This is a genomic window from Marinovum sp. J2-8, assembly GCF_055808435.1.
Map to the genome: position 1 here is coordinate 1 of NZ_JBVVRZ010000013.1, position 57,671 is coordinate 57,671.

The 57,671-nt window shown below is 60.2% G+C and carries 49 protein-coding genes, 2 tRNA genes and 6 pseudogenes (1 of these 57 running past the window's edge); 28 read left to right on the forward strand and 29 right to left on the reverse strand.

The genetic code is table 11. The features are described 5' to 3' along the window. Positions 1–290: tryptophan synthase subunit alpha (locus tag AC0L4F_RS22200; RefSeq protein WP_244691534.1), on the reverse strand; the 290-nt coding region annotated here is incomplete at its 3' end. Between the two features lie 227 nt (positions 291–517). Here AC0L4F_RS22200 and ychF point away from each other — a divergent pair. Continuing rightward, positions 518–1,615: a redox-regulated ATPase YchF gene (gene ychF, locus AC0L4F_RS22205; RefSeq protein WP_244691535.1), complete on the forward strand. Its 1,098-nt coding sequence runs from the start codon at positions 518–520 to the stop codon at positions 1,613–1,615. 233 nt (positions 1,616–1,848) lie between these two features. Here ychF and AC0L4F_RS22210 read toward each other — a convergent pair whose 3' ends face one another. From AC0L4F_RS22210 to AC0L4F_RS22240, 7 genes and pseudogenes are all read right to left on the reverse strand, one after another. After that, on the reverse strand, positions 1,849–3,363 hold the full coding sequence (locus AC0L4F_RS22210; protein ID WP_244691536.1) for a tripartite tricarboxylate transporter permease: 1,515 nt from the start codon (positions 3,361–3,363) through the stop codon (positions 1,849–1,851). 4 nt (positions 3,364–3,367) lie between these two features. Next, entirely contained in the window at positions 3,368–3,841 is a 474-nt protein-coding gene (locus AC0L4F_RS22215; protein WP_244691537.1) for a tripartite tricarboxylate transporter TctB family protein, read from the reverse strand. Between the two features lie 87 nt (positions 3,842–3,928). Continuing rightward, positions 3,929–4,909: a tripartite tricarboxylate transporter substrate binding protein gene (locus AC0L4F_RS22220; protein WP_244691538.1), complete on the reverse strand. Its 981-nt coding sequence runs from the start codon at positions 4,907–4,909 to the stop codon at positions 3,929–3,931. Positions 4,910–5,260: 351 nt separating this feature from the next. Continuing rightward, positions 5,261–5,719, reverse strand: a pseudogene (locus tag AC0L4F_RS22225) (IS6 family transposase); the annotation flags it as partial. 161 nt (positions 5,720–5,880) lie between these two features. Beyond that, positions 5,881–7,749, reverse strand: a complete 1,869-nt coding sequence (locus AC0L4F_RS22230) for a DUF4214 domain-containing protein (protein WP_244691540.1) — start codon at positions 7,747–7,749, stop codon at positions 5,881–5,883. Positions 7,750–7,783: 34 nt separating this feature from the next. Continuing rightward, a complete protein-coding gene (locus AC0L4F_RS22235; protein ID WP_244691541.1) occupies positions 7,784–9,745 on the reverse strand; it encodes a hypothetical protein in 1,962 nt (653 codons plus the stop codon). A gap of 808 nt (positions 9,746–10,553) precedes the next feature. Further along, positions 10,554–11,097 (reverse strand): annotated as a pseudogene (locus AC0L4F_RS22240) (DDE-type integrase/transposase/recombinase); the annotation flags it as partial. A 5-nt stretch (positions 11,098–11,102) separates the two neighbouring features. Between AC0L4F_RS22240 and AC0L4F_RS22245 the strand changes: the two are divergent. Then, positions 11,103–11,510: pseudogene (locus AC0L4F_RS22245) on the forward strand (IS66 family transposase); the annotation flags it as partial. Between the two features lie 5 nt (positions 11,511–11,515). On the opposite strand, the gene AC0L4F_RS22250 reads toward AC0L4F_RS22245, so the two are convergent. Continuing rightward, positions 11,516–11,635: a DUF6538 domain-containing protein gene (locus tag AC0L4F_RS22250; RefSeq protein ID WP_473447044.1), complete on the reverse strand. Its 120-nt coding sequence runs from the start codon at positions 11,633–11,635 to the stop codon at positions 11,516–11,518. A 151-nt stretch (positions 11,636–11,786) separates the two neighbouring features. After that, a tRNA-Ser gene (locus AC0L4F_RS22255) sits at positions 11,787–11,876 on the reverse strand. Positions 11,877–12,415: 539 nt separating this feature from the next. Here AC0L4F_RS22255 and AC0L4F_RS22260 point away from each other — a divergent pair. After that, positions 12,416–12,619: a hypothetical protein gene (locus AC0L4F_RS22260; protein ID WP_473447047.1), complete on the forward strand. Its 204-nt coding sequence runs from the start codon at positions 12,416–12,418 to the stop codon at positions 12,617–12,619. A gap of 206 nt (positions 12,620–12,825) precedes the next feature. After that, positions 12,826–13,557, forward strand: a complete 732-nt coding sequence (nanR, locus tag AC0L4F_RS22265; RefSeq protein WP_244691542.1) for a transcriptional regulator NanR — start codon at positions 12,826–12,828, stop codon at positions 13,555–13,557. Positions 13,558–13,564: 7 nt separating this feature from the next. Here the strand turns inward: nanR and AC0L4F_RS22270 are convergent, their stop codons facing one another. Genes AC0L4F_RS22270 through AC0L4F_RS22280 form a run of 3 tightly spaced genes read right to left on the reverse strand, consistent with a single transcriptional unit; the run spans position 13,565 to position 16,885 of the window. Further along, complete coding sequence (locus tag AC0L4F_RS22270) at positions 13,565–14,170, reverse strand: hypothetical protein (protein ID WP_244691543.1); 606 nt, start codon at positions 14,168–14,170, stop codon at positions 13,565–13,567. 8 nt (positions 14,171–14,178) lie between these two features. Further along, positions 14,179–16,422: a molybdopterin cofactor-binding domain-containing protein gene (locus AC0L4F_RS22275; RefSeq protein WP_244691544.1), complete on the reverse strand. Its 2,244-nt coding sequence runs from the start codon at positions 16,420–16,422 to the stop codon at positions 14,179–14,181. Between the two features lies 1 nt (position 16,423). Continuing rightward, complete coding sequence (locus AC0L4F_RS22280; protein ID WP_244691545.1) at positions 16,424–16,885, reverse strand: (2Fe-2S)-binding protein; 462 nt, start codon at positions 16,883–16,885, stop codon at positions 16,424–16,426. 335 nt (positions 16,886–17,220) lie between these two features. On the opposite strand from AC0L4F_RS22280, the gene AC0L4F_RS22285 reads away from it, so the two are divergent. Together AC0L4F_RS22285 and AC0L4F_RS22290 are read left to right on the forward strand one after the other, a co-directional pair. Next, positions 17,221–18,081, forward strand: coding sequence for an AraC family transcriptional regulator (locus tag AC0L4F_RS22285; RefSeq protein ID WP_244691546.1), 861 nt, complete (start codon positions 17,221–17,223; stop codon positions 18,079–18,081). 145 nt (positions 18,082–18,226) lie between these two features. Continuing rightward, a complete protein-coding gene (locus AC0L4F_RS22290) occupies positions 18,227–19,177 on the forward strand; it encodes an asparaginase (protein ID WP_244691547.1) in 951 nt (316 codons plus the stop codon). A 2-nt stretch (positions 19,178–19,179) separates the two neighbouring features. Here the strand turns inward: AC0L4F_RS22290 and AC0L4F_RS22295 are convergent, their stop codons facing one another. Beyond that, on the reverse strand, positions 19,180–19,551 hold the full coding sequence (locus tag AC0L4F_RS22295) for a hypothetical protein (protein WP_244691548.1): 372 nt from the start codon (positions 19,549–19,551) through the stop codon (positions 19,180–19,182). A 134-nt stretch (positions 19,552–19,685) separates the two neighbouring features. Between AC0L4F_RS22295 and AC0L4F_RS22300 the strand changes: the two genes are divergently transcribed. Then, complete coding sequence (locus AC0L4F_RS22300) at positions 19,686–20,204, forward strand: hypothetical protein (RefSeq protein ID WP_244691549.1); 519 nt, start codon at positions 19,686–19,688, stop codon at positions 20,202–20,204. Positions 20,205–20,398: 194 nt separating this feature from the next. On the opposite strand, the gene AC0L4F_RS22305 is transcribed toward AC0L4F_RS22300, so the two are convergent. The 4 genes and pseudogenes from AC0L4F_RS22305 to glpX all read right to left on the reverse strand — a co-directional run bounded on the left by AC0L4F_RS22305 (position 20,399) and on the right by glpX (position 24,035). Beyond that, positions 20,399–20,473, reverse strand: a tRNA-Glu gene (locus AC0L4F_RS22305). 252 nt (positions 20,474–20,725) lie between these two features. After that, positions 20,726–22,474: pseudogene (gene recJ, locus AC0L4F_RS22310) on the reverse strand (single-stranded-DNA-specific exonuclease RecJ). Next, entirely contained in the window at positions 22,471–23,073 is a 603-nt protein-coding gene (locus tag AC0L4F_RS22315; RefSeq protein WP_244691550.1) for an isochorismatase family protein, read from the reverse strand. The pseudogene recJ and the gene AC0L4F_RS22315 overlap by 4 nt, the downstream one beginning before the upstream one ends. Next, complete coding sequence (glpX, locus tag AC0L4F_RS22320; RefSeq protein ID WP_244691551.1) at positions 23,073–24,035, reverse strand: class II fructose-bisphosphatase; 963 nt, start codon at positions 24,033–24,035, stop codon at positions 23,073–23,075. The genes AC0L4F_RS22315 and glpX overlap by 1 nt, the downstream gene beginning before the upstream one ends. A gap of 181 nt (positions 24,036–24,216) precedes the next feature. Here glpX and AC0L4F_RS22325 point away from each other — a divergent pair, with 181 nt between their 5' ends. Next, positions 24,217–25,050, forward strand: a complete 834-nt coding sequence (locus AC0L4F_RS22325; RefSeq protein ID WP_244691552.1) for a transglutaminase-like domain-containing protein — start codon at positions 24,217–24,219, stop codon at positions 25,048–25,050. 146 nt (positions 25,051–25,196) lie between these two features. On the opposite strand, the pseudogene AC0L4F_RS22330 reads toward AC0L4F_RS22325, so the two are convergent. Next, positions 25,197–26,484: pseudogene (locus AC0L4F_RS22330) on the reverse strand (homoserine dehydrogenase). 109 nt (positions 26,485–26,593) lie between these two features. After that, complete coding sequence (locus AC0L4F_RS22335) at positions 26,594–26,893, reverse strand: hypothetical protein (protein ID WP_244691553.1); 300 nt, start codon at positions 26,891–26,893, stop codon at positions 26,594–26,596. Between the two features lie 87 nt (positions 26,894–26,980). Between AC0L4F_RS22335 and AC0L4F_RS22340 the strand changes: the two genes are divergently transcribed. Continuing rightward, positions 26,981–27,568, forward strand: coding sequence for a TetR/AcrR family transcriptional regulator (locus AC0L4F_RS22340; protein WP_244691643.1), 588 nt, complete (start codon positions 26,981–26,983; stop codon positions 27,566–27,568). A 114-nt stretch (positions 27,569–27,682) separates the two neighbouring features. Here the strand turns inward: AC0L4F_RS22340 and hrpB are convergent, their stop codons facing one another. Further along, positions 27,683–30,184, reverse strand: coding sequence for an ATP-dependent helicase HrpB (gene hrpB, locus AC0L4F_RS22345; protein ID WP_244691554.1), 2,502 nt, complete (start codon positions 30,182–30,184; stop codon positions 27,683–27,685). A gap of 8 nt (positions 30,185–30,192) precedes the next feature. Further along, positions 30,193–30,921 carry a DUF3108 domain-containing protein gene (locus AC0L4F_RS22350; RefSeq protein WP_244691555.1) on the reverse strand — a complete coding sequence of 243 codons (729 nt, stop codon included), beginning with the start codon at positions 30,919–30,921 and terminating at the stop codon, positions 30,193–30,195. 192 nt (positions 30,922–31,113) lie between these two features. Between AC0L4F_RS22350 and meaB the strand changes: the two genes are divergently transcribed. The 4 genes from meaB (at position 31,114) to rpmB (ending at position 33,358) form a co-directional block, all read left to right on the forward strand. Further along, positions 31,114–32,103: a methylmalonyl Co-A mutase-associated GTPase MeaB gene (gene meaB, locus AC0L4F_RS22355; protein WP_280520736.1), complete on the forward strand. Its 990-nt coding sequence runs from the start codon at positions 31,114–31,116 to the stop codon at positions 32,101–32,103. After that, entirely contained in the window at positions 32,100–32,564 is a 465-nt protein-coding gene (locus tag AC0L4F_RS22360) for a hypothetical protein (RefSeq protein ID WP_244691556.1), read from the forward strand. Before meaB ends, AC0L4F_RS22360 begins: the two co-directional genes overlap by 4 nt. Next, positions 32,552–32,893: a hypothetical protein gene (locus AC0L4F_RS22365; protein WP_244691557.1), complete on the forward strand. Its 342-nt coding sequence runs from the start codon at positions 32,552–32,554 to the stop codon at positions 32,891–32,893. The genes AC0L4F_RS22360 and AC0L4F_RS22365 overlap by 13 nt, the downstream gene beginning before the upstream one ends. Positions 32,894–33,067: 174 nt before the next feature. Beyond that, positions 33,068–33,358 (forward strand): 50S ribosomal protein L28, encoded by a 291-nt coding sequence (gene rpmB / locus AC0L4F_RS22370; protein ID WP_244691558.1) that lies wholly within the window; start codon positions 33,068–33,070, stop codon positions 33,356–33,358. Between the two features lie 573 nt (positions 33,359–33,931). Here the strand turns inward: rpmB and AC0L4F_RS22375 are convergent. The 3 genes and pseudogenes from AC0L4F_RS22375 to parE all read right to left on the reverse strand — a co-directional run bounded on the left by AC0L4F_RS22375 (position 33,932) and on the right by parE (position 37,099). After that, a complete protein-coding gene (locus tag AC0L4F_RS22375) occupies positions 33,932–34,060 on the reverse strand; it encodes a hypothetical protein (protein WP_280520737.1) in 129 nt (42 codons plus the stop codon). Positions 34,061–34,388: 328 nt separating this feature from the next. Next, positions 34,389–35,144, reverse strand: a complete 756-nt coding sequence (locus AC0L4F_RS22380) for an HNH endonuclease signature motif containing protein (protein ID WP_244691559.1) — start codon at positions 35,142–35,144, stop codon at positions 34,389–34,391. Next, positions 35,141–37,099, reverse strand: a pseudogene (parE, locus tag AC0L4F_RS22385) (DNA topoisomerase IV subunit B). The gene AC0L4F_RS22380 and the pseudogene parE overlap by 4 nt, the downstream one beginning before the upstream one ends. Positions 37,100–37,448: 349 nt before the next feature. Between parE and AC0L4F_RS22390 the strand changes: the two are divergent. Both AC0L4F_RS22390 and AC0L4F_RS22395 read left to right on the forward strand, forming a co-directional pair. Continuing rightward, complete coding sequence (locus AC0L4F_RS22390; RefSeq protein WP_244691560.1) at positions 37,449–38,327, forward strand: NAD-dependent epimerase/dehydratase family protein; 879 nt, start codon at positions 37,449–37,451, stop codon at positions 38,325–38,327. 3 nt (positions 38,328–38,330) lie between these two features. Continuing rightward, positions 38,331–38,996 carry a DNA-3-methyladenine glycosylase I gene (locus AC0L4F_RS22395; RefSeq protein ID WP_244691561.1) on the forward strand — a complete coding sequence of 222 codons (666 nt, stop codon included), beginning with the start codon at positions 38,331–38,333 and terminating at the stop codon, positions 38,994–38,996. A gap of 112 nt (positions 38,997–39,108) precedes the next feature. On the opposite strand, the gene AC0L4F_RS22400 is transcribed toward AC0L4F_RS22395, so the two are convergent. The 3 genes from AC0L4F_RS22400 to AC0L4F_RS22410 are packed head-to-tail and all read right to left on the reverse strand — an operon-like array spanning position 39,109 to position 41,894. Beyond that, positions 39,109–41,088: a caspase family protein gene (locus tag AC0L4F_RS22400; protein ID WP_244691562.1), complete on the reverse strand. Its 1,980-nt coding sequence runs from the start codon at positions 41,086–41,088 to the stop codon at positions 39,109–39,111. Between the two features lie 10 nt (positions 41,089–41,098). Further along, on the reverse strand, positions 41,099–41,245 hold the full coding sequence (locus AC0L4F_RS22405) for a hypothetical protein (RefSeq protein ID WP_244691564.1): 147 nt from the start codon (positions 41,243–41,245) through the stop codon (positions 41,099–41,101). 10 nt (positions 41,246–41,255) lie between these two features. Further along, positions 41,256–41,894, reverse strand: coding sequence for a hypothetical protein (locus tag AC0L4F_RS22410; RefSeq protein ID WP_244691567.1), 639 nt, complete (start codon positions 41,892–41,894; stop codon positions 41,256–41,258). A gap of 166 nt (positions 41,895–42,060) precedes the next feature. On the opposite strand from AC0L4F_RS22410, the gene AC0L4F_RS22415 reads away from it, so the two are divergent. The 12 genes from AC0L4F_RS22415 (at position 42,061) to AC0L4F_RS22470 (ending at position 53,563) form a co-directional block, all read left to right on the forward strand. Further along, entirely contained in the window at positions 42,061–42,747 is a 687-nt protein-coding gene (locus AC0L4F_RS22415; RefSeq protein ID WP_244691569.1) for a S1C family serine protease, read from the forward strand. Beyond that, the gene (locus AC0L4F_RS22420) at positions 42,690–43,412 is read left to right on the forward strand and encodes a PDZ domain-containing protein (protein WP_244691571.1); all 723 of its coding nucleotides are present in this window, start codon (positions 42,690–42,692) and stop codon (positions 43,410–43,412) included. Before AC0L4F_RS22415 ends, AC0L4F_RS22420 begins: the two co-directional genes overlap by 58 nt. 13 nt (positions 43,413–43,425) lie before the next feature. Further along, positions 43,426–44,172, forward strand: a complete 747-nt coding sequence (locus AC0L4F_RS22425) for a response regulator transcription factor (protein ID WP_244691573.1) — start codon at positions 43,426–43,428, stop codon at positions 44,170–44,172. Next, a complete protein-coding gene (locus AC0L4F_RS22430; RefSeq protein ID WP_244691575.1) occupies positions 44,169–44,633 on the forward strand; it encodes a hypothetical protein in 465 nt (154 codons plus the stop codon). The genes AC0L4F_RS22425 and AC0L4F_RS22430 overlap by 4 nt, the downstream gene beginning before the upstream one ends. Continuing rightward, complete coding sequence (locus tag AC0L4F_RS22435) at positions 44,569–45,546, forward strand: sensor histidine kinase (RefSeq protein WP_244691577.1); 978 nt, start codon at positions 44,569–44,571, stop codon at positions 45,544–45,546. Before AC0L4F_RS22430 ends, AC0L4F_RS22435 begins: the two co-directional genes overlap by 65 nt. Before the next feature lie 109 nt (positions 45,547–45,655). Further along, positions 45,656–47,038 (forward strand): patatin-like phospholipase family protein, encoded by a 1,383-nt coding sequence (locus AC0L4F_RS22440; protein ID WP_244691579.1) that lies wholly within the window; start codon positions 45,656–45,658, stop codon positions 47,036–47,038. Positions 47,039–47,100: 62 nt separating this feature from the next. Further along, positions 47,101–48,510, forward strand: coding sequence for a caspase family protein (locus tag AC0L4F_RS22445; protein ID WP_244691581.1), 1,410 nt, complete (start codon positions 47,101–47,103; stop codon positions 48,508–48,510). Continuing rightward, entirely contained in the window at positions 48,407–49,135 is a 729-nt protein-coding gene (locus AC0L4F_RS22450; protein WP_244691584.1) for a hypothetical protein, read from the forward strand. Before AC0L4F_RS22445 ends, AC0L4F_RS22450 begins: the two co-directional genes overlap by 104 nt. A gap of 80 nt (positions 49,136–49,215) precedes the next feature. Beyond that, positions 49,216–50,289, forward strand: a complete 1,074-nt coding sequence (locus AC0L4F_RS22455) for a serine protease (RefSeq protein ID WP_244691586.1) — start codon at positions 49,216–49,218, stop codon at positions 50,287–50,289. 6 nt (positions 50,290–50,295) lie between these two features. Then, a complete protein-coding gene (locus AC0L4F_RS22460; RefSeq protein WP_244691588.1) occupies positions 50,296–53,094 on the forward strand; it encodes a hypothetical protein in 2,799 nt (932 codons plus the stop codon). 28 nt (positions 53,095–53,122) lie between these two features. Beyond that, entirely contained in the window at positions 53,123–53,353 is a 231-nt protein-coding gene (locus AC0L4F_RS22465; protein ID WP_244691590.1) for a hypothetical protein, read from the forward strand. Positions 53,354–53,404: 51 nt separating this feature from the next. Beyond that, on the forward strand, positions 53,405–53,563 hold the full coding sequence (locus tag AC0L4F_RS22470) for a hypothetical protein (protein WP_244691592.1): 159 nt from the start codon (positions 53,405–53,407) through the stop codon (positions 53,561–53,563). Between the two features lie 63 nt (positions 53,564–53,626). Here AC0L4F_RS22470 and AC0L4F_RS22475 read toward each other — a convergent pair whose 3' ends face one another. Beyond that, positions 53,627–55,294, reverse strand: coding sequence for a CHAT domain-containing protein (locus AC0L4F_RS22475; protein WP_244691594.1), 1,668 nt, complete (start codon positions 55,292–55,294; stop codon positions 53,627–53,629). Between the two features lie 428 nt (positions 55,295–55,722). On the opposite strand from AC0L4F_RS22475, the gene aceE reads away from it, so the two are divergent. Then, a protein-coding gene (aceE, locus tag AC0L4F_RS22480) for a pyruvate dehydrogenase (acetyl-transferring), homodimeric type (protein WP_244691597.1) crosses the window boundary here: on the forward strand, positions 55,723–57,671 show its 5' portion. It continues 706 nt past the right edge of the window; the window shows 1,949 of its 2,655 coding nt (coding positions 1–1,949); its start codon is at positions 55,723–55,725; the stop codon falls past the right edge of the window.

A 57,671-nucleotide genomic window follows, 5' to 3' on the forward strand; every position in this document is an offset into this window, starting at 1 on the left:
ATCGGCGTTTCATTGTCGGTTTCGCGGAATTTTGTCGCCAGTTCCAAAGTGCGGTCCAGGGTCATGCCGCTTTCCAGCGCCCGTTGCCCGGCCAGCTGGATCGTCGGGCCATCCGCCATCGGATCGGTAAATGGCAAGCCAAGTTCGATCACATCCACGCCTGCACCGGGCAGGCCGCGCACCAGCTCAAGCGAGCTGTCGAAATCTGGATCACCCGCCATGACATAAGCGACAAAGGCCTTACGGTTCTGTGCTTTGAGCGCGGCGAATTTGGCGTCGATACGGGTCATGCGGCTGTCCTTCGGATATCTTTCCCTTCATGTGCCGAATTTGTGCGGTCTTGGCAATGGGGCAGGGGCGTCTCTGGCCCTTGTAGGGCGTCCTTGCGGCGAGGCCCGAAAGGATGTGACATGTGGCGACGACTTGCGCTTGTCTTCCGGCCCAAATAGAAGCGCCGGGTGAAATTGCCTGCAAAACACGCGGAACATGCACCCGCACTGTCAAAGGATCATCGGTCATGGGCTTCAAGATGGGGATTGTCGGTCTGCCAAATGTCGGCAAATCGACGCTTTTCAACGCGCTGACGCGCACCGCAGCGGCGCAGGCGGCGAATTTTCCATTCTGCACCATTGAACCCAATGTGGGTGAGGTCGCGGTGCCCGATCCGCGGCTCGACAAATTGGCGGCGATCGCCACGTCGAAACAGATCATTCCGGCGCGGATGACCTTTGTTGATATTGCCGGGCTGGTCAAAGGTGCGTCCAAGGGCGAGGGCCTCGGCAATCAGTTCCTTGCCAATATCCGCGAAGTGGATGCCATTGCCCATGTGCTGCGCTGTTTCGAAGACGGCGATGTCACCCATGTCGAAGGCCGGGTCGACCCCGTGGCCGATGCCGAGGTGATTGAAACGGAACTGATGCTGGCCGACATGGAAAGCATTGAAAAGCGGCGCGCTGGATTGGTGCGCAAGCTGAAAGGCAACGACAAGGAGGCCATCCAGCAGGATCGCCTGCTGGCGGCAGCCCAGGAGATGCTGGATCAGGGCAAACCCGCGCGTCAGGCCGACGTCGACGAAGAGGACGTCAAAGCCTGGAAAGGCCTGCAACTGCTGACCTCGAAAAAGATCCTTTACGTCTGTAATGTCGATGAGGCGAGCGCCGCCGAAGGCAATGAATTTTCGGCCCGTGTCGCCGAAATGGCCGCGGCCGAGGGCGCAGGATCCGTGGTGATTTCCGCGCAGATCGAAGAGGAAATCAGCCAGCTCGACGATGATGAGGCCGCGATGTTCCTGGACGAGATGGGCCTGGATGAGGCCGGTCTTTCCCGTTTGATCCGTGCAGGTTACGACCTCTTGCATCTGGAAACCTATTTCACCGTCGGTCCCAAAGAGGCCCGCGCCTGGACAATCCGCGAAGGCACCAGCGCCCCGAAAGCCGCCGGCGTGATCCATGGCGATTTCGAAAAAGGGTTCATTCGCGCAGAGACCATCGCCTATGACGATTATGTCGCCTGTGGCGGTGAAAACGGCGCCAAGGAAGCGGGCAAAATGCGCGCTGAAGGCAAATCCTATATCGTCAAGGATGGCGACGTAATGCACTTCCTGTTCAACACCTGAGGTCTGCAAGGCCATAGCGTCATGCGTGGGCCCCGGTCCGCATGGCGATGATCACCTGTTCCGCTTCACGCGGAACAGGTGCGGCTTGGCCTGTCACACTGGTCTGATTGTGTTTGGTTTGCTTGTGTTTGGTCTGATCATGTTTGGCCTGATCAAGTCTGGCCTGATCCGTAATGGCCAGACCTGATACGACCCGGCGAAGAACCGATTGGATATCCGCCGGGGTTCGTGTGTCAGGGGGCGGCGCTGTCCGCTCCGCTGCGACGTGCTCTGCGCCATAGCGCCAGCAGAAGCGGCGTCATCCACAGCAGGATCGTAACGACCCCCAAAGTCGCGGCAATCGGACGCGAGAAGAACCCCATCAGTTCGCCATCTGCCTTGATCATCGACGACATGAAGTTGTCTTCGACCATGCCACCCAGAACGATGCCCAGAATGGCCGGGGCGACCGGAAAGCCGTTTTCTTCCATGATGTAGGCAAGAATGCCCAATGCCAGCATCAGCGTGACGCCGAACACCGTGTTGTTGATGGCAAAGGCGCCGACCACACAGAACATCAGGATGATCGGCATCAGGATGCGCTGCGGCACCCGCAGGACCTGGCGCGACATTCGGATTGCTGCAAAGCCCAGCGGCAGCAAGGCAAGGTTGGCCAGAAAGAAGGCCATGAAGACGGCATAGATCAACTCGGGGCTCTGAATGAACACCATTGGACCCGGGTTCATGCCCTTCATATAGAGCACACCGATGACAACGGCGGTGATCGAATCCCCCGGAATGCCAAAGACGATGGCCGGAACCCAGGCGCCGGCGATGCTGGCGTTGTTGGCAGCACCTGCGGCGACAAGCCCCTCTGGGTGGCCGGTCCCGAATTTTTCCGGCGTTTTCGAGCGTTTCTTGGCCAGCGCATAGCTGATCCAGGCCGCGATATCGGCACCCGCACCCGGCAGGATGCCGATGATTGCGCCCAGACCGCTGCCTTGGACGATATTCATTTTGTATTTGCGCAGGATCGGTCCAAGACCGCGGAAAACCGGGCTGGGCGGATGATTTGGCACTGTCAGCGGCTTATGGGTCGAAGCCACATAGCGCAGCACCTCGGAGATCGCGAACATGCCGATCATTGCCGGGATAAAGCTGATCCCGGCCATCAATTCGACGTTGCCGAAGGTGAACCGGGGATGCCCGGCCGTGCCGTCGATGCCGATTGTAGCGATGAACAGCCCAATCAACAGCGACACAAACCCCTTGATCGTCGACCCCGACGAAATGATGACGGCACAGGACAGCCCAAGGCAGGCCAGCCAGAAATATTCAAAGGACGAGAATTTGATGGCAAATTTGGCCAGAAACGGCGCGCTGAACGACAGAACCACCGCGCCGACCAGCCCGCCAATCACCGAGGTCACAAGCCCGATGCCAAGCGCCCGCTCGGCCAGCCCCTTTCGGGTCATGGCATAGGTTTCGTCGCAATAGGCCGCCGAGGCCGGTGTGCCGGGAATGCGCAGCAGGGCGCCCGGAATGTCGCCGGCAAAGATCGCGGTGGCAACGGCGGTGACAATCACCGAGATGGCCGGCACCGGATCCATGAAAAAGGTGAAGGGGATCAGCAGCGCCGTGGCCATCGTGGCCGTCAGCCCCGGCATCGAGCCGACAAACAGGCCGAACATCGCCGCCAGCAGCATAACCCCCAGTGTATAGGGCTGAGTAACCAGACCAAAAGCCTGTACAAGGACGTCCCAGGTCATGTTTTTACCACGCTATGGCTTGCAGAATGCCCCAGGGCAACGGCACCAGGAGGATTTTTGCGAAAACGGTGTGAATGATCATCGTGACGAGCACGGCGATCCCGATGCTGGGGACAAGTGCGGTGCCCAGACGTGACAGCAACAAGGTCATGAGGAGCGTCGAGGTCACGACAAATCCAAGGCTGCCCGAAAACAGGATATAAAACACCATGCTGCCGATCATCAGCCCAAGATTGACAACGGTGCGGCGGTCTTTGGACCAATCGCCCAATGTCAGCAACGGCACCGTCCGGCGTGTCGCAACGCCCTGAAAGACCAGCAGGCCGCCGCAGATGATCAGCCCGCCGCCGATCAGGATCGGGAACAGGTCAGGGCCAAAGTTCTGTCCGTGTAGCTGGGGGAAGGTCTGGGTATAGAGGATCTCGGCTATCGCAAAAAGGATAAGGAAACAGCCCGGAACAGCGTCATTGAAGCGCATTTTGACCTCGCAAAAATTGTTGCAGAGCGAAATTGGGCGGCCTGCCGCCGCCCAATCCCAGTCGCATGGCTTTTCGCTAGTGTTGGTCTATTTTGCCAAGCCGACCGCAGTCATGACCGCGCCCAGCGACGCGTCGGACGATTTCATCCATCCGGCAAAGTCGTCACCCGATTTCCAGGTCAGACCAAAGCCGCGTCCGTTCATGAATTCCTGGAATTCATCAGAATTCCAGACGTTTTCCAGGGCAACGGTCAGTTTCTGGGTTGCCTCATCCGGCATGCCGGCGGGGCCAACGATGCCGCGCCAAGCGGCCAATTGCCAATCGGAACCGGTTGTCTCCTTCAGCGTCGGGACATCGGCAAAGGCGCCGATGCGTTCGCTTGCCATGACATTCAGCGCCTTGGCCTGACCTGCGGCGATCATTGCCGCGCCTTCGACGATCGAACTGGTCACGATGTCAACGCCGCCCGCAGCCAGCTCTTGCAGTCCTGCCGCTGAACCTTTGGAGGGGACCCATGGCACCGCATCGGGGCTGATGCCTGCGTCGTTCAGCATGCCCGCCAATGCCAGATGCCAAATGCCGCCCTGTCCGGTGCCCGAGCCCTTGTATTTTCCCGGTTCCGCCGTGACCGCAGCAAGCACGTCGCTGGCGCTGGTCCAATCGCTGTCGGCACGCACGATCACGCCCGCAGCGTCGGCATTGTAAAGGGCGATCGGGGTATAGGCGGTCCATGTCAGATCGGTCAGACCGGCCCAATGCATCATGCCGATTTCAACCGTGGCGACGCCGATTGTGTAGCCGTCCGGCTCGGCAGTGGCGATTGCGGTGTGCCCGACAACGCCGCTGCCGCCGTCGCGGTTGACCACAACCACGGGCTGACCCAGTTCCGCCTGCAACAGCGTGCCGATCATCCGTCCGGTGGCATCGGTGCCCCCGCCGGCCCCCCAAGGCACGATCAGCGTGATCGGGCGCTCTGGATATTCGGCCAGTGCCGGGGTGGCCGTCATGGCTGTCATCGCTCCGGCGACGGCAAGGGCACCAAGCGCTGCAAAATTTCGGCGGTTCATCATTTTTATTCCTCCCATTTTGCCCGCATCACCCCCAAAAGCCGGACAATCCGGAGTTGCGGGTCACAGGCAATTTCAAGAAATAGATACTATGAATCTTTGTGGGTCAACAAATTCTTCGCACCTGTTGGCGGTGGCGTTTTTTGCCTGTTTTCTTCACGTTTTTCGACGAATGCCTGTTGGATGTGCAGCGGTGGCTGTGGCCACACCAGCGGCGATATCGCGAGGGCGTTCGTGAGGGATTGTTGCATTATATTCAGTGGTGCGCGACGGCCCAGCAGGAGGATTGGATCACGCAGCGCTTTCGAACAGCCCGCGTATGAATTCGATCTCGCGCTTGACGCTTGGCAGCTTGTGATTGATCTCACGAATGGCGCGTCGATCACTGTGCGCCTCGTCCGTCACAATTGTAACAGGCCGGTTCAGACGCACATGCGCGATGGCCTTGTTGAGAAGGGCCCTTGCAGCCCTCGCATCGCGTCGCGCGGTGTGGCGGAAATCAATCATCTGGCCGGTGGCATCGATGGCCCGCCAGAGATCATGCCACTTACCAGCGACACCGATGTAGGTCTTGTCGGCATACCAGTCGAAACTCGCACGGTGCAGGTGTTTCACGGTGCGCTTAGCCAAATCGGGACCGAACTTCTGAACCCAGTGTTAGATAGGCGATCGGTCCACGGTGACATCACGCTCTGACAGAAGGTCCACGACATCCTGGTTGGACCGTGGATACCGTAGATACCTGCGAACAGCGCAAAGGGTGATCTCGCGCGGAAAGCGGTGATGCTTGATGGGTGAAGGCCGCCGCATGTCTAACCTCAAAGCCGCCAAACGACACGATTAACGCAACAGCCCCGTAAAAAGGGACCAGATTGTTGCAAATGAATCCGATGGTTTCACTTAAACCCAAAACAAAGCGTCGATTGTTTCTGAAGTTCGTGGGCCTCATACTCTCATGACTTGTTAGGCATTTATGAAAGGATATAGTCGACCGATTCCAATGTTGACTGATCAACGCCCAAAAACTGAATCCTGACTCCTTGGTCTTCAAAAATAATATCCGGCCCTTCGACCGTCAATCGAGAAAGAATGTCGGCGTCTGAATTGTAGCCAAAGCCACTGAATTCAAGAGTATCCCAAGTATCTACTTGCAGCACGACATCTGAGCCGCGATCCTTTGCGTCGAAAACAAACATGTCAGCGGAATACCCTGTCCACAGAATATCATTGCCCGCACCGCCATCTAACACATCGCCTTCAAGTGAACGTATGTAGGTTTCAAATGCATCTTGTGATTTTTGGATAAATTCCGAGCTTTGCGCGAACCCCCGCACTACCGCTTCGCGGCTTCCTCCCTCATCAATGGCGCGTGTCCAGTTCGTTAGGCCAGCCAGGTCAGGCTCACGATCTAAGACGTTTTGATAAAGTAGGCGAACAAATTCTTCACTATCGAGCGCACCGTAGATGTTCTGAAATTCGGTCGAATTTGTGAAGCCTTCTGCAATCGTTGTATAAGCCTGACCATCCATCAATCTTGATGTCCACGCCTCCAACCCCTTTTGGTCTGGTGTGCGATCTAGAGTTGCCTGATAAAGGCGGAAGATATCGTCAAGATAGTCACCTTGTTTCCACCCGAAAAACGCGTTTGCATAAGCGGTTGACTCGGCTTCGGTTATTGTTTTGAACTCTGGGCTCTGCGCAAATCCGATCACGATTTGCTCGCGGCTTGATCCTTCTGATATGCGCGTGACCCAAGCGTTCAAACCCGCGGTATCCGGTTCTCTATCAAGTACATTGTTATAGAGAAGTGTAACAAATTCGGTGTTGTTTAAAGCACCGTAGACATTTTTGAATTCTTTGGAGGCAACAAATCCATGTACAATCTCTTGAAAGGTGAGCGCGCCAGAGTCGAGCCGGTTCGTCCAATTGACAAAACCTCCGGTATCGGGAGTGCGACCCAGGGTTGCTTGGTAAATACGATAGATTTTCGCGGCTGTGGTATCTATTGCATCGACGAATGATCCGACCAATATGTCATTCCCGTCGCCGCTGGCCAGCACATTTGAAAACTGATCGCCCGAAATGGTGTCATCGCCCACCGATCCAATTACATTCTCAAACTCAGATATTTGCTGGTCGAGCAATCGGACGCTGACGTTTGGGTCAAAATACTCAGAATAAAACCCGACGTGCCCGTTGAAGTGAAAATCTCGGCTGTACTCATATTGCTCTGGCGTTTGCGCGATTCCCGTGACCAGATTTATGGACAAACTATACAGCGTGTCCTGCCCATTCGGGTAAGCAAGGCCGCTGTAATCCAAAGTATCAATGCCCCCGCCGCCAACAAGCGTATCTGCCCCGGCTGAGAGGAAAGCAAGCGTTTCATCCTCTTGCGATCCTATAATCTGCGCTTCCGCGCGACCCGAGGCAAAATCCGTAGCGATGCGATTGTCTGCCCCAATGACTAGCGTGGTTATTGCAGCGTTGCCCGTGATGGTCGGGTCTGTGCCTGCGGCATAGCCAAAGCTCGAAAACTGGCTGGTCGCAAGGTTGATATTGATCGCGCTGGTTATTCCCAATGGAATGCTTAGCTCTGGCGAGTTACCTTGGACATGAATGGTGTCGTTTGAAAGATCACCCGTTAAGGCGATGCGACCGTCTCCCATATTATTGAACGAATAAACTGCGCCAGAATACGCGTCGTCAATGAAGCCGAGTGTGCCGTTTCCCGCTGTTAAGTGGGTAATATTGTCAAACTCGACAACTTGGGTTTGCCCGACAAAACCCGCCCCAGTACTGCCATCAAAGGAAATATCTTCATTATTTCCAGCGAACGACAATAAGATCTGTCCATCCCGGCCGAGGCCGGCGAGGTCAATTGATTTTATTGGGCCAGAGTGAGTTCCAGTCCCCTAGGCGGATGTCGCCGCCACCTGATCCCAATTCGATCCTGTCCGCACCCTTGGACAAGATCAAATCAATACGTCCATCACCCGTCAAAATGGTGTCGTCACCATCTCCAGTCGTAAACTCGATAAGCGTTTCGGCCCCGCGGAGGTCAAAAAGATCACCAAGTTCTGTACCATGTATCGAAACATTGCCACTAAACTGGTCGACATCCCCATATGTGTCGGAAACAGTACGCGTGCTGAAATCGACCGCGATCCCAATGGAATTTGGATTAAATGCAGATTCCCGATCATAACGCAGTGTCGCAGAGGCGTTTGACCCAAGGCTAAAGACATCATCGCCTCCATGCCCCACCAAAAATTTGTCCTGCACATTTGGTTCAAGTTCAAAAAGGTCCGCCTCTAGGCTTCCCTCAAGTGTGCGAACGGGCGTAAAAACGTCATCCACACGGCCATCATCGCTTTGAACTGTGCCAACAAATTCGCGGAAGTCGTCATTAAAATACTGCGTATAATCGGTATTCGGACTGACGCGCAGTGTTAATCCGCCGGTTTCGGGCAGATCCCGGTATGAGAGGATTGCAGAAGCATAGTGATTGTATTCGCCCGAATGGTTGGTGAATGTTGTCCCTTGGGTTCCGAAGATTGTATCGTGACCCAATCCCGGTAAAATAAGGTCTTCTTCGTCCTCATAAATGTATTGAAAGTCATAAGTTCCGAGAACCAGAGCCGTGACGCTGATCGTGTCATCTCCCGGGCCACCGACAAGCGTATCTTCGTTCCATCCCCCGGAAATATTATCGTCGCCCAGGCCGCCAAAAATCGCATCTTGGTGACCTCCACCGGTGATGGTGTCATTTCCGGTCCCGCCTTGGATGTTGTCAGCCGCAGACGTTCCCGTGATGCTATCGTCACCGGAAATATTCTCGGGTTCCGGTGTTCCGGGCGGCACGGCAGGCGGATTTGCATAATTAGTACTGGGTGTAGCCAGCCCAAGAATGCCCTCGGCATGCGCCCAATTATAAAATTCAGCTACATCATCAAGGTTTGCGACGCTTTCCAGCGCGAACAGGTCAGTGGCATTTGCGCCATAAAGGCTTTTTGCATTGCCCCAAGGATTGTATGTGTCGCCGTCAACCGAGGCAGCGTATTGCGCCTCCATCAGGAACCCGTCCACGGCGGCGTAGTAATGCGCTGCCGTTTCGCTATCCGTCAAATTCGCATGGTCCACGATATCGAGGCCCGAATTGATCAAAAGATAAGCGTTGCTGTCCACTGCTTTGATTGCATCACTCAGTTCGGTGACAAAAGTCATCATTTCTGATGCGTATTGCGCCAGCGTCGTTCGATCGATAACCGGGTAGCCAAATTGGTCGAATTCGGCTGGTTGGCCATTCGGGTCTTTGAAAAAATGGTTGGTCATATAGCGCCCGACGTCGTCGAGGAAGATACCGCTGTAGCCTTGTTTGACCAGATAGACCGCCTCCTTGATCACACGGGCCTGCCAATCCGCGTCACTCCAATCCACGATGAACCCAAACGTGCCGTCGCCATTATCCTCTGGCCCGGTCGCCATGCCGCGATTGTTTTCCAACCAATCCGGAACGCGTGGATCTGGCCTGTTCCACGAGGGCGTGCCGGTATCAAGATCCGCTGCATCGGCCGCTGGCGGTGTCAACCATTCAAGCGAGTTGTCGGGCCAATAGGCGCGATTGTGGTCGGTCACGGATGCATTCAAGTATGCCAGCGTCAAGCGACCGTCTTCTTGTGGGGGGAGCTGTGCGACAAAACCAGGGGTTGGCAGCAGAGTGTCCGGGTCGTGCCCCACGTAACCGCTTTCGACGACAACAAGATCAAAAGGCGTGGCGGCAATGGCGGAAATATCCATGCCATCCAATTGAACAGAAAAATTGGTGATTGGTGTCATAATCTTTACATTCTAAAGAAGGGAATTTGCAGTTTTTGGCCTCATTGCGCGCAGGATACCTTGTTTCCTATGCTTGTGCCGACGTCTTTTAACTATAGAGGCGGACCAATTTTGCGGGGTGAGGTTTCAGATCTTCAATCAACGGCTGTTTTGGTCAGTCAGCCTCAGGTTATTCGATCTCGTTGCCAATCCTTATTTTCCGCCCCCCAAAAAACACCCCCCAACTGCGCTGCCATGAAACGTTTCGCAATCCCGCTCATATCGACTTAACATCGCATCCGAAGCACGTCCCGTTTACGCTCTCACCTTAAAGGTTGAATACCTGCTTTGATTGCACTGGTGGCAAGGCCTGCATGGAGATTGTGGCCACTTTTGCCCTTGGGGTCAACCAAGGCCCAGCGAACCCGGTCGCGCAAGATGGTGGATACGGCATCGCCGCGCAGTCGGACGGGCGAAACGTAGCCGTGACGATCAATCGGGCGAAACAGGGGACCGGTGCCATCCGCGAAAACCTCACGCCATGCCGTCAGTGCTGTAACGGGGCAATGACGGGCCCTCCCCAACGGGATACCGATTTTGCGGGCTTGTCCGGTCAGGTCGATCTTGAACGCAGTAGGGTCAGGATCCGTCTCGACCAGTTCCGAACAGCGAAAGCTCGCGGCCTATTCGGTCAACAACAACGCGCGGTCGCGGTGGTCGCGTAACGTGTTGCCCATTACGTCGAGTACCAGAAACAGATCTTCGCGCAGCACTGTTGAAGTGTGAGCTATGAACCGCCCCGGGTTTGCCGGAGGCCTTTAGCTTCATTTCACGCGCCCATATCGAGCATTTCGCGCTGTGCATAGAAGTTCGCTTCGGCCTCGGCTGGTGGGATATTTTCGATAGGCCCGAGCAGGCGCGTGTTGTTGAACTGATCGACCTAGCCGAGGGTGGCAATTTCCAGATCCTGCATGTTGTGCCACGATCCCTGGCGGTGGATCAGCTCGGTATTGTAGAGGCCGTTTATCGTTTCGGCGAGGGCGTTGTCATACGAGTTACCAACGCTGCCGACCGACGGTTCGATGCCAGCCTCAGCCAAACGCCCGGTGTCGCGAATTGACACATAGTGCCCGTCCCGCTGCCTGACAGTGGTTTGCAAAGCAAACCATGAGAAGGGCGGTCCGAATGATGGATCAATCCGGCTTTCTGTACGGGCCGTCGATCATGCAGGGCCTGTTCCAGAGCATCGAGGACAAAGTCTGTTTTTGCAGATCGCTAGACCCGCCAGCCGACGATGCGATCTGCGAGCGTGTCGATGTAAAAGCCACGTAATCAATGCCCTGCCAGGTTGAGACATAGGTAAAGTCGCTCAGACCACCGCGTCAATGTCAGGCAAGCGAAGGCCAAACTGGTCTTCGATGACCTCGAAGCATGGCTGCACGCCCAACTTCCCAGTATCTCGGGCAAATCGCCGTTGGCGGCTGCAATCCGCTATGCCTTGACGCGCATGACGCGGCTCAGGCAGTACCTCGACCATGGCATCCTGGAGCTGGATAACAACACAGCCGAACGGGCCATGCGGTCAGTTGCCGTCAGTCGCAAAAACTACCTGTTTGTAGGATCGCAAACCGGTGGTCGCGCGGCTGCGATCGCGTACACCTTGATCGAAACCGCCAAATTGAATGACATCGGCCCGCAAGCATAGCTCGCCTACACGCTCGCCCGCATCCCCGACTACAAGATCAACCGCGTCGATGATCTGCTGCCTTGGAAAACCGCTCCATAGGGCGGTCAGGCCGCACGCTTGCCTATGGCGACACGAAGCGCGGCTTCCTTTCGGTTAACAGTTCGTAAGGACGTCGAAATCTCAGCCCGCCCTATCGATTTCACGAGGTGGCGCGGCACAACCATGCAAAAAATTATAGGTCGTACCTCGAAGCACGAGATGCGGAGTAATGCCCATCCTTGGCGTTCCCACTGTAACGGGTGTCTGTAGCGGGGGCTGGGTTTGTCAGTAACGCTCTTGGAAAAACGGTTTATGACTAGTGATTTACAGGTCAAGTGGCGGAGACGAAGGGATTCGAACCCTCGAGACGGTTTCCCGCCTACTCCCTTAGCAGGGGAGCGCCTTCGACCACTCGGCCACGTCTCCACCGACGCGTATAGCCAAGGAAACATAGGGGGTACAAGGCGAAAATTCCCGTTTTTGAAATTTTCCTATTTGGACATCACAGGCGTCAAAATGGCTCTCAGTGGCACTGAATGGCGCGGGATTTAGGGAATATTTGGTCAATTTCCCTGACAGGTAAAGCGCCTTGAACTGCGTCAAGGTGAATGTGCGTAGGCATTCGCGGCGCGCGAGGGTAAGGGATCAAAAGGCGTTTCGGTCTACGCAGGCGCGAACCGGTCTTCTTTTTACAGGGCGGGTTGGTCATGAAATCCGTGTACAACGATCCGGGTTCAGCGAGCACAGAGGAGCTGGTCGAATAATGGAGGATGCCGTCTGTCAGGGCCGCGTGTAAGATCGCAGTTTTGTTCAACACCCCCGCGCCACGGCATGACATATCAAAACCCCAAAAGACCCAGTCGCATCCATTATGCGGAATGATGCCGCAATCTTTTGTTCGGTCATCTCAATCGTCGCGCAGGGTCGGTTATGATTTTCAGGAAGGACGCCCGAGTGCGGATCAGGTGCTGGATCTGAACTTTGGCCATCGCCGCGTCGGGCGGCTGATGGCGGAAACCGGTATCGGTGTTGAGCGGAGGAAGTCTTACAAGGTGACAACCAACAGCATCCCGGCCTTCCACATCGCGCCGAACCTGTTGGAGCGGCGCTTCGCGGCCCTCGACAATCGCCCCCGGACGACGCAGTCTTTGTCACAGAAAATCCCGTAAGGCGGCATGAACCCAACCACATTCCATCTTGGCCAAGCCGCAATCCTGTCCTGAAACCTGAGCGATTTCATCCGAGAGGCGCGCGTAAGGGATGCAGGGCTTGTCGATAACGGCTTTCGGCAACAAGTATGCTCATTGTCCCTGTTGGCGGCCGTCTAAATTGGTGTATCATCCGACAAACACACAATATTGCAGGAGTTTCCGGCGTGTCAAAGGCGGGCAAAGACAATGCGGTCCCGGAAAAGATCACCCGACGCAAATTGTCGGACCAGGTTCTGGATCGTTTGCGCGATATGATCACCAGCAACGAATTGATGCCGGGCGATGCCATGCCATCGGAACGAGCTTTGATGGAACGGTTCGGCGTGGGGCGTCCCGCGGTGCGCGAGGCGCTGCAATCGTTGCACAATAGCGGGCTGATCACCATCAGCCACGGCGAACGGTCGCGGGTGAACGAGATTGATGCCGGCACGGTGCTGAGCCAATCTGACGACATCGCGCGATTGGTTCTGTCTGCCGCGCCGGGAAATCTGGATCACCTGAAAGAGGCGCGTCGCATGTTCGAATTGGGCATGGTGCGCAATGCGGCGGCGCGGGCCTCGGCCAAGGATGTGGCGGATCTGCGCGCCTTGATCGAATTGCAGCGCAGCTTTCTGAAAAACGACATGGCGGCCTTTGTGCAGACCGATGTGCGGTTTCACGCGCGGATTGCGGCGATTTCCGACAATCCGATTGTTCTGTCGGTGTCCAATGCGATGTTGGGCTGGCTGTTTGAATACCACGACGGCGTCCTGCATTGGCAGGGCAATGAAAAGGTCACCCTGGACGAACACAGCAAGGTCACCGACTGTATCGAAGCCCACGATGTGGACGGCGCGGTTGCGATCATGGGGCAGCACCTCGATCGCTCCAGCGCGGCGTTCCGGCGCAGCGGCTAGGCGTCGTTCAATCGTCGCTGCAGGGCATCCCGGCCACGCCCCAGGCCAGCACGTCGTTGACATGTTCCTGAAGCGAATAGGGGGCCGGTTCGCGTCCGCCACCCGGTGACCAGGCCCAATGCAGGATCACATCATGATCCAGATGCTCGGCAATCTCGCGATAGCTGCGGTCACCGTTCAGATCGCGGTCGCGCAGCTGGTGACAGATGTCTTCGGAGGATTTGCCAAACCAATGGGCCTCAACCGGCGGCAATTGCCAATCCGCAGTCACCTGTGGTGCCATATGCGGCGCGTCATTGGCGCGGGTGCCGGTTGTGGCGTGGCAGGTGCTACAGGCCAGAAATTCCGCGCCGATCCGGCTCTCGCCGCCATTGATGTTCATCCCATGTGGGCGGGGGCGGCCATAGCTGGGGCCGGACCACATCGGAATATTGTCCGGTCCGACATGGCAATTGGAACAGCGCGGGTGCGAGGTGACCTGATAAATCCGCGCCCAGGCCGCAAGACCGTCGGCGCGGCTGACAGAGGCGGGCGGCGTGATAGTGACGTTTTCGCCCTCGGCAAAGACGGGCAGGGCCAAAAGACCAGCGGCACAAAGGGCAAGATGTTTCATGGGCGCTCTCATGCGAAATCGACGAATTTGTTGAATGGCATTTCCCGCAGACGCGTGCCCGTGGCGGCAAAGATCGCCCCCGCCAGTGCCGCAGCGGCGGGCGGCACTGGCGGCTCGCCAATACCGCGGACCTGATCACCGTTTTCCAGACCGCGCACCATGATGTCCGGGCATTGATAGAGCCGCATGCCTTCATAGGCGTGGTAATTGCTTTGTTCGGCAATGCCGTCCGCATAAGTGATTTCACAGTTCATGGCATGACCAAGGGCAAAGATGACCCCACCCTGAACCAGATTTTCAAAGTTCACCGGATCGACCACGCGACCGACCTCGGCCGCGACCCAGACCTTGTCCAGCTTGAGGCCGGCCTCGGTTTGGCTGACCTCGATCACCTCGGCGCAGGGCACGCCGAAACTGGTGGTCAGCGCCACGCCACGCCCGCGCCCATTGCCAAGCGGACCGTCCCAGGACGACATGTCTGCCACTGCCTCCAGCACTTTTTGCGCCAGATCGTCATGCACCAGCCGTAACCGTTCTTCGAGCGGATCTGCCCCGGCGGCAAAAATCAATTCGTCCAGCGCGGCGTTCTGAAAGAACCCGGCATGGGATGCGCCCACCGACCGCCAGGACGAAATCGGTGCCAGTGGCGCGGCACGGTATCCGGTGACGCGATGGTGCGGGATGGCAAAAGGCGCGTTCCATGCGCCAGCGACAATCTGGCTGTCCGGGCCGGGCATCGAAATGCCCTGACGGCCCATTTGTGAAACGATGACAGAGGGACAGGCGATCGACAGATCCATCGCCTCGACCTGGCCATTTGTCACCTTGCCGCGCAGCCGGGCCATGGCGATCTGGCGGGGGAAGTCGTGGGTCATGTCTTCTTCGCGGGCATAGGTCAGCTTGATCGGAACGCCCTTCAACTGTACCGCGATTTCCGTGGCCTGTTTCACCACCTCATCTTCCAATCGGTGCCCGAAAGAGCCGCCCATCATCTGTACATGCAGGGTGACAGCGTCGGCCTCGATCCCGGCGATCCGGGCGACATTGGTTTGCACAAAGCGCGGGATCTGCGTGCCGGTCCAGACCTCTGCGGTGGTGTCATCGACGCGGACAATGGCGCTGATCGGTTCCAGCGGCGCATGTGCCAGATAGGGCGCGCGGTATTCGGCCTCGATGATCTTGCCACCCGACAGGGCGCTGTCGACATCGCCATCGTCGCGCTGGCGGCTGTCCTGCTGGTCGTCGGTAAACGCATCTGACAGCGCCTGCCAATGGCCCTCCATTGTGGCGGGCATGTTCGATGTGTCACCCCAGTCCGGCACAACCATCTGCGCCGCCTGAAAGGCGCGCCAGGTATTGTCGGCCACCACCGCAAAGCCGCCCGTCACCGGCAAAACCGCCTTTACGCCGCGCATCTTTTCGGCCTCGGTCGCATCAAAGCGGTTCAATGCGCCGCCCTGCGCCGGGTTCAACACGACCGTGGCCTGCAACATGCCGGGAACGTCCAGATCAATCCCATAGTCGAGCGTGCCGGTGCATTTGCCCAGCATGTCGATCCGCTGCATCGGTTTGCCGATATAGCGCCACTGTGCAGGGGCGCGCAGCGGCACATCCTGGACCACGTCCATCCCGGCCACAGCCCCGGCCAGATCGCCATAGGCAATGGCGCGCCCATCGGGCAGGATCACCGCGCCGTTTTCGGTTCTGATGTCACTGACCGCGACCCCGGTCTGATCCGCCGCCGCCAGTTTGAGCGTTTCGCGCGCCGAAGCAGCCGCTGCGCGCAGTTTGTCGAATTGATCGGCCACGGTGGTGGAGCCGCCGGTGATCTGCATGCCCATCACCTTCATCACCGCGCCAAGGCCGCCTTCGACCATGTCCCGCATCATGCCTTGGGCCGGAATGGTGAATTCCGCCGCTTCGGGGGCCAGCGCCGTGTTCCAATAGGCCGCGCTGGGCGGGCCGGGGTCGACACGCACCTCCGCCAGATCAAGGTCCAGCTCCTCGGCCAGCAAGACCGCCTGGACATGATAGGCGCCCTGGCCCTTGTCCGCGCGCGGGGTGATCAGCGTCACGCCGTCACCGTCAATCCGCACATAGGGCGTCAGCGCCGCTTGTCCCGGCTCCAGATCGCCCAGCAGCGGGTTTTCATGCGGGCGGCGCACGGTATAGACGCCAAAAGCCACACCGCCGGCAACCGCCGCAGTGCCAACCAGAAAAGCGCGGCGGGTCAAGGTCTTTAGACGGCCCATCTCATGCCTCTTTCATTTTTGCGGCGGCGGTATGGATCGCAGCCCGAATGCGGGGATAGGTGCCACACCGGCAAAGATTGCCGGACATCACGATGTCGATCACCTCGTCTGTCGGCTCTGAATCATTTTCCAGAAGGGCGGCGGCCTGCATGATCTGGCCGGACTGGCAATAGCCGCATTGCGCCACCTGATGCTCGACCCAGGCGGCCTGCACCGCATGCAGCGCGTTCGGCTGGCCCAGTCCGGTAATGGTCAGCACCTCTGCGCCCTCGGCATCCCCGGCTGCAATCTGACAGGACCGCACCGCCGCGCCATCCAGATGCACCGTGCACGCGCCGCATTGCGCAATGCCACAGCCGTATTTCACGCCGGTGAGTTTCAATTCATCACGCAGCACCCAAAGCAGCGGCATGTCGTCTTCGACATCCACTTCATGTGCCACACCATCTACCGTAAGCTTCATGCCCGACGCTGCCCCTTGGCTGAATTTCAATCATTCGCTAAGGGATAGATAGCAGGCAAAGCCGCGACGACGAGGGACCAATCGTGCCAATCGACAAACAAATCGTGCCAGGGACGGTTTGCAGTCTTTCCCCGCGCGGGCGGCGGTGCAATCCTTCTGGCCATGATGATGTCACCCCCAATTTCGCGCGCGCGGTATCAGGTTGGTCAAACCGTCCTGCGGCTGTGTCAGTATCTGGATCTGCCGCCAGAGCGGATTTGCCTGCGGGCGGGTCTGTCGCCCGATATGTTTTCCGGCGAAGACAGGGGCGCCACCATAGAGCAGGTGTTTGCGCTTTGGGCTGCGGTCGAGGTCGAGGTGGACAAACCCGACATGCCGCTGGATCTGGCGCGGTTCGCGGCGCGCATCGGGTTTGCGCGGCCTGTTTTGCCTTTGCCTGTAGTCCCGATGTCGGGACCGGGTTGGAACGGCTGGCCAAGTTCAAACCGCTGGTGGGGCCGGTGCTGTTGGACAGTGGCCAGGTGCCAGACGGGTTTGCGGTCACCCTGCGCTCGCCTGATCCCGATCTGCCGCATCCCCCCGCCATGGCGGCGTTCGAAATTGTCTATGTCATGGAGTTGCTGCGCAATCATACCGGCCAGGACATCGCCGCTCTGGCCGCGCGATTGCCGGCGGGGCATGGATTGCAAACCGCGCTGTCCGGGTATCTGGGATGCCCTGTGGATGCGGGACCATACGCGGAGCTGCTTTTGCCACCCGATGTGGCGGAGCTGGCGTTGTTGTCGCGTGATCCTGCGCTTTGGGCGGTGTTCGAGCCGGATTTGCGGCGGCAATTGGGGGATCTTGGCTCTGTTCAGACCCTGGACACCCGCGTGCGTCAGGTGCTTTTGGAACTGTTGCCCAGCGGCCAATCCAATGCCGATGTGGTCGCGACCCGGCTGAACCTGTCAAAACGCAGTTTGCATCGGCGGCTTTCCGAAATTGGCATTCCGTTTCAATCCATTCTGAACAACACGCGGCGGGAATTGGCCCTGCATTACCTGGCGCGGGTCGACATCAGTTTTGACGAAATTTCCTTTCTTCTGGGGTTTGCGGACCCGAATTCTTTCTTTCGGGCGTTTCGCGGCTGGACCGGTCAGACGCCGATGCAATGCCGCTTGGATTTGGTTGGTGCGCTCGGCGGGGCAGGGCGGTAAGGGCGGGCGCTCGGCGGGGCGGTCTGTAGGACGGTCGGGGGCGCGCTCGGCCTGATCGGATGGTTCCGGTTTGACCGTCTTGGGGTCTGTGGCTAGGGTTCGCGGCAATGCCGGGTGCGACCGGGACCACATCCAGGGGAAGAACATGCGCATCTTGTTGATCCATACCGGTGGCACCATTGGCATGGCCGCCACCGAGGCCGGCTTCGCCCCCAAGGCGGGCGTGGTCGAGGCGGCGGTGGCCAGCATGGTCGCGGATGGCCGGGTCACCGCCTTGGTCGAGCTTGTGACGATGGACCCGATGATCGACAGTTCGGAAGCGACCCCCAAAGACTGGGCCGCCATCGCCGCACAGGTGTTTGACGCAGAGGGCAAATATGACGCGGTGGTGGTGACCCATGGCACCGATACGCTGGCGTTTTCGGCCGCCGCGCTGTGCCTGTCTTTGCCGGGCGTGACCCTTCCGGTGATCGTGACCGGGTCGATGGTGCCATTGACCGTGCCCGACAGCGACGGTTGGGGCAATCTTGCAGATGCATTGCGCGCGGCAGAACATGCCGAGCCCGGTATCTGGGTGCAATTCGCCGGTCAGCTGTTGCATGGCGGGCGGGTGCGTAAGGCGCATTCAACGGCGCCAAATGCCTTTTGTGCGGCGTCCAGCGATGTGGCTCCGCGAATTGCCGCGGCGGCACCGATGCTTCAGCGTGTTGACCAAAGCAATGTCGCGGTTCTGACGGTGACACCGGGGGGCAGCAGCGCCCTGATGGACTATGGCTGTAGCCAATGTGACGGCATTGTCCTGCGGGTCTATGGCTCTGGCACCGCGCCCGACACAGCGGCGCTGCGCCGCGCCTTGGCCACAGCCCAATCCCGAAAGATCCCGGTGATCGCGATCAGCCAATGCCCCGAAGGCGGCATGCGGTTTGGCACCTATGCCTCGGGCCAGATCTTGCCCGATTGCGATGTGATCGACGGGCGCGATACGACGTTGGAAATGGCCTATGTCAAAATGCAATTTGCCTTGTCATTGCACCGCGGCTTTCCGGCGCAACGTGCATACCTGGAACGTGCTTTGTGCGGCGAACGGGGCATGTGATCTCACCCAAGGTGCTGATCGAAGAGACTGTTGCCGATCTTGCAATTTGTCGAGGTGCCGGGCGATAAAGACCGGCGCATCACCAGTTGATGCGGATCATGCACGAGAGCCTTTCGGACAACGCTGGCCTTTTGCCGCTTTCCCGCCATGCGCAGAATGCGAAGGGCGTCGGCGCGTATGTAGATCCGCGACCCTGACGGGATCATGCCTGCACACCGGCGGCCCTGTGCATTGAAAATCATAAGGCTGGCCACTACCTGATTTGTATCGCGCAGCGACATCTCATTCAGCAGGAGCAGAGTAGTGAAAAAGTGGATTTTGCTGTCCACGACCCTCTTTGGTCTTGGGGTTGTCGGTGCGGTCGGTTTCGCCATCTACAAGATCCACTATAGCCATCCTGGGCGGTTCTCGTCAGAAGTGAGCATGACAGGGCTGAAGCGTACCGTCGAAGGGAACACGCTCACGTCTTATGCGCATCCATCCGCGCGCATCACGTTTCCACCAGAGTATGATTATCTGGGGGCGCAAAGATTTCATCCTCTATGGCACGGTGGAAGCCGAACAATATCTATTTGTGTCGGCGCATTCGGATGGCGCAACCCGATCCATAATCAACGTCCAATTCGAAGCGATATTGCCTGAAGTTGCAGGGGCTTACGATTATTCGGCAGCGCCGCGCGCGACACATATCGGACCTTTGGAGTTCCATGTGGATGCCAATCCTGTTCGGCGGCATTGGCTGGTTCCCAACGGCCTGCCGGGGACCAATTCAGAACGCTACTACAGCTTTGCCGACGACCACGGATTTCCCATACCCAAAGACTATATCTGGTCGCGGTTCGCCTATGTGCCCAAGGACGCCCCCCGCCAGGAGATGCTGATCCTGCAGGTCGAAGATTTGGCACCCAAGGGATTAACCGCTGCTGCGCTGCGCCAGGGCGGCGCACATGCAGAAGACTGGGCAGGACTTCGCGACGCGCACCTGCAACAGCTGGAACAGGGCATCACAATCGAGGCGCTGGACTAGATCAGGAGCGCTGCGCGCAGACCAGATCGAAGACGGTAGATGCAGCTTGAAGTGTGGGGGGGCGACGATTTGCAAGCCAGTCATCCCAAGCAAACATCATTGAGATGCATGTGGAGCCGCGTGACACAAGTGGACTGATTTCAAAGGATTTTCTCGCCTTCCGGTTCAGCACTACTGCACTTCGTGTAGGGAAGTGGCAGCCCGTAGGGGAATCGAACCCCTCTTTCCAGGTTGAAAACCTGGCGTCCTAACCGATAGACGAACGGGCCAGCTGTTGTGGCGTGAGCCGGGTTCTAAGAAAAGCGGGCGCTAGGTGCAAGCGGAAAATTGAAGAAACTGCGACAGAAGTCGATTTGGAGCGTTTTTTTTCGAATTCTCGCGACAACTTATTGATTTTGTTTGAAAATTTTTATTGCGTTATGGTGGGATTTATTGCGATTCAATGGCGTTGGACATGCTTTTGGGCGGCCATTGCCGTTGATCCCAAGAATCGCGCCCGACGCGGGGCCATTTGACGGTGGTCAGCCGGTGGCTTCGGCGGCATCATCCAGCCGCAATTGCACTTTTTGCCGTCCGCCCCAGGTGTTGATGTCCAGTTTGCCGGCAAGGTGGAATCGCTTGCCCCCATGATTTTCGATCGCAGTGCCAATCGCGCTGTCATAGGCGCCAAAGGCAATGGCCTCGATCGGGGGGAAAGACCGTCAGAGAAGCTGAGCCGCAGGTGGCTGTCACCGGCGCGTTTGGCAAAGCGGATTGCCATATCGGGAAAGGCAAAGCGCGGGGCAGGGGCCGAGGCACCGTAGGGCCCGGCCTCTTCAAGGCGGTTCACCAATTCGGGTGAGGCCGCGCCGGGCATGAGCATGCCGTCCAGGCGCAGGTCGGCGGGGCCGCCATCACCGGCACCTTGTTTGGCCAGCAATTCCGACAGCCGCGCCATGGCCGGTTCCAGCATCTGACGTGTCAGGCTCAGGCCCGCGGCCATCTTGTGCCCGCCGCCCTTGACCAGAAGCCCCTCTGCCGCCAGCCGCTGGATCGACGCGCCAAGGTCGACACCGGCCACCGACCGCCCCGATCCCTTGCCGTCGTCGCCATCAAAGCCGATGACAATCGCCGGACGGTTGGTCAGCTCTTTCAGGCGGGACGCAACAATGCCGACAACGCCGGGGTGCCAGCCAGTGCCCGCAGCCCAGACCAGTGGCGCATCCAGCCCGCGCTGTTCCGCCTGATCCAGCGCGGCGGCGCGCACGGCGGCCTCGATCTCGCGACGTTCGCTGTTCAGCTGGTCAAGCCGCTCCGCCATCGCCTTGGCTTCGGCTTCATTTGTGGTCGACAACAGCCGCGCGCCCAGATCCGCCTGGCCGATCCGCCCGCCGGCATTGACCCGTGGTCCCAGCACATAGCCAAGGTGATACGACGACGGCGCAGAATTCGAGCCGCGCCACATCGGACAGCGCCACCAGACCGGTGCGCGCACGATGCCCCATGACCTTGAGCCCCTGGCGGACCAAGGCCCGGTTCACACCGATCAGGGGCGCAACATCGGCCACCGTCCCCAGGGCGACAAGATCCAGAAGCGCCATCAGATCAGGCCCCTGTTTGCCGATCTCGCGCAATTGCCGCCCCAGTTCGACAAGGCAGAGGAACACCACACCAGCGGCGCAGAGATGGCCAAGCGCGCCATCTTCGTCCTGGCGGTTCGGGTTGACCACGGCCACCGCAGCGGGCAGCGTTTCACCGCCAAGGTGGTGATCCAGCACCACCACATCCGCGCCCTTGGCCGCCTCGATTGGCGCATGGCTGAGCGTGCCGCAATCGACACAGATAATCAGGTCGTGACCACGCGCCAGCTCTGCCATGGCGGGTTCATTCGGGCCATAGCCTTCGTCGATGCGGTCGGGGACATAGAGCGTCACCTGCAGGCCAAAATGCCGGAACCAATCTATCAGCAAGGCGGCGGATGTGCCGCCGTCGACATCGTAATCGGCAAAAACCGCCACTTTTTCGCGGGTTTCCAGCGCCCGCAGGATACGGGCCGCTGCCGGTTCCATGTCGCGCATGCTGCGCGGATCGGGCAACAGATCGCGCAATTTGGGATCAAGAAACGCCGTCACCTGATCAGCCTCGACGCCACGTCGCGCCAGCACCAAGGCCAAAGCGGGCGGCAGGGTGGCGGATTGTTCCAGCAGGCTGGCCTGACGTTCAACCGCAATCCCCGGACCAACCCAGCGTCGCCCGGTCAGCGATTGCGTCACCCCCAGATAGGCGCTCATGTCAGTTGCCCTGTGATTTCGGCAACACGACGCGCCGTGGCAAATTCGCCGTGCAGATGTGCCACTGCGGCGCGGTGGCTGTCTTCGGCGCTCATGTCCGGGCTGCCCGCCTGCCAGCTCATATTGGCTGTGGCGGCAAAAGCGGCACAGGCATCATGCGCCAGTGTCACCACGAACCCCAGGTTCGCTGCCATCCGCACCGAAGTCGAAACACAATGCGGCGTTGTCAGCCCGCAGATCACCAGATGCGTCAGGCCCGCGTTGCGCAGATCCTGTTCCAGTGACGTGCCGATAAAGGCGGAATTGACCGACTTCTCATGCAGGGCATCGGTGTCTTGTGGGGCAAACCCCGGCAGAAAATTAGCCCCGTCGCTGCTGCCATGCAGCGGGCTTTGCGGATCGATACTCAGATGGCGCACCATATGCACCGCCCAGCCGGATCTGCGGGCCGCATCCAACAGGGTGCGCGCATGCTGCTCTGCGTCCGGGTTGTTGCGCGCGCCCCAGACTGGGTCATTAAACCCGGTCTGAAAGTCGATCATCACCAGCGCGGTTCTGTTCGGCGGGGTCGCCGGCGATACTGTGGTGGTCGGGGTCATCACTGGGTCGGATTGCGATAGGTCATGCGCCGGACTGACCCGGTTTTTGACCGCATCAGGATGGTTTCGCAGGTGGTCCAGCCCGGTTCGCGCTTCAACGCCGGCAACAAGGACCCGCCGGTCACGCCGGTCGCGGCAAAGATCACATGGTCGGTCACCATATCGTCGCGGGTGTAGATCCGGTCAAAGTCGGTGATCCCGGCCTTCGTGGCGCGGGCCTTTTCATCGTCGTTGCGGAACAACAGCTTGCCATAGATCTGGCCACCCATGCATTTCAATGCGGCAGCGGCCAGAACACCCTCGGGCGCGCCACCCGATCCCATGTACATGTCGATGCCGGTCTTGTCCGGCTCTGCGCAATGCATCACCCCGGCCACGTCGCCATCGGTGATCAGACGGATCGACGCCCCGGTCGAGCGGACTTCGTCGATCATTTCCTGATGGCGGGGCCGTTCCAGGATACAGACGGTGATATCCTCCGGTGAGCAGCCCTTTTCGGTGGCCAGCGCCGACACGCGGGTGGCGGGCGGCATGTCCAGCGTCACAAGACCCTCGGAATATCCCGGCCCGATGGCCAGCTTTTCCATATAGACGTCAGGGGCATGCAGCATTGATCCGCGCGGTCCCATGGCGATCACGGTCAATGCGTTGGGCATGTCCTTGGCGGTCAGGGTTGTGCCCTCCAGCGGGTCAAGCGCGATATCCACCCCCGGACCTTCGCCGGTGCCCACCTCTTCGCCGATAAACAGCATCGGCGCTTCGTCGCGTTCACCTTCGCCGATGACGACAACGCCCTTGATGTCCAGCTTGTTAAGCTGTTCGCGCATGGCGTTGACGGCGGCCTGATCCGCGGCCTTTTCGTCACCACGTCCAATCAGTTTGGCACTGGCAATCGCGGCCTGTTCCGCCACACGGGCCAGGCCCAGAGACAGCATACGGTCGTTGAAATCCTTGGGGGCCATGAGGTTTGATCCTTTGTGTGAACACCGTCCCCATGTGATTACCCTTTGCGGGGAAGGGGCCGCAAGGGGCTTGGCCATTTGCGGCGGGGCGTCATGCGGGGCTGGCTTTGACATCTTGCTGTTGCACAGGGCTGATACTGCGGCCTGCAATTGCTTTCCTTGCGCCAGAGTTGTGTCGATCATGAAACATCTGACTGTCGAAATCGACACCACGTCCTGTGCGGCTGTGCTTGTGCCCAACGGGATTGGCACGCCTTATGACAAGGTCGTGGAGTTGAACGTTATCGGTGGTCACATAACCCGGGTGCTGAGCGATGCGGAGCTGGGATTGTCCGCCTCTCTGGCTGTGCCGGACGGCGCGAAGATGACGGTGCGCTATGGTGTCGAGACAGCGGCGAGCGGGGACCTTTACCCCGAGGCCGCATTCGCCCCGCGACAAAACCAATTCACCCGTGCCGCCGCCGAACTGGCCACAGAAAGCCGGCGGATCGCAGAGGGTGCCGGGCGCGGGCAGGCGGGCATAGAGGCGCTTGTCGCCGAGGCCGAGAGCCGGTTCTCTTATGCACACCCGGAGCACCGGTTTACCGATGGCATGGATATGGTGCCCTATTTGTCCTGCGGGCTGACGCCGGGGTCTTGTGTCGACATCAACACCTATCTTGTCGCCGCGCTACGGGCCGCCGGATATGATGCCGCATATTTCTATGGCTATTTCTTTCCCGAAGAGCGTGCCGGGATCACCCTGGATGGTCATTGCTGGGTGGCCACACGACATGAGGGCGAGATCCTGGAATGGGACATCGCACATCATATCAAGACCGGGCTGGGTGCAACGAAACCCGGCCTGAACCCCCGGCCCGGCAAACGGGTGGCGATCAGCCATTCCATGGGGCATCGTTATGGCGATCTCTGCGATGGATCGCTGATCAAGATCCTCGGTGAACCTTTGGGCCTGAACGCCGATTTGCGCCCGGTTGACGCCGATATCATCGCCCGGCTGGAACCCTGGACCTAGCGCCGCAGTACGACGCCATTGCAACAGACGCCGGTCAGGGGAAGCTCTGGTAAATCACAGATCTGGTGCGCCGGGGCAAATGCTGCCCCAGTTGTTCATCCCCGGTTCCTGAAATCTTGGCCCGATCTCTCGGCCGGACCTTAAGCTCAGAGGTTTTCGATCCGAAACGCCACCGGCGCGCCAACCACGACGTCGGTTGTCTGCATCGCCTCAAGCGCTTCGTCCAGCGCCGCCCGCTGGGTCTTGTGGGTGACGATCAGCACCGGCGCGGCCTCATCAGCATGGCCATATTGGCGCATCTGGTCGATGGAAATGCCCGATGCCGCCAGAACCGCCGCGACCTTGGCCAGCGCGCCGGGTTTGTCCTGCAACGCCATGCGCAGATAATAGGGGGCCGGTGTTGCGCTCTTTGCCGGGGTGGCCTCGGTCAGGGTGGCGGCCGGTTGGCCAAAGGTCGTGACCCGCAGACCACGCGCAATATCCATCACGTCGCCCATCACCGCGCTGGCGGTCGGGCCTTCGCCGGCACCGGGGCCGCGCAGCACAACCTGTTCCACCTGATCACCTTCGAGCACCACCATATTGGTGCCGCCCGGCAATTGCCCAAGCGGAGAGGTTTCCGGCACAAGGCAGGGCGACATACGCTGTTCCAGCCCGCGCCCGGTCATCTGTGCGACGCCCAAAAGCTTGATGCGATAGCCCATATCGGCGACGGCCCGAATATCTTCGATCTTGATCCGGCCAATCCCCTCCAGCTCGACCCCGGCGAAATTCACCTGGGTGCCAAAGGCAACAGCCGACAGCAGCGACAGTTTGTGCCCGGCGTCAATCCCGCCCACATCCAATTCCGGATCCGCCTCAAGATAGCCCAGCTGATTGGCCTCTTCGAACACCACATCATAGGGCAGACCGGCGCTTTCCATCCGCGTCAGGATGTAATTGCAGGTGCCGTTCATCACACCCAACACACGGGTGATCTCATTGCCGGCCAGCCCTTCGGTCAGGGATTTGACCACAGGAATGCCGCCCGAAACCGCCGCTTCGAACCGCAGAACCGCACCGTTGTCTTCGGCCAGTTGCGCCAGCGCCTGACCATGCATGGCCAACATCGCCTTGTTGGCGGTGACAACATCCTTGCCGGCCTTCAACGCCGCTTCGGTTGCGGCCTTGGCCGGGCCATCACTGCCGCCCATGAGTTCGACAAACACATCGACATCATCCCGGGTGGCAAGAACCACGGGATCATCTTCCCAGGCATAAGACGTCAGGTTGACGCCGCGATCCTTGTCGCGGGTGCGGGCCGATACGGCGCTGATTTCAACCGGGCGTCCGCCACGGACCGCCAGAAGATGCGATTTCTGCCGGATGATCTTGACCACGCCAGGCCCCAACCGTGCCCAGCCCGGCAATCCCAAGGCGCAAAGGTTCGGTCATGGCAGGTCCTCCTAAAGGATCAAAAACGGGGTCAATTGTGTTCGCCGCGATGTAGCGGCAACCGGCGCGGGGTGCAACGCCAAGCCCGGTCATATTGGCAAATTCGACGTCAGCGCACACCGCGCGCCATGCGACTGCGGGTGGCGCGGTCAATCACCGGGCTTTGCAGCCCCGCCGCGCGCGCCCGAAGTGCCGCCAAACGCCCCAGCAAAGAGGTCTGTACCTCCAGGGTGGTGGTGCTGTCGGGAATGGCGCGCAATTCTTCGATGCTTAGCAATCGGGGATAGGCCGCCGCCGCGACATCCGGGCCTTCGCTGTTGTCCAGCGCCGGAAATTGGGTGCATCCCAGGACCAGGGTCACGGGCACAAGGCAAAGACACAGCCGGATCAGATGCATGGTCGCTCCCATTCTTTCATGCCTTGTCATGCCGCATGGCGCGGCCAAGGGCAAGGATTGGTGATTGATCTGAACGCGCGTTCAGATCTAAACACCCATATGGCACGTACCCAAGGTTCCCATTCCGACATCACCGGCCCCCGGATCAAATCCGCCGCGCTGAAACTTTTTGCACGCAACGGCTTTGCCGCGGTATCAATGCGTCAAATCGCGGCCGAGGTCGGGGTCCAGGCCGGGGCGCTCTATAACTACACGCCCGACAAACAGAGCCTTTTGTTCTCGCTTCTCAGGGACCACATGGATGAACTTCTGGCGGCCTGGCAGGATACCGCACCGGCGGACACGCCGCTGGCACAGTTGGAATCCTTCACCCGTTTCCACATCCGGTTCAATATCGAACGCCCCGAAGCGATCTTTATCTCTTACATGGAATTGCGCAATCTGGAGGCCGATAACTTTGCCCATATCGAAGCGCTGCGCCGGGCTTACGAAGACAAATTGGAAACCATTTTGCGCGCAGGCCTCGCCACGGGTCAATTCACCATGCCGGACACCAAGATTGCCACAATGGCGGTGATTGCCATGCTGACCGGGGTCAATACCTGGTATCGGGCTGGCGGGCGGCTGTCGCTGACAGAAGTCCAGAAAATCTACTGGGACATGGTGCGCCGCATCGTGGGGGCCTGACTGTCAGACCTGCGCTGGCCTGCGTTGGCTTGCACGGTTTCATCTGACCGAAAATATCCCGGGGGAGTCCCCTTCAGGGGGGGGCGGGGGCAGCGCCCCTCTAGGGTCCTGATACTATGTGCCGCGTCGTTTCACGCGCAGGGTTGGATCGGCTTCGCGTGGGTCTTCGGGCCAGGGATGGCGGGGATAGCGGCCGCGCATGTCGCGGCGCACATCCGCATATGACGTTTCCCAAAATCCGGGAATATCCATTGTGACCTGTACCGGGCGTTGTGCCGGCGACAGCAATGTCACCCGCAAGGGCTGTCCGGCGACGGTCGGATGGACCCGTTGACCAAACATCTCCTGCAAGCGCAGGGTGATCTCGGGATGCTCGCCGCCGTAGTCAATCGGAATTTTCCGCCCCAAAGGCGTGGTAAAGGCCGCCGGCACCGCCCAATTCAACGCCTCTTGCTGATCCCAGGACAGCGAGGCGACCAGCGCATCATGCACGTCAAACGCCTTCCAGTGGTCCGCCGTCTTCACCCCGGTCAAATAGGGCAGAAGCCAATCCTCCAACCCCGCGAGCAAGGCCGCCTCGGACATATCCGGCAGGTCAATCCCGCCTGCGCGTGCCACATGCACCCGTGCCACCAGCCGCGCCGCGCCCTTGGACAGACGCAGGCCCAGATCCCGCACCCCGTCCAGCATCGCCCGCGCCACCGCATCGCTGGGCGCGTCTTTCCAGATCCGGTCCTGCAGCACCACCGCGCCAAACACCTCTTGCTGGCGCGCCACCACTCGCCGGTCGCGTTTCGACCATTCGCAGACATCAACCCAGGCGATCTGATCCTCAAACAATGCGCGGATCTCGCCCTCGGAAATCGCTATCGCCTGGCGAATGCGCGCTTCACGCGGGTTGCCATCGGTGTCGGTGACCACGATCAACCGTTGCCCCGCCAGCGGATCACTGTCGTCCATCACCGCACCTTTGCCGCCGGACAACACATAACGGGGCGCATCGCCCTTGCGGCGCAACCCGATCCGGTCCGGATAGGCAAGAGCCGCCATCTGGGCCGCTGAATGCGCCGCACCGGTCCCGGACCCCGATCCGGGACCTCCCGCAGCCTTGCCGGAGCCCGCACGCCGCAGCCGCTTGGCCTCCTGGCCAATCCGCTCAAGCGCCGGGCGGTTCACCTCATAGGGGCGTCGGTTGCGGAATGCGCGCAGGTCGCGCAGGGCCTCCAGCCGCAGCGCCAGATCCACCGGCGCGCCGCGCAAAGGATCGCGGTCGGCCAGCAGCGCCGCCAACGGCGCGGCCTCCGGCCCGGCCACCGCCAGCATATGCGCCAACCGCGGATGCAGGGGCAGGGCGGCCAGCACCCGGCCATGGGCGGTGATTGCGCCCATCGCGTCCAACGCGCCCAGCATCCGCAACAGTGCCTGCGCTTCGGCCCAGGACCCAGGATTGGGCGGCGTCAGCAGCGGCATGTCCTCAACCGACCCGCCCCAGAGCGCCAATTCCAGCGCCAGCCCGGCCAGATCGGCCACCTCGATCTCGGCAGGGGCAAAGGCGGGCAGCGCGCCTTCTTCGCCACGTGTCCAAAGCCGATAGGACACGCCTTCGGCCACGCGTCCGCCGCGGCCTGCGCGTTGGGTGGCCTCGGCCCGGCTGACCCGTTCGGTCACCAGCCGCGACATGCCCGATCCCGGATCAAACCGCGCGCGACGCGCCCGACCGGCATCCACCACCACGCGAATGTCTTCGATTGTCAGCGATGTCTCGGCGATCGAGGTCGCCAGAACCACCTTGCGCCCGCTGGTTTCCGGTTGGATCGCCGCGCGCTGGGCGGCAAAGGGCAGCGCGCCATACAGCGGGCGAATATTGCATTCAGCGGGCAGGCGGGCTTTCAACAAACCTTCGCAGCGGCGGATCTCGCCCTCTCCGGGCAGGAAGACCAAAACGCCGCCCTCGGTCGCGCTGACCGCCTGAGCCACCAGATCGGCGGTGGCCTCGGCCAGCCGCACTCTTGCCCCCGGTTTGGCCACCAACGGCCGGTCCAGCCACCGGGTTTCCACCGGAAAGGACCGCCCCTCAGAGGTGACAACCGGCGCATCGCCCATCAACACCGCCACCGGCGCAGCATCCAGCGTCGCTGACATCACGATCAGCCGCAGGTCGTCGCGCAGCGCCCCGGCAATTTCCAGACACAGCGCCAGCCCCAGATCAGCATTCAGGCTACGTTCGTGGAACTGATCAAAAATCACTGCGCCCACGCCGGTCAATTCGGCGTCCGATTGGATCATCCGGGTCAGGATACCCTCGGTCACCACCTCGATCCGGGTGTTCCGGCCCACCTTGGCCTCGCCGCGAATGCGGTATCCAACCGTGTCGCCCGCAGCCTCGCCCAGGGTTTCGGCCATACGTTCCGCCGCCGCCCGCGCCGCCAGCCGCCGCGGCTCCAGCATCACGATGCGCCCGGTCACCAGACCAGCCTCCAGCAGCGCCAGCGGCACTCGCGTCGTCTTGCCCGCGCCGGGGGGCGCCTGAAGCACCGCGCGGCCATGCGTCGCCACCGCCGCCAGAAGCTCTGGCAGCGCGGCATCAATTGGCAAAGGGGTCCGGCGTGTCGTCACAAAACGCCTTATCGCCGAATGAGCACCGCCCGTCCACGCAGAGTTTGCACATCCATGCGTTTGACCCGCCATTGGCGGTCATCGCTCGGCTCATAGGTCAGCTCAAAGGGAAATGTCTTGCCTTCCTTCATTGCCTTTTGGGAAAATCCGCCTTCACGGATGTACTGCCCCTGACAGGTCACCAGATCTGTCTGGCGGCGGGGCTGCGATGTTGTCAGGCGAATGCGCCGCTCACCATCAAAATAACTGACATCCAACCGGCAGAGGTCATCGCCCGCCCGGTCGGCCAGCACCTGCCAGATCGCGGTCAGCGGGTCCAGCGTGCCGGCCTGTGTCGCGGGCGGGAGCCAATGGCGCTCTGGTTTTTCGCTTTTCTCCAGCACCGGCACGCCGGCACGATAGGTGATGACCTTGTTGCTTTTGCGCCGTCCGGTGTCTGAATTTTCCTCGTACCGCGCGGGGCGAAACGTGCCGTTGCGCACATGCCCCAGCACCTTTGCATCAAAGCGGAAATCGGTGATCGCCGCAATCAGGCCAGAGGATTTGACCCGGGCCGCAGCGGCATATTGGCCGCCCTCGCGGGTCATGCGGGTTTGCACCTCTCCGGCTTTCAACCCTGAGAAATAGACATCATAGCGGGTCTTTTCCTGGGTCGGCTCTGCGGCCCCGGCAAGGGACATGACCTGGGACAGGATCAGCCCCAGGACCACCCCGGATGTGCGAGAAAAAGGTTTCATCTGTTGTCCGTTTTGCGGTTTTGCCGCCAAAGTCAGTTCTGAATGGCTGCGCTGCTCTGGACTAGTTGGCCAGTGGCGTGCACAAAATGCCAGAACTGACCGGACCGCCCGGACCCGCGCGCAATTCCCCGCGCATTCCCCGGCTGGGCCTGTGCGGAATGATGCCGGTCAACACCCAACCGGCCAAAAAGGATGGCAGAGCAGATGGACATTTCCGACCTTGCAACCCGGGTTCTGGACGGTGACAGGCGGGCCTTGGCCCGTGCGATCACCCTGATTGAAAGCGGTCGGGACGATCACCGTGCAGAGGCGACCAAATTGATCGACCGGCTGCGTCAATCCGGGCGGCAGGCGCTGCGGATCGGGTTGTCGGGCACGCCGGGGGTGGGCAAATCCACCTTTATCGAAAGTTTCGGGTTGATGTTGACCGGGCAGGGGCTGCGGGTGGCGGTTCTGGCGGTTGACCCTTCGTCGGCGCGGTCGGGTGGGTCCATTCTGGGTGACAAAACCCGGATGGAGCAGCTGACCCGTGACCGCAACGCCTTTATCCGTCCTTCGCCCAGCCAGACCCATCTTGGCGGTGTGGCGCGCCGCACGCGGGAGGCGGTGGCGCTGTGTGAGGCGGCGGGGTTCGACGTGGTGTTGATAGAGACCGTCGGCGTCGGCCAATCGGAAACCGTGGTGTCAGAGATGGCGGATCTGTTCCTGTTGCTGCTGGCCCCGGCGGGCGGCGATGAATTGCAGGGCGTCAAACGCGGCATCATGGAGATTGCGGATCTGATTCTGGTGAACAAGGCAGACGGCGATCTGAAGTCGGCCGCAACCCGGACCTGTGCGGATTATTCCGGCGCGTTGCGTCTGCTGCGCAAACGCCCGCAGGACCCCGCCGGATTCCCAAAGGCCATGACGGTTTCGGCGCTGCATCTGGAGGGGCTGGAAAAAGCCTGGGATGAAATGCAGACGCTGGTGACCTGGCGGCGCGAGAATGGTCATTTCGATGGCCGTCGGGCGGAACAGGCGCAATTCTGGTTTTCCGAAGAAGTGCGCCAAACCCTCTTGGCGCGCCTGCAAACGCCAGCCGCAAAAGATGCGATGGCGATGCTGTCGGCCCGTGTGGCCGCAGGCGAGACAACCCCGACACGCGCCGCCCAGGATATGGTGGCCCGGCATTTGGGCGGATGACGGCGGTCCCGCTCTTTGACGGCGATCTGATCCGCGCCAGCGTGTTCAATCCCGGTCAGCCGAAGCTGTTTGTCAGCTTCCGCCAGCGGATCGCCGACCCCGGCAGCTTTGCCGAGCCGAAACCGGTGCGCAGTTTCATCAATCAGGGCATGACCCATCTGCACCTGCAGTCGCGTTTGAATGATTGGTATATCAACAGCGAAACGGCGGCGTTGGAGGGCGTTCTGACGGAATTTTCCGCCCGCTTCGAGCAGGCCTGTGCGATGGGGTTCTCGATGGGGGGATATGCGGCCTTTCGCTTTGCTGCGGCGCTGCGACTGGGGCGGATCATTGCGGTGTCACCGCAATATTCCATTGCGCCAGAGCATGTGCCGTTCGATCGCCGCTACCGCGATTGTGCGGGGGATTCGCGCTCGACGCTGGCGATCTTGGCCCGCGCGGCACAAAAGTGGCGGGTGTGATCCTGGCCGATCCGTTTCGCCCGCTGGATATCCGCAATGCCGCCCTGATCCAGACCGCATTTCCCGCCATGCGGCTTGCACGGTTGGCCGGCGGCGGCCATCCCGCAACCGGGGTTCTGGGCGAGGGCGGAAAATTCGCCAAACTACAGGCGCAATTGGTCAAACCGGTGGTGCCGGTGCGCCGCGTCGTCATGTTGCACCGCAATTCCCGTCGCAAAAGCGTGAAGTACTGGCTACATCTGGCAAAACAAGCAGAAAAATCCGGGCGTTTGCCGCTGGCCCGTCATGCAGAAGTCCGCGCATCGATGCTTTTGCATCAGGCGGATTGAACATCCGGGCGCGGGAATGTAAAGCCTATGCAACAGGCTCTTGACGATTCCCGGCTTGGGGCTTAATAGCCTGAAAACCAATTTCCGGGCACTGCAACGCGGTGCCCTTGATTTTTGTGGGGCGCGCCCGGGCAAATGCTCGTTGTCCTGCTTGAGAACCATGAGGAAGATGACATGTCGCGCCGCTGCGAATTGACCGGAAAAGGCCCGATGACTGGCAACAACGTCAGCCACGCCAAAAACAGAACCCGTCGTCGGTTTCTGCCGAACCTGAATGATGTGACCCTGCAATCCGAAACGCTGGGCCGTGGCGTCAAGCTGCGGATCTCTGCATCGGCTCTGCGTTCGGTCGACCATCGTGGTGGCCTGGACAAGTTCCTTGCCAAAGCCAAGGATGTTGAACTTTCGGACAATGCGCTGAAAGTCAAAAAAGAGATCGTGAAAGCGCAAGCTGCCGAGGCATAAGCCAGCTTTCGGGATCTACGGCGCGGGACGCCCCCAGTGGGGCGACCATGCGGCCAGAGGATCCGATCCAAAAATCAACGCAGACGCTTCGGTGTCCGCCAAACCCTCGTCGGCCCACCCGGCGGGGGTTTTTCTTTGCCCGGATTTTGGCTGCTTTGGCGTGTCGCTTTTTTAAATGCGGCAAAACGGCGGGCCCTTCATCTTAAATTTACGTAACGTCATCTATCCCTTCGGATAGGTGGAATAGCCAGATGCACTTTTGCTGCACCGCCGCACGTCGGCTACATTCAAACGGTCGAAGAGTGGTTTGTTTCGGGGCGTCGTACCCCTGGCTCGGATTGGGGTGCCTGCAAGGGTCCTGGTTCGCAAAAACCTTGGAACAGGCCACTCGCGACACCCTGACCGGCATGGCCGGGTCAGGATGTGCAATCGGGCAAACCCGGCGGGGCAGGCGTGCCAACCCTCACATGCGGTGGCGGGCGGCGCGGGGTGAACAGCGCCAACTGCATGAAAATGCAAGATCTTCAATCACAGTCACGGCGCCAAACGCCCGCCGAAACGCATGAGATCCGCCTATTTGGTCTTTTTGCCGCCGATATTCAGCGGTTTGCCCAGGTTGGAATTCGCGGTCGCCAGAACCTTGGGCTTTTCCTGCTTCGGTTTCTTGGCTTCGCGGTTGCCGTGGTGTTTCTGTTTGGTCATGTTGATCTCCGATCACGTTCCCCATGCGGACATCGCACAGGGCAGTCGCATCGTCAGGCGATCAGGGTTGCCCGTTTGGCCGGGGCGATGATCCGTGGGAGGCGGCAGGGACAAGACTCATCATCTCGGAGCCTGCATGCTCAAAATATGCCTGCTCTCGCTCACTTACAAGGGGTTTGATGCGGCCGGTCATGCAACACCCCAAGCCCGGAACCAAGGCCCCCGGCTGCCGGTCTTTCAGCGTTTGCTCGGTCAACGCCCGCCCGCCCGGCTACCGGAGCGGAAACGTTTCAGTAGGATTCTTCTGAGCGTAAGGAATGGAGGTGAATCAGCCGAAGTAGGTCGGTTTCGGTTTCTGCATAGCAAAATTAGGGGGGATAATTCGACGTTTAGGGCCGAAGGAAAGGCCGGTTCCACAGTCTTTGAACGTTCCGGCACTCAATTTGGAGCCATTAGGCAGTTCTAGGCCATCCCGAGTAAACCGAAAAATTCCTCCCAAAAGCTCCAATTGTCCACGAACCACGACGAAATCTCCTCTGAAATCCGCTTCGAAAAATATCTCGCCCTTATTCTTTATAAATTTTACCCAATTCGTTTTAAACTCTATGTCCCAATAGTCTTGAATTTCTGCAAAAACATCGTTGGCTTCAATTTTGATGTCGGGCCAGAAGTCATGTTTCGGCACCAAAACATCAAGTAGAAACTCTCCTTCCTCAAGTTTGTAATTAAACAAAGTCATACCGCCGAAAACCAAACACTTTCGGCAGCTTTCGATATGGATATTGCCAATTTTAAGGGCCTTTTGTGTTCCGTTTCCTCCTAACATGCCCCGAAAGCGCTTGTGGCGAATGTTGAACGGATTCTGCTTCAACGCGTACGCTTTGTTCTTCGACATTTTTCCGTAGTGACGATGGCACGTTGGGCAGAGTGCAATCATGTGCTTTGGATCGAAGTGCTGTTTGTCGTGCCATTCAATGATGTGGTGATAGTCGAGTATCGGGCTGCCGCAACTTGCACATCCGAAGCCCGATTCTTGGCGCAGTACGCGTTGAACGGGCTTGGGAGTATGCGGTCTTGCCTTCAAACATCCAGCTCCTCAACAAACTTCGCATTCGCCTGGATATACTCGAACCGTTTCTCCGGTTTCTTGCCCATCAGCCGCTCTACCAGATCGCCAGTTTCGCCCGGTTCATCCTCATCAATCGACACCCGAATCAATTTCCGGGTCAGGGATTCATCGTGGTGTCTTTCAGATCCTTGGCGTCCATCTCCCCCAGACCTTTGAACCGCGACACGTCGATCTTGCCTTTGCCGCCCAGACCCTTTTCCATCCACATCTCGCGTTCGGCCTCATCAAGGCAATAAACCCGCTTCGCCCCCTGCGTCAGGCGGAACAGCGGCGGACAGGCCAGATAAAGATGCCCGGAATCGATCATGGGCCGCATCTGGGTAAAGAAGAAGGTCATCAACAGCGCCGCGATATGCGCGCCATCGACATCCGCATCGGTCATGATGATGATCTTCTCATAGCGCAGATCGTCGATATTAAACCGCGATCCCAGCCCCACCCCCAGCGCCTGTGACAGGTCGTTGATTTCGGCGTTGGAGCCAAGCTTGGACGACGCCGCCCCCAGCACGTTCAGGATCTTGCCCCGCAGCGGCAAAAGCGCCTGCGTCTTGCGATCCCGGGCCATCTTGGCCGATCCGCTGGCGCTGTCGCCTTCGACGATGAACAGTTCAGTGCCGTCACGGTTGGAATTGGAACAATCCACCAATTTGCCGGGCAGGCGCAGCTTCTTGGTCGCCGATTTACGTGCGGTTTCCTTTTCCTGACGCCGTTTCAGCCGCTCCTCGGCCCGCAGCACAAGGAAATCAAGGATCGCGCCCGCCGATTTGGTATCCGCCGCGAGCCAGTTGTCGAAATGGTCGCGCACCGATCCTTCGACCAGTTTCGCCGCCTCGGTCGTGGCCAGCCGGTCCTTGGTCTGGCCAACAAATTCCGGTTCCCGGATGAAACAGCTGACCAGCGCGCAGCCCCCGGTCACCAAATCATCGCGCGTGATCTGCGCCGCTTTCTTGTTGTTGGACAATTCGCCATAGGCGCGAATGCCCTTAAGGATCGCGGCCCAAAACCCGCCTTCATGGGTGCCGCCCTCGGGCGTGGGGACGGTGTTACAATAGCTTTGGATAAATCCGTCGCGCGATGGCGTCCAGTTGATCGCCCATTCCACCTTGCCCGGCGCGCCGAATTTTTCGCGGAAATCGACCGTGCCCGCAAAGGGTTTGTCGGCATAGGTCGACGCCGTGCCCAGCGTTTCTGTCAGATAATCCGACAACCCGCCGGGAAAATGAAACGTCGCCTCGGTCGGGGTTTCCCCGTCGTCTATGCCGGATTTCCAACGGATCTCGACACCGGAAAACAGATAGGCCTTCGATCGCACCATCTTCAACAGACGTGCGGGTTTGAACCGGTGCTTGCCGAAAATCTGCTCATCCGCGTGAAAGGTCACGGTGGTGCCGCGCCGATTGGGGGCGGCACCAATCTTTTCGACCCCGCCCAGCGGGATGCCGCGCGAAAACCTCTGTTCAAACAACTCTTTGTTGCGCGCGACCTGAACCACCATCGAATCCGACAGCGCATTGACCACAGATGCACCGACGCCATGCAACCCGCCCGACGTCTCATAAGCATCGCCGGAAAACTTGCCGCCGGCGTGCAAGGTGCACAGGATCACCTCAAGCGCGGATTTTCCGGGGAATTTGGGGTGGGGGTCGATGGGAATGCCCCGGCCATTGTCGCGCACGGTGATGGCAAAATCTTCGTGCAATTCCACCTCGATACGCGTGGCGTGGCAGGCCACGGCCTCGTCCATCGAATTGTCCAGAACCTCGGCCACCAGATGGTGCAGCGCACGTTCATCCGTGCCGCCGATATACATGCCGGGACGCTTGCGCACCGGCTCCAACCCTTCGAGCACCTCGATATGGCTGGCATCATAGTCAGAAGTCGGAGGATACACCCAAAAGATCGTCGGCCATTTCGCTGCTCTTTGTTGGTCTTGATTGTCCGCCACTATGCCAGAGCGCGCAGGGCGGGAAAGGGTGTGGATCAAGTCCCGGTCACGTGAAGTGTAATGTGCAGGTGCTTTGCCATTCTTCTTGGCACAAATATCCCGGGGGGCCTTGGGGGGCTGGCCCCCCATCCGGTGGCGCGACCACGCACGCGGGCGTTGCGGACCAGCCACCAGATCCCGCCAAGGCAACCGCGGAACGCGTCTTGCCTGCCATGCCTCACAACTCATGCTCTGCGACCCACGCCTTTCAACCCATGCCTTGCAACCCGGGGCCTGAAACGCATTATGGCCTTGCACATTTATGGGAGGATACCATGCGTATTGCATTCACAGGCGGCACCGGAAAAGCAGGCAGCCATATCGTGCCCTGGTTGCGCAGCCGCGGCCATCGGGTGTTGAACCTTGATCTGAATGCGCCCCAGATCCCGGATAATCAAAGCATCGATCTGACCGACAGCGGTCAGGTGTTCAATGCGTTGTCGGGGTATTCCTGGTTTGATGAGCTGGACCTGCCGGAAAAGCCGCAATTCGATGCGGTGGTGCATTTCGCGGCTTTGGCCCGCATCCTGATCAAACCCGATAGCGAAACGTTCCGCGTCAATACGCTGTCAACCTACAACGTGCTGGAGGCAGCCGTGAAATTGGGCATTCCCAAGGTGATTTTTGCCTCCTCCGAAACGGCTTATGGCATTTGTTTCGCCCAGGGCGAAAAATTGCCGGACTATATCCCGGTCGATGAAGAACACCCGACCTTGCCGCACGACAGCTATGCCATGTCCAAGGTCTGTAATGAGGCCTGCGGCCGGTCGTTTCAGGCCCGCTCTGGCATCGACATCTATGGGCTGAGGATCAACAATGTGATCACACCGGATGAATACCAACGCGATTTCCCGGCCTTTGTCGCCGATCCGGCCCTGCGGCGGCGCAATATCTTTGGCTATATCGACGTGCGTGACCTGGGGCAGATGGTGGAACGGTGCCTGAAGACCGATGGATTGGGATATGAGGTGTTCAACGTCGCCAATGATGATCTGTCCACCGGCCTGACCAACGAAGAGGTACGGGCGCAATTTTATGCGGATGTGCCGGTCAAACGTGCGATGTCCGGCCATGACAGCATGTATTCAAACGCCAAGGCCAAAGACCTGCTGGGGTTTCAGCCGGAACACAGCTGGCGCGACGTGCTGGGCTGAGCCATGCGCAGTTTCGATCAGATCTTTGCACTGTCTGCCGCACGCAAGGGCGGTGCAGAGGCGCTGGAGGCCCTTTTGGTGAAACCCAAATCACCAGAGGAACTGGCGGCGATTCCCGAAGATCGCTGGTTGGCGGAGATGTCGCGCAATATCTTTCGCACCGGGTTGAGCTGGACGGTGATCGAAGCCAAATGGCCGGGATTCGAACAGGCGTTTGACGGATTTGATGTCGGGCGCAATGCGCTGATGGATGACGCGACATTCGACGCCTTGCTGACGGATACGCGGATCGTGCGCCATGGTGCCAAGATCCAATCGGTGCGCGACAACGCGGCCTTCCTTCTGGAGTTGCGTCAGGAGGGCGGTGTTGGCCATGTTCTGGGCGCCTGGCCAAATTCCGATTACATCGGCCTGCTCGACATGCTGAAAAAACGCGGCTCCCGGTTGGGGGCATCGACCGGGCAATACAGCATGCGGTTCATGGGCCGCGACGGCTTTGTCCTGTCGCGCGATGTGGTGGCGCGGCTGGTCGCCGAAGGTGTGGTGGACAAGACGCCGACCTCGAAATCGGCGATGCGGTCTGTGCAGCAGGCGTTTGATCAATGGGCGGCAGAGTCGGGGCGGTCATTGACAGAGATCAGCCGTGTGCTGGCGATGAGCATCGGCTGACCCGGCAAAAGGCGGGGAAAGGCCAGAAAAGAGAGGGGGCCGGCCCCTCGGCCTTTGGCCTCACCCCCGGGATATTTTTGGTCAGATGAAAGGCCCTTTGGGGGCATATCTGTCAGGGCCTGACGGTTTCCAATTCAAATTGCAGAAACAAAGGCACCGGGTCCGGGGTTTTCTTTTTGCGCGACAGGGAGATTGCGGCGCGGGTGGTGTCGCCAAATCCGGCCTCGTCCAGCAATGCGTTCAACCCGCTTTTATGTGTGATCGCGGCGGTGCGGGTGCGTTCGATTGCCGCCTGTTCGAGGAAGGACAGGTCTTCGACCTCGGAATGCGGTTCGGCGGGGGAAAAGACCACGATCACCCGCTCTCGTCCGAAGCTGGCGTCGGTGATCAGGATGTAATCTTCGTCCAGGGTGTCGCCGGGTTGCATCCGGCCATTGTCCATGAAGCTGATCGAATAATCCGAGCCAATGTAGAGAATGTTGAAATCCACTGGGCCCTTGGTGGTATTGCTGATGTGCAAGCCGATGGTGTCATTCGGCACCATACGTGGAACCTGGGCCCCGCTGAGCGGCTGTCGGCTGTCGGGGGCAACGCTTTCGCTGCCGGTATCGAAGCGGCCACGCACCAGGTCGGCCCCAACCTCGACCGCTGTGGCCCCGGCGGTTGCGGCCCCGACCTTCATCAGGTTCAGTGCGCGCGACATGATCAGCAGATGTGTGGCGACGACATCCGCCAGCTCCCCCGCGGTTTTGTCACCGGTGGATACCGATGGGACATTGGCCAATTCGCCGATATCCACAATGCCGGGGGCGGTCATGAACCAGAGCGCATCGGGCCGGGAGCTGTCGGCGAAAACCGCGAGGCGCACATCGGCCTGCGGGTCGCCGGCGGGGACAAACCTGATGCGCGGCCCGGTCAGGCCGGCCTCGCGGATGATCGCCAGCGCGGCGTCCAGCGCGGCGGCGGGGGCAGATCCCGGTGCAGGCAGGGCGACGTTCAAAGACAGGTCAAGAACCGTGCCAACCTTGCGCAGCACCGCGCCGGGGGGCAGGGCGTCGAGATCGAAATCACCAGCGGCCTTGGCAGAAAACGTGTCAGAGGAGGTCACGGTGAACCGCGCCAGGGCCTGATCGTCATCGTCGGCGGGAGAGGCCAGCAGGATCAATTCGGTGCCATTGTGCAGCCCGTGCAATTGCCCGGCGGCGAGACGCAAGGCGTCGCCGTCACGCGTCGCCCCCCATTGCAGGATACGGTCGCCCATGGTGCGGCCAAAGACCGGCAGATCCAGGTTGCCTTCGAACAGGGGCGTCGTGCGGGCAAGGTTTTGCGTGCCGTATTTGCGCAGCACTTCCTGGGCCAGTTGGCGGTAGGTGATGCCGGGGCGTTCGGCCAGGGTTTCGAACAGCGTATAGGTGAACACGCCTTGCAGGCGGCGGTCGGCCTGGCCTTTGGGCATGTTCTTTTCCGGGGTTGTCTCATTGGTCTGGGCCGCAAAGAAGGCCACCAGGTTGCCCATCTTGTCGCCGTCGGGTGTGGTCGAGACAACCGGCGGCGCGTCGCGGTCTCTGGGGTCGGGGGCGGCTTGGTTGGGAAGGCTGCGCGACTGGACCTCGGCGGCGGCCATGGCATCGGCCGGAATATGCAGGGCACCGGCGGGCAGCTGGCGCATGTAGACTTCTTCGTCGTTGGGTGCGGCGCGTGTTGCCGTGCCGGAATGGCAGCTGTCAAACACCACCCAGACATCGGCGCCGCGGGCGCGCAACCCGTCGATCATCGCGCCGATTTCGTCGTCGACCAATGCGTTTTCGACCTGGCCAATGGTGTCGTTCCACGGGCCCACATCCACCGGCAGGAATATCTCGTCCAGGCCGTCAAGTTCGGTTGACGGATCCGCCGCCGGGGTTTGCGACCCATGGCCGGAAAAATGCAGATAGACAAAATCGCCAGCCGCGACTTCGGCGGTTAGCTCTGCAAATTCGGTGCGGATTGCGGCCAGTGTCGGGGCTTGGGCGCCTGCGCGGCCATCGGCCAGAACGGTGATGTTGTCGGGGTCGAACGGCAGGGCGGGATTGCTGGCCAGATATTGCGCCACAAGATCCACATCATTGGCGCGGCCCCTTTAGCCAGAACCGTTTGTCCAGCGCCGGATAGGTGGAGGCCCCGATCAACAGCGCATGTGCCTCGCGTGCCAATGCGGTTGCCGGTGTAAGAAGGGCCAGAATGGCCAGCGCGCTTGCGGTCCGTTTCATCACCATCTCCTCAGTTGGTAATCAGGGAATAGCCGGAATGGGCGCGCCCGCGATTGCGCACCACGATGGTAAAGGCCGCCTCTTGCGCCGGGGTCCAGCCGCAATGGGCGATCGCGGAAATATCGGTGTCAGAACAGACCAGCCGCTGTTGTGCATCATAGACAAAGAGGTTGAGATCGGCGGCGCCTGTGCCTTCGACATAGACGTCGGCATATTCGCCGCCGCGGTAGGTCATCGCCGGATAGGTGTCGGTGCCGCCATTGCGGATCGAGGTGATGGAGTAGACCTGGCCACTGGACACGCCTTTGTCTTTTTCTGCACGGATGTCCTCGGCCAGACCAACAAGGATGGTGTCGGCGGGGGCCATGGCAATTGCGGTATCAAGGATGTCCTGCCAGCCCATGGGCGCGACATCGTCAAGCCCCTCGGGCGGTGGCATATCCTTGGCCGGTTGGCGCGCGACCTTGGTCAGGGTTACCGATTTGCGCAGTTTGGCCGCCGCCAATAGCAACAGCGGATCTTCGGCTTCGATCCCGGCCAGAAACAATTCCGCCGACAAGGCCGCGATTTGCGCGGTGCTGCGTTCGGCCAGGGCGGGCGCGGATAAAAAGCCACAAGCAACCGCTGCGGCAGTCAGGTAACGGAACATCGAAATGCCTCCTCTGCGAAATATCTTGTGGGGGATATTGCGGGCGCGGCCCCCATTTTCAAAGGGTTTCTTGTGGCATTGCTGCACTTAACAGGTCTTTTCATGTGCCTTGCGACATTGGCACACTTACCTTCACTGCACCAAGATTTCCCCAGAGGAGCATTTGATGCAGACCCTGAAACTCACCCGGCAGATGCGATATATCCTGCCGTTCTTGTCGTTGTTGGCCCTGACGATACCGGCGGGGGCGACGGCATTGTGCCGCCCGGATCAGGCGGGATTGAAACGCGCGATGGCGGCCACATTGGTGGTGGCGGGGGCGGATCGTGACCGGCGGTTTCTTGGCTCGGCGGTGTTGTGGAACGATGGCCGTTTCGCCGTTACCGCCGCGCATGTGGTTGGCGAGCGGCGCCGGGTGCGGCTGCGCAATGCCTTTGGCTTCGAAGTGATTGCCGAGGTTGTCATCATGGATGCTGCGCGCGATGTCGCCTTTGTCAAACTGGCCGAGGCCATCCTTGGCCGGGGGCTGGCCCTGCGCAGGACGGAACTGGCGCTGGGCGAACCGGTCTTTGCCATTGGTGCGCCGTTCGAGGCCGATCAAACCCTGACCGGCGGCATCATATCCGCCAAGGGGCGTCAGATTGATCCGGCTGTTCCGGTGTTTCTGATTCAGCATGATGCGGCGATCAATGTCGGGTCATCCGGGGGGGCGCTGGTGGATTGTGATGGCAATCTGCTGGGGATCAACGCCGAGCTGGTGCGCAATTCGCGGTTCTACGCGGCCTGTCTTATGCATTGCCCGCCGCGCTGCTGGAGGCCACGTTTGACGGCGTCTTGCAGGATGTTCCGGTGATTGGTCTGCGCCTGCGTCCCGTCGATGGCATGATTGCCGAAGCGCTGGGGATCGCGGATCGCATGGGGCTTTTGGTGGATTATGTCGTGCCGGGCAGTGCGGCGGACACAGCCGGTATTCGCGCCGGTGACATCCTTCTGGCCATTGATGGCCGGGCGATCCAGCGCGAGGGCGATTTCGCCCTGTTCATCGACGACCGCACGGGGCCGCAATCCGATGTCACCCTGATGCGGGGGCAGGATAAATTCCTTGTGACGCTGAAATTCACCATCGAAGGCGACAGCCTGATTTCCTCTGGCAGCTATGTGTTGGGCGCGCCGACCGCCGCCTTGTTGAACCATGTCGCGCCGGTGCCGGGCAAACGCTGTACATCGCTGAAGGATCTGGGGGTTATCCTGCGCGGTCGCCGGGTCAGCGAACTGGCCCCGACCAGCCCGGCCTATCTGGCGGGATTGTCGGTGGGCGATGAAATTCTGGCAATCGACGGTGTGCCGGTGGGCGACGCAGGTTTTGTGTGGCCAGAGATTGAGGGGCCTGTTGTCCTTCTTGTGCGGGGCGCAGGGGGTCAGACCCGGCATGTGGTCTTTGATCCGTTTTCAAATGAACAGGGGATGCGCCCCATCGGCGGGGCGGTTGTGCTTGACCCCGTTGTGATTACACTTTGATCAGGAGACAACGATGACACATGAGGTTATGACTCTGGACAACGACCAAGATCAACTGGCCGAGAAACCCCGCCGTATTCTGATCGTCGAAGACGATGCCGCCGCCGCGCGCGCCATGTCGGATGCCGTGGCGGATCTGGGCTGCGAGGCCATCGTGATGCGCAGCTATGGCGACGGGGTAAAGGCCGCCGGGCTGGCCGATTTTGCCGTCATCATCTTTGACCGGATGCTGCCCGGCGGTGATGGTGTCGACGCGATTGCCAAGATCCGCGCGGGCGGGTCGACGGCGCTGATCCTTGTGGTGTCGGCGCTGGGCCGCGCTGCGAACAAGATCGAGGGCCTGGAAAAAGGCGCCGACGACTATCTTGCCAAACCATTCGATCCCGAAGAGCTGCGCGCGCGATTGCGGGCCTTGTTGCGGCGGCAGGAAATGACAGTGCTGGACAATGACCTGATTGCCTTTGGCGATCTGGAAATTCGGATGAAGGCCCGCACTGTGCATGTCAAAAACGACCACGTTGCCGTCAGCCCGAAAGAGTTCGAATTGATCACCTATTTTGCGCGCAACGCCGGGCAGGTAGTGACACGGATGCAGCTGCTGGAACATGTCTGGAACCTACATTTCGACCCGCAAACCAATGTGGTGGATGTGCATGTTGGCCGGTTGCGGCGCAAATTGGACACGGCGGCGGGCCGCCCGGTGATCCATACCGCGCGCGGCGAGGGCTATATCTTTGATCCGAACCGGGGGCATACATGAAGCCGATGCGTTTGGCGCGCTCTGCCAGCCTGCGGCTGACACTGGCGATTGCCGGTCTTGTCCTGTTCATGGCGCTTTTGGCGATGGCGGTGCAATACCGCACTGCGTCGCTTGCGCTGGAACGGCAGCAAGATGCGCTGTTGAAATCCGACATCGACAGTTTTGCCGAGTTATACGACCAGCGCCGCATTCCGGCGTTGCGTCAGGCGATTGTCGATCGCGCTGCCCAGACTTCACAGGGTCAGGCACTGTATCTGTTGCAGGATCGCGACGGCACCACCCTGGCCGGGAACATTGCGGATTGGCCCCGGGATCTGCCCGCGATGGCCTGGCGGCGTCAGCGAAGATGCGCCGCGCACCTTCACGCTTCCTGCCGGTGGGGTGGAATACAATGGTGTGGCGCGGGTGCTGCCGGGGGGCTTTCCGCTGCTGGTGGCGCGGGCCAATACGCTGACCTCTGATACCCTGTCGCAGATGCGCGGCACGATCCTGTGGATGGCCCTGGCGCTGGTCGGGATGGCGGCTGTGACGGGTGGGTTTGTCTCGCGGTTGGTGCTGCGCCGGATTGATGCGGTCAATGATCTGGCCGACCGGGTGGCGGGGGGCGATCTTGCGGCGCGACTGCCCGGTGTGCGCAGCCCGGACGAATTCGGCGCGCTCGAAGACCACATGCATTCGATGCTGGACCGTATTCAGAATCTCAACGCCGCGACCAACCGGTTGTCCGATGCCATCGCGCATGAGCTGCGCACGCCGCTGAACCGCATTCAACAGAAGCTGGACAAGCTGGAGGGCCAGCCAGAGCTGGTGGCCGATATCCGCGGCGAACTGCGCGGCACGATCCGCATTTTCGACGCACTTCTGGATATTTCCGGCGCTTTGGCCGAACAGGGGCAGCGCCCCGGTCTGGTGCCGCTGGATCTTGGCGAAGTCGCGGCAGAGGTGTTTGATCTCTATGAACCTGTGGCGGAAGAGGCCGGGTTGACCTGCCGGTTCGGCGCAGAGCCGGGTCTGCACATGCTGGGCGACAGGTCGCTGTTGGCCCAGTTGATGTCCAATCTGCTCGATAATGCGATCAAGTTCTGCAACCCCGGCGACACCATCACCCTGACCGCCCGCGACATTGGGGGTTTTCACATTCTGGAAGTGTCGGACACCGGCCCCGGCGTGCCGGCCGATCTTCAGGATGATCTGTTCGAACGTTTCACACGCGCCGAGCGCGATCGTGACAAGGCCGGTCATGGCCTTGGTTTGGCCCTGGTTCAGGCCATCGCCGCCCGCCATGGTGCCAAGCTGGATCTGCCGCGCAAACCGAAAGGTTTTGCCATTACCATCGCATTCCCTAAGCTTGACGGGCAATTAATTGATTCGTGAGCGAATTTCATGCTTCGAAGGGGGGTTGCAGCGCTTGGTTTGATGGCGGGCTTGATGCTTGCTCTGGCCAGCTGCGCTGCATTGAATAAACCGCTGAACCTGGCCTTGGTTGCGGGGGCGCGGATGGGGGAATCCACCGTTTGCCGGCATTGATCCGTCTGCGGAGGGCGAGGTCTATGTCGGGCTGGCGTTTTCCGGTGGCGGCATGCGGGCCTCGGCCTTTGCGCATGGCGTGCTAGAGGAATTGCGCGCATTGTCGCGATCGGACCAGAACCCCTATGGCGTGTTGTCTGATGTGCGTCTGGTCACCGGCGTGTCCGGTGGGTCGGTGACGGCGGCGCATTTCGGTCTGTACGGGCCGCCCGCGGTCGATGGCTATCGCGAGAAATATCTGATCACCAATGCCGAAAAATACATGGCCAATTCGCCGCTCAACCCGATGACGCTGGTGCGGGGATTGTCCGGCGGGGCCAATGGGCGGCGCACCTTTGGCCGGTATCTGGACGAGGTGCTTTTTCAGGGTGCAACATTCGGCGATATGGCGCGGCGGTCCCATATCAAGACCTGGATCAACGCCACCGATGTCGCCAACAAGGTCACCTTTCTGTTCAGCCCCGAAACCTTTGATGCGCTCTGTTCCGATCTGTCGAAATTTCCGCTGTCGGATGCGGTTGCGGCGTCGGCGGCCTTTCCGTTGGTGTTTTCGCCCATCGTGCTTGAGGCGCATTCCGGCAAATGTGATTACACCGAACCCGACTGGCTGACCGCTGCGCGTCACAACCCAGAGGCCACGGCGGCCATGGTCGCCCATGCCGAGGCGCTGGAAAGTTATGCGACGGGCAAGGATGTGAAATACCTGAAACTGCTGGACGGTGGCATCACCGATAATTTCGGCACCACCGGATTGGCAGTGGAACGCGCCCGCGCCGAAAACCCCTATGCGCCGCTGACGCCCGCCGAAGCGGTCAAGATGAAACGCGCGCTGTTTCTGGTGGCGGATGCCGGGACGCGGCGCGATCTGGGGTGGACATCGCGGCTGCGCGGGCCGGGCGGGGTGCAGCTTGCGATGTCGATTGCAAATGCCTCCATGGGGGCGGCGTCGCGCACCGGCTATGATGCGATGCGGCTGCAAATCTCTGATTGGGAACGTGATCTGGTGAGCTATCGTTGCAGCCTTGGCGCGGCAGAGGTGCGGCGGCTGCGCGGCAGTTCCAAGGGATGGGATTGCCGGGATGTGAAATTCTTTGTCGGGCAGGTTTCGTTCCGGGGGTTGCCGGGTGAGATGCGCAGTGAGCTGGACGAAATTCCCACGCGGCTGCGCCTGAAGGTGGATCAGGTGGACAAATCGATCCAGGCTGGCCGCCTGTCGACGCGAACAAATGCTCAGGTTCAGGGGTTCCTGCGCGCGGCCGGCTATGTCGAAACCGATCCGCTGTTGGCGCGCGGCCCCGGTCCCGGTCCGCGCCGTATCGCCCCCTTGCGGAAAGAATGACAAATGCGGTCAGTGTGGCAGAGAGGCTTGATGGGACGGCGAAATCGGACAAGATTAACGTCATGACACGAAGCATCCTGCATATACCCTTTCTTGCCCTGACCTGCGGGCTTGCGGCCCCGGCCAACGCCGAGATCCGCGCGCTTTTGGTTGGGGTCTCGGACTATCAATATCTGGACGCTGATCTGCGCGGTCCGGCCAATGACGTCGGGTTGATGGCGCGGGCGCTGATTGCGCGCGGCGCACATGCGGCGGATATTACCGTGCTGGCCGACCCATCGGCGCAATTGCCCGAAGGCGTGGCCAATGCCGGTCTGCCAACCCGTGATGCGATCCTGTCCGGGCTGGACGCTCTGGCGTCCACCGCGACGGATGCCACCCATGCCGTATTCTATTTTTCCGGTCACGGCACCCAGATGCCCGACGCCAACGGGGATGAACAGGGTGGTTTTGACGAGATTTTTCTGCCCGTGGATGCGCGCGGCTGGTCCGGTGCGGCGGGCATGGTGGAAAACGCCATTGTCGATGATGAGCTGACGCCAAAGATGCAGGCCATTCTTGATACCGGTGCGCAACTGGTGGCGATGCTGGATGCCTGTCATTCCGAAACCGGTTTTCGCGCTTTGCCCGATGATCCCGCCGCGCCGGTCGCGCGTTACATTGCGCCGGCGCTGTTGAACCTGCCCGACGGTCTGCCCGCGGATCTGCCAGAGGTCAGAGAGACGCTGCCACCGGCGGCACCGCTGACCGGCGATTTTGTCTTTCTCTATGCGGCACAATCCAACCAGCGGGCGTTTGAATACCCGATGGGCGACCCGGCGGATGACGCCAATTGGTACGGTGATTTCACCCGCACCGTGGCTGGCGCATTGGAAAGCGGCGCGGCGCTGACCTGGGGCGATGTGCTGCAAAATGCGATGGCGGAAATGAATGCCAATTCCCCGGCCACCCAGACCCCCGATGCCGAAGGCACATTGCTGGCCAGCGCGGTGTTGGGGCAAACCGAACCGGTGCCCGCCGCGATCCGCCTGACAGGTGGAAAGTTGCAATCCGGCAGTCTTCAAGGGGTCCAGAACGGCGCGGTTTACGAAGTTCTCGACAGCCCCGGCGGCACGCTGTTGGCCGAGGTGACGGTGATCGGTGTCACGCCGACATCTGCCACTCTTACCAGCGCAACCCGCGTGCCGGGGCAGGGATTTGCCCGGTTGAAAACGCCGGGCCGCCCGGAACCGCTGCGCATTGCCGGGCCGATTGTGGCGGACGGTGCCGACTATAGCGCCTTTCTGGCCGAGATTGCCCGCCTGCGCGCCGCCGCCGCGCCGGATGGCGTACAGTGGAGCGAGGCCGGGCCCGGCAGAATTCACCCTTGTGCTGACGGGGGGTGCGCTTGCACTGGCCGGGCGCGACGGGGTTGTCGACGGGGCAGGGGCCGGCAGCGCGCCGCGCGCCAGCGACCCGGCGAACCTTCATGATTTCCTGGATCGTGCCGCGCGCACTCTGCGGTTGCGCGCGGCGGTGTCCCAGGTCTCGTCCGGGCGCACCGGGCTGTCGCTTTCGGGCTTTGGTCCGAAATACCGGCTGAGTCACATCGCCGTCACCGACCCGGATGCCGCCTGTGACACCGGCGCGGTGCAGGACGAACGCCCTGTGTCGAAAACCGTGGTGGTCACCCATTGCGATCAGCTTTGGCTCAGCGTGCATAATCCGTCCAACACGCCCCGGGATGTGACCGTGCTTTATATTGATGCCGACAATCGCATCACCGCGATCTGGCCGGAACAGGGCCTGTCGAACCGTGTCGGTTTTGACGAAGAGATCGAGGTCGGCCTGTTGGTCCAGAACCCTGAACCCGCCCGAAACGGGGTAGAGGAAATTTTGGTGCTTGCGGTCCCGGCCAAGGACATGTCGCCGCGCACAGTGCTGACCGCCCTGGCCGATCCCGCCCCGACCCGCGCCATCCCGAAAGAGGCCTCTGGCAGCGTGTCCTGGCTTTTGCAGGCGTCCCTGCCGGATGCCGCGACCCGCAACCTGACATTGCCCGGCGCCATGTCGGCCTTGGAAGTGACGCGGTTTTCCATCAAACTGGAGCCCGATTAACCAACAACAACACAACAACATCACGGGGCTCTGCCCGTTCGAACCATATTCCATACTCAATAAACATAGGATTGATTGCTATGACCCACACCAAAACCTTTCTGGCTGCTGCTTTGACAGGGTTGATGACCCTGAGCAGCACCGCTATGGCCCAGGACAACAGCGAAGACGGGATGATGGCTGACCCGAACAAGGCCAACCCATTTGCCTTTGCCTCTTCTGATGCCAAAAGCACAATGCTGGACGAACAGATGGCCGCAGCCGAGGCCGCAGGCGACCGTGTGGTCGGCGGCGAAGTGGCCGGCGATGGCGCATGGCCCTGGCAGGTTGCGCTGATGGTGGCAGGCCAGCCAACAACCCCCGACGCTCAATTCTGTGGCGGCTCGATGGTGCTCGACAACTGGGTGCTGACCGCGGCGCATTGCGTGTTCATGCCCGATGGCAACGGCGGTAATTTCCTGCTTGATCCCAGCCAGTTCGACATTCTGGTCGGCACCAACACCATTGCCGATGGCGCGGGGGAACGTGTGGCCGTTGCCGGGGTGTTCCGTCACCCGGAATATGACCCGCGTCTGTTCAACAACGATATTGCGTTGATCAAACTGGCGAGCACACCAACCGTGTCTTACCAGACGATCAATGTCCCGGATTCCGAATTTGGCGAGGTCATCGACCAACAGGGTATCCCGACCATCGTGACCGGTTGGGGTCTGGTGAATGGCGCCAAACGCACCGACGTGATGATGCAGGCGGAAATTCAGATCCTGTCGCGCGAAGCCTGTAACAACGCGATGATGGAGGCCCGCGCCAACTTTGCCGCGCCGCGTCTGGTCGAGGCTGCAAATGTGTTCCAGCTGGATCAATCGCAAACCGATGAAGTCTGGCAGGAAATGCTGGCGCGTGCGCCGCTGCCGCTGTCGCCCAACATGCTGTGTTCCGGTACTTTCGAAGGTGGCAAGACCTCTTGCCAGGGTGACTCCGGCGGTCCGCTGGTCGTGCCATTGGACGACGGCAGCTATATTCAGGCCGGTGTTGTCAGCTGGGGTCTGGTGGGCAATGGATCGACCACCTGTGCCGAAGACGCTTATTTCTCGGTTTACACCAAGGCTTCGAAATTCGTGCCTTGGCTGAACCAGACCATCAGCGCCAACTAAGACGACATGGGGCGCCTTACGCATATCCTTTGCCGGGCCAGCATCGTTCTGGCCCGGCTTTTTTGCGCCGGTGTTTCGCCGCGTGCGGCGGGCGGTGTCACGGGCGGTGGCACGGGCATGTGCCGTGGGGCGATGACAGGGCTGCGGCGGGGATGTGTCATCCTGATGCTGCTGGCCGCACCTTTGGCGGCGCAAAATGCAAATGATGCCGGGGATGTGCCGCCGGAACCGGGGCTGCCGACCCCGAACGAGGTGCTGGCCGATGTCGACAAGGGCATCAAGCTGGCGCAACAGGGCGACATGACTGCGGCCTATGAAATTCTCGACCGGGTCAATCAAATCACCTACGAACATGACTACCCCGGCCTTTCCAAACATTACCCGAACCTCGGTTTGGCCTATTACAATTATGAACAACGCGATTGGTCAGAGGTGCTGCGGTTTTCCGCTTCGGTTGCCACCGGGTTGTCGTCAGACGGATTTCCCGATCATCCCTATCGTATCGCGGCCAGCGCGTTGCAGGGGGCCGCGCTGCGGATGCAGGTCCGTCTGCCAGAGGCAGAGATCATCCTGCGCAATGCCGTCGCCGAAAGCCGTGGCAGACCGGAACTGGCCGGGATTCATGGTCTGGCGTTTTACCATCTTGGCATGGCTGTGACCGATCTTGACCGCGACGACCGGGATAAGATCACTTCGGCCTTTCTTAATGAATGGAGCAGCGACTGGCTGGTGTCCCTGGAAGAGGCGCTGATCCTCAATTACCGCGATATTGTGAATGACAAGAGACGGCAGGGCGACATGCCACGTGCCATCCGCCGCACCCGCAATCTGGTGGCGGCCACCGCCGCCGCCGAAGATATCGACCTGCGTCGCGTGGCGGGGTTCCGGGGCTATCTGGGCGTCTTGATGGCGGAATCCGGTGAATGGGACACTGCGCTTGGTTATCTGCAACAGGAATATGATTATTACCGCGACGTCGGCATCACCGGCACCGATCTGAATGAAAACATTCTGTATCTCGGTCAGGTGCTGCGCTATGGTCGCGATCCGCAAGAGGGGTATCAGTTCTTTGAGAATGAAATCGCGCTGGCCCGCCAAACCGGTGCAGAGCCTGTCTATATCGCGCGGTTCCTGACGCAGCAGGCGCATATTGCCAAATTCCTCGAAGATATTGACGATGCGCAACGGCTCTACCGCGAGGCTTATGCCGAGGTGCGCAGCGTTGATCGTGCCAATCATTGGGTGGCCCGGGGGGTGCGCAAATACATCGACCTCGATCATCCCGGCATGAAGGATTTTGCCTTTGCCTCGGAACTGGGGGCGATTGATGCGGTTCAGTTTGATCTTGCCCCCGACGGCGCCGATGTGCTGCGCCTGTTCTTCGAGGGCAATTATCTGGCGCTGGATGCGGTGCTGGCGCGGTTCGAGGACGAGGGCCGTTCCGAAACCATCGAATACCAATTGAACCGGGCGCTGTATCTGGCGGTGATCGGCAAATACCACGAAAGCCTGACGCTGCTTGACCGGGCCCGGCGCACCGCGCGCACCACCAACGGCGGTGGCGTTGCGGCCAATGCGCTGATTTTTGATCAGATCGAAGTGATCGCCAAGGTCTGGGGCACGGGCCATGAACCGGAAACCGCACAGGGCGCGCTGGACCGGATGCGGGCGCGGTTGCCGAACATGACGGATGGGGAACGCAGCCTTTATCATGCGCTTTTGGCGTTCAAACATTTCCGGTTAAGCCATTACGCCGAAATGCAGGCGATCCTGGAGATTTGGTTCGCCGAATATGGCCGCACGCGGACAACCGGGATCTGGGACATCTATGCCGCCACGGTCATCATGGAAATGTCCTTTGGCAATATGGACGAGGCCCTGAACGAAGCTTTGTTGGCGGATACGTTGAGCGCGCTCAAGACCTATCCCACCATGACCCTGGCGCGGGATTATCTGCGGCTGGTCAAGGTGCTGAATTCGCGCAAGGGCATTTTCTCGGATGAGGCCATGGTCGAATTGGGCACCTTGGTCGCCAGCATCGGCGGCTCTGTGCCGCGCGATCATTCGATGCTGGCCGCGACGCAATTCGGGCTGGCCAATGCGCATGGCTGGCGTGGCAATCGCGAGGAATCCTTGCATTGGCTGCGCGAAACCGCCGCCACGCTGCGGGCATCCCCCTATTTCCGCGAGGATGTGAATTCCTTTTTGCTGGCGCGGCAATCCCGCATGTTGCGCGAATTGGGCCGTGTCGACGAAGCGCATTCCATCGCGCAAGAAGCGTTGAAAGCGATTGATCCGCGCACCGCCCGGCTGGATCTGATCGGCGAGATCTATCAAAATACCGCGCTTGCGCTCAAGGATCGGACAAACAACGACCACAAGGTCGTGGCCTTTCTGGATACCGTATTGGATGACCCAGAGGTTTTTGCGCGTTTCACACCGATGGATCAGGTGGGATTGCTGCGGATCAAGGCGGATTCTCTGGCCAATTACGCCGAACTTTCGGAAATTCTTGCAACGCTGGATCGCGCCGCATTGGTGATGGAGGATTCCGATCTGGACTGGCGGTTGCAGCAATCCAGCCTTTACTGGTCGCGCGCGATTGCGAATTACTGGAATGATGCGACCGGAGAGGGGCTGTTGGATATGATGTACAGCAATGACATCTATGTCGAATGGCTGGCCTCGATCCGGGCGTCTTCCGGGGCAGAGGGGGTGGACCCCGACGGATTTCGTCTTCGCGCCGATTGGGAGGCGCTGATCGGTTGGGATTACGCGCAAACATTGCCGCCTGATCCGCAATGAACCGCGTCGGGCCCAAACGCACATTCGGGTGGGCCTTGGGCGCGGGATCTGGTTTGGCGGTGATGCTTCTGTTGATCGGTGGCGTGGGGCTGGTGGGCTGGGCGCTGCATTGGATCGGCAGGGCGATCTGGAACAGGCCGAGCTGATCCTGCGCGCCGCAGTGACAGACAGCCGCGATGATCCGGGGCTGCATGCCTATCACGGTCTGGCGTTGTACCATCTGTCGCGGGTTGTCACCTTGTTGGACAGCAGCGATTAGCGTGCGATCCGGGCGGATTTCCTGACGCGCTATTCATCCGCCTGGCGGGTGATGCGCGGGCTTGGCGATGTGACGCTGGCCAATGATCTCTATTTCCAATGGGCTGCGGACAACGCCCTGACCGCGACCGATGTCGCGGGAACCTTTCGCCTGCGCGCCGCGACCGAGGCGGCGATTGGCTGGGATCTGATGCAGTCACTGCCGGAATAATGCCTCTGCGCCGTTGCCTGCGATGTGAGATACCGAGGCTGGCACCCCATGCGCAAACCGCGATCAGCCGTCGAGGCCGCCCTCGCCAACCACCACAAACGGAGCCCAGATGCGCGGATGAGCGAAGCGGTCTTCGCTGGTGTCATCGAGGATGTCCAATGTTGACTGCTGTAGCGCCACGGCCCGGCCGCGGGCATCGGGCGCATACATCCGGTCCAGCATGCCGGTGGTCAGGACCGAAGCGGCATAATCATCAACCGGCCAATGCGACACAAGGATGGCCCGCGCGCCCGCATAGATGAAGGCCCGCGCCAAACCCGAAAGCCCCTCGGCCCCGGGCGTGCCATCCGATCCGGCGGTGTCACAGGCCGACAGGATCACCAAATCGGCAGAGAGTTTGAGTTGCGCCGCCTCTGACGCGGTCAACAGCGCGTCATCCTGGGAGGATGGCGTCACCGGCGGGGTGAACACCAGCGCCGGTTCACTAAGGCCGGGCAGGCCGTCGGCCAACAATCCATGGGTGGCAAAGGCCACCACATTTGCGCCGCTCATGTCCAGCGATTTGACGGCGGTTTCGGTGGCGGCGCGGGCAAGGAAAACACTGTCGTCCGGCGCGCCCATCGTTGCCGCCAACCGTCGCAATTCGCGCGCAGTATTGGGCAGCGGGGCCAGATCGGCGACCTTGCGGACATCTTCATAGATGCCCCGGGTGACAATTCTGTCGGCATCGTTCTGCGCCTCTGTCGCGTCTGCCACCAACCGATACCCGAGCAGGGGATCGCCAAATCCCACAAAGGACGGCGCGTCGGCCTGCTGTTGTTTTGCATGGCTGACTTGCCGCAGCGCGCGCAACGCCGAAACGTTGGGCAGGGTGGTCAGCGCGTGACGTCGCAAGAGCCAGTCGGTCTCGCGCAGCGCCTGGGGCGCGGTATCTTCACCGGTCGGCGGGCGGGTCACCAGAACGGCGGGCGGAAGGGACGTCAGCGGGCCATCAAAGACCACCATCAGATGGGCCTTGTCGGCGATCACCTGTTCCAGGGGCGCCAGCGTTTGGCGGTAGATTTCATGCGCTGCACCGCGATCAAACCCGTCAACCCGGGCGGTTCGCTTGTCTTTGTTCAGCGACAGCCCGGCGCGGTTGTCGACCTCGACCCGCAATTGCCCGCGCAGGGTCTGGACCAGCCCGGCAACCGCCTCTCGGCCGATTTCGGCACGGGTCCAGGCGCTGGCGCTGTCGGAAATTGCCCAGGTGTAGGTGTATGTGGCTTCGGTCAATGTCATGACCAGCGCCTCGTCCGGGCGCAACAATGCCTGAAGCTCGGCAATCGCCAGCGGGGCGGGATTGGTCAATTCGCGAAATTCCGGGAATTCGGCGGTCAGTTGGCTGTCCAGTGATTGCAACCGCTTGCGTCCGGCTTCGATTTTTGCCCGCAACTGGTCGACGGCGGTTTCCGCGTCTGCGCCGGGTTGGGCCGCATATTCCGCCAGGCTGGCGCGTTGTTTGGTGATGGCGGCGGAAATATCCTGTTGTTCCCGCAACAGCGCCTGCAGACCTGCGCTGCCGGCGGCGATACGTCCGGCGGCCTTGGCCAGAGCTTCGCCGGCAGAGGACGCCTGGGCGCGCTGGGCCGAAACAAACACCCGATCGCGGATTTCCGCCCGGGTCAGCGCCGCCGCAGGGGCGGTGGCCAAGGTCAAGAGGGTGAGGGAACAAAGTAATGTTTTCAACATGGTATCCCCTGTTTCGCGGCGCTGAAAGGCCGGTTTGTCTGCGCAGCAGGCTGGTGATAAGTTTGTCATGAAACACCCGCCAGACAAAGCCCCTTCTCGATGACAAATTCGGTTCAGGCGACTTTACGGAGATAGCGGTAACTGCGGCCTTTTGTCTTAGTTCGCAACAATGTTACGCTCTCATCAACAGAGGAGGGGGCCTGGCACGAATCATATTTAGTTTAATGTTCAACTAACCGCTATGCGTCTGGCGCATGAACGATATGCGTTTGCCGGTCTACGTAGCGGAACCCTGGTATGCTAGATCCACCTCAACAAACGAAGGCCAAGAACGGGCCCGTAAATCGACGTCGGATTGTGGATGTCATGCGGGATGGTTTAAGGTTAAACAATGGCGCGGCACGGCGCGCAGTAAGGGAAGAGGATACATGACAGACCAGCCCTCCGATATTGATCCGGTCGAATCCCGCGAATGGCAGGACGCCATTGAGGATGTGATCGAACGCGACGGTGCGAACCGCGCGCATTACCTGCTTGATAAAGCGGTGCAGAGCGCGCGCGCAGCCGGTGCCACATTGCCATTTTCGGCAACCACGCCGTATCAGAATACCATTCCGGTCGATGACCAGTATGAATTCCCGGGCGATCTGGAAATGGAATGGCGCATCCGCACCATCAACCGCTGGAACGCCATGGCCACCGTCGTGCGCCGCAACAAGGTCAGCAGCGAATATGGCGGTCACATTGCCAGCTTCGCCTCTTCGGCGGCGATGTATGACATTGGTCTGAACCACTTCTGGCGCAGCAAATCCGCGATCCACGGCGGCGATCTGGTGTTCTTTCAGGGGCACGTGATCCCCGGCATCTATGCCCGGTCGTTCATGGAAGGTCGCATCACCGAAGAGCAGCTGGAAAATTTCCGCTCTGAGGTTAACGGCAACGGTTTGTCGTCTTATCCGCACCCATGGCTAATGCCTGATTACTGGCAGTTCCCCACCGTTTCGATGGGTCTGGGGCCGCTTATGGCGATCTATCAGGCGCGGTTCATGAAATACATGCACAACCGCGGCCACATCGACATGGCCGACCGCAAGGTCTGGTGCTTCCTTGGCGATGGCGAGATGGACGAGCCGGAAAGCCGGGGCGCGATTGATCTTGCTGCACGCGAAAAGCTCGACAATCTGATCTTTGTCGTCAACTGCAACCTGCAACGCCTTGATGGCCCTGTGCGCGGCAACGGCAAGATTGTTCAGGAACTCGAAGGTGGGTTCCGTGGCGCGGGCTGGAACGTGATCAAGCTGCTCTGGGGCAAAGGCTGGGATGACCTACTGGAGCGCGACACATCGGGCAAGCTGCGTCAGTTGATGGAAGAAACCGTCGACGGTGACTATCAGACGTTCAAATCCAAGGACGGCGCGTATATCCGCGAGCATTTCTTCGGCAAATACCCGGAAACCGCCGCGCTGGTCGAAGACTGGTCCGACGACCAGATCTGGGCGCTGCGCCGTGGGGGCCATGACCCCGAAAAGGTCTATACGGCCTTCAAGAAAGCCTCTGACACCAAGGGTCAGCCGACCTGTCTCTTGATCAAAACGGTCAAGGGTCACGGCATGGGCAGCGCTGGCGAAGGCCAGAACACCACCCACCAGCAGAAGAAGATGAACGAGGAGCAGCTGCGTGCCTTCCGTGATCGTTTCCAGATCCCGGTGTCGGACGAAGATGTGGCCAAAGCCCCGTTTGTGGCGCTCAACAACTCGCAGAAGGCCTATCTGGCAGACCGGCGCAAGGCGCTGGGTGGCGAGTTCCCGAAGCGTTTCACCGATTCACCATCGCTGGAAATCCCCGGGCTCGACGCCTTCAAGGGGCAGCTTACCGGCACTGGCGAGCGTGAAATTTCCACCACCATGGCCTTTGTCCGTATCCTGACCACGCTTCTGCGGGACAAGAAAATCGGCAAGAACGTGGTGCCGATCGTGCCGGATGAAAGCCGCACGTTCGGGATGGAGGGTCTGTTCCGTTCGGTTGGTATCTACAACCCGCTGGGCCAGCAATACACGCCGCAAGACCGCGATCAGATGTCCTATTACAAGGAATCCGAATCCGGTCAGGTGCTTCAGGAAGGCATCAACGAGGCCGGCGCCATGGCCGATTGGATTGCGGCGGCAACGTCTTATTCCAACCACGGCGTGCCGATGATCCCGTTCTTCATCTACTATTCGATGTTCGGGTTCCAACGCATCGGCGATCTGGCTTGGGCTGCGGGCGATTCGCGCGCACGTGGTTTCATGCTGGGCGGCACGGCGGGGCGCACCACGCTGAACGGCGAAGGTTTGCAGCATGAAGATGGCCACAGCCATATCCTTGCCAGCACAATCCC

Bases quoted from the DNA above. Each gene is read 5' to 3' on its own strand.
- AC0L4F_RS22430 (WP_244691575.1), top strand. From the start codon at position 44,169: ATGAAGCCGATGCGTTTGGCGCGCTCTGCCAGCCTGCGGCTGACACTG.
- AC0L4F_RS22455 (WP_244691586.1), top strand. From the start codon at position 49,216: ATGACCCACACCAAAACCTTTCTGGCTGCTGCTTTGACAGGGTTGATG.
- AC0L4F_RS22210 (WP_244691536.1), bottom strand. From the start codon at position 3,363: ATGACCTGGGACGTCCTTGTACAGGCTTTTGGTCTGGTTACTCAGCCC.
- AC0L4F_RS22250 (WP_473447044.1), bottom strand. From the start codon at position 11,635: ATGGTTGTGCCGCGCCACCTCGTGAAATCGATAGGGCGGGCTGAGATT.
- AC0L4F_RS22325 (WP_244691552.1), top strand. From the start codon at position 24,217: ATGAAACATCTGACTGTCGAAATCGACACCACGTCCTGTGCGGCTGTG.
- ychF (WP_244691535.1), top strand. From the start codon at position 518: ATGGGCTTCAAGATGGGGATTGTCGGTCTGCCAAATGTCGGCAAATCG.
- AC0L4F_RS22405 (WP_244691564.1), bottom strand. From the start codon at position 41,245: ATGAAACGGACCGCAAGCGCGCTGGCCATTCTGGCCCTTCTTACACCG.
- AC0L4F_RS22410 (WP_244691567.1), bottom strand. From the start codon at position 41,894: ATGTTCCGTTACCTGACTGCCGCAGCGGTTGCTTGTGGCTTTTTATCC.
- glpX (WP_244691551.1), bottom strand. From the start codon at position 24,035: ATGGCCCCCAAGGATTTCAACGACCGTATGCTGTCTCTGGGCCTGGCC.
- AC0L4F_RS22270 (WP_244691543.1), bottom strand. From the start codon at position 14,170: ATGAAACATCTTGCCCTTTGTGCCGCTGGTCTTTTGGCCCTGCCCGTC.
- AC0L4F_RS22375 (WP_280520737.1), bottom strand. From the start codon at position 34,060: ATGACCAAACAGAAACACCACGGCAACCGCGAAGCCAAGAAACCGAAG.
- AC0L4F_RS22215 (WP_244691537.1), bottom strand. From the start codon at position 3,841: ATGCGCTTCAATGACGCTGTTCCGGGCTGTTTCCTTATCCTTTTTGCG.
- AC0L4F_RS22415 (WP_244691569.1), top strand. From the start codon at position 42,061: ATGCAGACCCTGAAACTCACCCGGCAGATGCGATATATCCTGCCGTTC.
- AC0L4F_RS22340 (WP_244691643.1), top strand. From the start codon at position 26,981: ATGGCACGTACCCAAGGTTCCCATTCCGACATCACCGGCCCCCGGATC.
- AC0L4F_RS22390 (WP_244691560.1), top strand. From the start codon at position 37,449: ATGCGTATTGCATTCACAGGCGGCACCGGAAAAGCAGGCAGCCATATC.
- AC0L4F_RS22275 (WP_244691544.1), bottom strand. From the start codon at position 16,422: ATGGGCCGTCTAAAGACCTTGACCCGCCGCGCTTTTCTGGTTGGCACT.
- AC0L4F_RS22350 (WP_244691555.1), bottom strand. From the start codon at position 30,921: ATGAAACCTTTTTCTCGCACATCCGGGGTGGTCCTGGGGCTGATCCTG.
- AC0L4F_RS22460 (WP_244691588.1), top strand. From the start codon at position 50,296: ATGGGGCGCCTTACGCATATCCTTTGCCGGGCCAGCATCGTTCTGGCC.
- AC0L4F_RS22335 (WP_244691553.1), bottom strand. From the start codon at position 26,893: ATGGGAGCGACCATGCATCTGATCCGGCTGTGTCTTTGCCTTGTGCCC.
- AC0L4F_RS22220 (WP_244691538.1), bottom strand. From the start codon at position 4,909: ATGAACCGCCGAAATTTTGCAGCGCTTGGTGCCCTTGCCGTCGCCGGA.
- rpmB (WP_244691558.1), top strand. From the start codon at position 33,068: ATGTCGCGCCGCTGCGAATTGACCGGAAAAGGCCCGATGACTGGCAAC.
- AC0L4F_RS22445 (WP_244691581.1), top strand. From the start codon at position 47,101: ATGACACGAAGCATCCTGCATATACCCTTTCTTGCCCTGACCTGCGGG.
- AC0L4F_RS22475 (WP_244691594.1), bottom strand. From the start codon at position 55,294: ATGTTGAAAACATTACTTTGTTCCCTCACCCTCTTGACCTTGGCCACC.
- AC0L4F_RS22300 (WP_244691549.1), top strand. From the start codon at position 19,686: ATGATTATCTGGGGGCGCAAAGATTTCATCCTCTATGGCACGGTGGAA.
- AC0L4F_RS22395 (WP_244691561.1), top strand. From the start codon at position 38,331: ATGCGCAGTTTCGATCAGATCTTTGCACTGTCTGCCGCACGCAAGGGC.
- AC0L4F_RS22470 (WP_244691592.1), top strand. From the start codon at position 53,405: ATGCGCGGGCTTGGCGATGTGACGCTGGCCAATGATCTCTATTTCCAA.
- AC0L4F_RS22315 (WP_244691550.1), bottom strand. From the start codon at position 23,073: ATGACCCCGACCACCACAGTATCGCCGGCGACCCCGCCGAACAGAACC.
- AC0L4F_RS22235 (WP_244691541.1), bottom strand. From the start codon at position 9,745: ATGACACCAATCACCAATTTTTCTGTTCAATTGGATGGCATGGATATT.
- AC0L4F_RS22290 (WP_244691547.1), top strand. From the start codon at position 18,227: ATGCGCATCTTGTTGATCCATACCGGTGGCACCATTGGCATGGCCGCC.
- meaB (WP_280520736.1), top strand. From the start codon at position 31,114: ATGGCAGAGCAGATGGACATTTCCGACCTTGCAACCCGGGTTCTGGAC.
- AC0L4F_RS22360 (WP_244691556.1), top strand. From the start codon at position 32,100: ATGACGGCGGTCCCGCTCTTTGACGGCGATCTGATCCGCGCCAGCGTG.
- AC0L4F_RS22295 (WP_244691548.1), bottom strand. From the start codon at position 19,551: ATGGCGAAACCGACCGCACCGACAACCCCAAGACCAAAGAGGGTCGTG.
- AC0L4F_RS22280 (WP_244691545.1), bottom strand. From the start codon at position 16,885: ATGAAGCTTACGGTAGATGGTGTGGCACATGAAGTGGATGTCGAAGAC.
- AC0L4F_RS22425 (WP_244691573.1), top strand. From the start codon at position 43,426: ATGACACATGAGGTTATGACTCTGGACAACGACCAAGATCAACTGGCC.